At 30.8% G+C, this 57,671-nt stretch carries 37 protein-coding genes (2 of these 37 cut by a window edge); 23 read left to right on the top strand and 14 right to left on the bottom strand.

Going from position 1 to position 57,671, the window contains the following annotated elements; genetic code table 11:
* Positions 1 to 241, top strand: partial view of a TonB-dependent receptor gene (locus J3359_RS01790; protein WP_208079045.1) — the 3' end only. The gene continues 2,213 nt to the left of window position 1, outside the view; only the last 241 of its 2,454 coding nucleotides appear in the window; the start codon falls outside the window, past its left edge; it ends in the stop codon at positions 239 to 241.
* A 260-nt stretch (positions 242 to 501) separates the two neighbouring features.
* Here the strand turns inward: J3359_RS01790 and J3359_RS01785 are convergent, their stop codons facing one another.
* From J3359_RS01785 to bcp, 3 genes are all read right to left on the bottom strand, one after another.
* Complete coding sequence (locus J3359_RS01785) at positions 502 to 801, bottom strand: type II toxin-antitoxin system RelE/ParE family toxin (RefSeq protein WP_208079044.1); 300 nt, start codon at positions 799 to 801, stop codon at positions 502 to 504.
* A complete protein-coding gene (locus J3359_RS01780) occupies positions 794 to 1,045 on the bottom strand; it encodes a type II toxin-antitoxin system ParD family antitoxin (RefSeq protein ID WP_208079043.1) in 252 nt (83 codons plus the stop codon). Before J3359_RS01780 ends, J3359_RS01785 begins: the two co-directional genes overlap by 8 nt.
* An 84-nt stretch (positions 1,046 to 1,129) precedes the next feature.
* On the bottom strand, positions 1,130 to 1,582 hold the full coding sequence (bcp, locus tag J3359_RS01775) for a thioredoxin-dependent thiol peroxidase (RefSeq protein WP_208080390.1): 453 nt from the start codon (positions 1,580 to 1,582) through the stop codon (positions 1,130 to 1,132).
* Between the two features lie 136 nt (positions 1,583 to 1,718).
* Between bcp and J3359_RS01770 the strand changes: the two genes are divergently transcribed.
* On the top strand, positions 1,719 to 2,369 hold the full coding sequence (locus tag J3359_RS01770) for an endonuclease III domain-containing protein (protein WP_208079042.1): 651 nt from the start codon (positions 1,719 to 1,721) through the stop codon (positions 2,367 to 2,369).
* 500 nt (positions 2,370 to 2,869) lie between these two features.
* Here J3359_RS01770 and J3359_RS01765 read toward each other — a convergent pair whose 3' ends face one another.
* On the bottom strand, positions 2,870 to 3,457 hold the full coding sequence (locus J3359_RS01765; protein WP_208079041.1) for an RNA polymerase sigma factor: 588 nt from the start codon (positions 3,455 to 3,457) through the stop codon (positions 2,870 to 2,872).
* A 215-nt stretch (positions 3,458 to 3,672) separates the two neighbouring features.
* Here J3359_RS01765 and uvrA point away from each other — a divergent pair, with 215 nt between their 5' ends.
* The 6 genes from uvrA (at position 3,673) to J3359_RS01735 (ending at position 14,671) form a co-directional block, all read left to right on the top strand.
* A complete protein-coding gene (gene uvrA / locus J3359_RS01760) occupies positions 3,673 to 6,465 on the top strand; it encodes an excinuclease ABC subunit UvrA (protein WP_208079040.1) in 2,793 nt (930 codons plus the stop codon).
* Between the two features lie 11 nt (positions 6,466 to 6,476).
* Positions 6,477 to 9,344: a leucine-rich repeat domain-containing protein gene (locus J3359_RS01755; protein ID WP_208079039.1), complete on the top strand. Its 2,868-nt coding sequence runs from the start codon at positions 6,477 to 6,479 to the stop codon at positions 9,342 to 9,344.
* A gap of 4 nt (positions 9,345 to 9,348) precedes the next feature.
* A complete protein-coding gene (locus J3359_RS01750) occupies positions 9,349 to 10,491 on the top strand; it encodes a MauE/DoxX family redox-associated membrane protein (RefSeq protein WP_208079038.1) in 1,143 nt (380 codons plus the stop codon).
* A 219-nt stretch (positions 10,492 to 10,710) separates the two neighbouring features.
* Positions 10,711 to 11,802, top strand: coding sequence for a hypothetical protein (locus tag J3359_RS01745; RefSeq protein WP_208079037.1), 1,092 nt, complete (start codon positions 10,711 to 10,713; stop codon positions 11,800 to 11,802).
* An 89-nt stretch (positions 11,803 to 11,891) separates the two neighbouring features.
* Positions 11,892 to 13,919, top strand: coding sequence for a sensor histidine kinase (locus J3359_RS01740; RefSeq protein ID WP_208079036.1), 2,028 nt, complete (start codon positions 11,892 to 11,894; stop codon positions 13,917 to 13,919).
* A 2-nt stretch (positions 13,920 to 13,921) separates the two neighbouring features.
* Entirely contained in the window at positions 13,922 to 14,671 is a 750-nt protein-coding gene (locus J3359_RS01735; protein ID WP_208079035.1) for a LytR/AlgR family response regulator transcription factor, read from the top strand.
* A gap of 343 nt (positions 14,672 to 15,014) precedes the next feature.
* Here the strand turns inward: J3359_RS01735 and J3359_RS01730 are convergent, their stop codons facing one another.
* Positions 15,015 to 15,188, bottom strand: a complete 174-nt coding sequence (locus J3359_RS01730) for a hypothetical protein (protein WP_176397543.1) — start codon at positions 15,186 to 15,188, stop codon at positions 15,015 to 15,017.
* A gap of 153 nt (positions 15,189 to 15,341) precedes the next feature.
* On the opposite strand from J3359_RS01730, the gene fumC reads away from it, so the two are divergent.
* On the top strand, positions 15,342 to 16,742 hold the full coding sequence (gene fumC / locus J3359_RS01725; RefSeq protein ID WP_208079034.1) for a class II fumarate hydratase: 1,401 nt from the start codon (positions 15,342 to 15,344) through the stop codon (positions 16,740 to 16,742).
* A 504-nt stretch (positions 16,743 to 17,246) separates the two neighbouring features.
* Here the strand turns inward: fumC and J3359_RS01720 are convergent.
* From J3359_RS01720 to nadC, 8 genes are all read right to left on the bottom strand, one after another.
* Positions 17,247 to 18,494 (bottom strand): transposase, encoded by a 1,248-nt coding sequence (locus tag J3359_RS01720; RefSeq protein WP_496559666.1) that lies wholly within the window; start codon positions 18,492 to 18,494, stop codon positions 17,247 to 17,249.
* Between the two features lie 351 nt (positions 18,495 to 18,845).
* Positions 18,846 to 19,607, bottom strand: coding sequence for a cyclase family protein (locus tag J3359_RS01715; RefSeq protein WP_208079033.1), 762 nt, complete (start codon positions 19,605 to 19,607; stop codon positions 18,846 to 18,848).
* 102 nt (positions 19,608 to 19,709) lie between these two features.
* Complete coding sequence (folE, locus tag J3359_RS01710) at positions 19,710 to 20,375, bottom strand: GTP cyclohydrolase I FolE (protein ID WP_437440106.1); 666 nt, start codon at positions 20,373 to 20,375, stop codon at positions 19,710 to 19,712.
* Positions 20,376 to 20,484: 109 nt separating this feature from the next.
* On the bottom strand, positions 20,485 to 21,852 hold the full coding sequence (gene hisS, locus J3359_RS01705; RefSeq protein ID WP_208079031.1) for a histidine--tRNA ligase: 1,368 nt from the start codon (positions 21,850 to 21,852) through the stop codon (positions 20,485 to 20,487).
* A gap of 111 nt (positions 21,853 to 21,963) precedes the next feature.
* The gene (locus J3359_RS01700; protein ID WP_208079030.1) at positions 21,964 to 22,908 is read right to left on the bottom strand and encodes a YihY/virulence factor BrkB family protein; all 945 of its coding nucleotides are present in this window, start codon (positions 22,906 to 22,908) and stop codon (positions 21,964 to 21,966) included.
* A gap of 80 nt (positions 22,909 to 22,988) precedes the next feature.
* Complete coding sequence (locus J3359_RS01695) at positions 22,989 to 23,465, bottom strand: hypothetical protein (RefSeq protein WP_208079029.1); 477 nt, start codon at positions 23,463 to 23,465, stop codon at positions 22,989 to 22,991.
* A complete protein-coding gene (locus tag J3359_RS01690; RefSeq protein ID WP_208079028.1) occupies positions 23,462 to 24,031 on the bottom strand; it encodes a pentapeptide repeat-containing protein in 570 nt (189 codons plus the stop codon). The genes J3359_RS01695 and J3359_RS01690 overlap by 4 nt, the downstream gene beginning before the upstream one ends.
* 42 nt (positions 24,032 to 24,073) lie before the next feature.
* Positions 24,074 to 24,931: a carboxylating nicotinate-nucleotide diphosphorylase gene (gene nadC, locus J3359_RS01685; RefSeq protein WP_208079027.1), complete on the bottom strand. Its 858-nt coding sequence runs from the start codon at positions 24,929 to 24,931 to the stop codon at positions 24,074 to 24,076.
* A 213-nt stretch (positions 24,932 to 25,144) separates the two neighbouring features.
* On the opposite strand from nadC, the gene rlmH reads away from it, so the two are divergent.
* The 6 genes from rlmH to J3359_RS01655 all read left to right on the top strand — a co-directional run bounded on the left by rlmH (position 25,145) and on the right by J3359_RS01655 (position 30,081).
* Positions 25,145 to 25,618 carry a 23S rRNA (pseudouridine(1915)-N(3))-methyltransferase RlmH gene (gene rlmH / locus J3359_RS01680; protein ID WP_208079026.1) on the top strand — a complete coding sequence of 158 codons (474 nt, stop codon included), beginning with the start codon at positions 25,145 to 25,147 and terminating at the stop codon, positions 25,616 to 25,618.
* 160 nt (positions 25,619 to 25,778) lie between these two features.
* Entirely contained in the window at positions 25,779 to 26,357 is a 579-nt protein-coding gene (locus tag J3359_RS01675) for a non-canonical purine NTP diphosphatase (protein ID WP_208079025.1), read from the top strand.
* A gap of 76 nt (positions 26,358 to 26,433) precedes the next feature.
* Positions 26,434 to 27,462, top strand: coding sequence for a FecCD family ABC transporter permease (locus J3359_RS01670; RefSeq protein ID WP_208079024.1), 1,029 nt, complete (start codon positions 26,434 to 26,436; stop codon positions 27,460 to 27,462).
* 186 nt (positions 27,463 to 27,648) lie between these two features.
* Entirely contained in the window at positions 27,649 to 28,446 is a 798-nt protein-coding gene (locus tag J3359_RS01665; protein WP_208080389.1) for an ABC transporter ATP-binding protein, read from the top strand.
* Positions 28,447 to 28,517: 71 nt separating this feature from the next.
* On the top strand, positions 28,518 to 29,567 hold the full coding sequence (locus J3359_RS01660; RefSeq protein ID WP_208079023.1) for a M28 family metallopeptidase: 1,050 nt from the start codon (positions 28,518 to 28,520) through the stop codon (positions 29,565 to 29,567).
* A gap of 217 nt (positions 29,568 to 29,784) precedes the next feature.
* Positions 29,785 to 30,081 (top strand): hypothetical protein, encoded by a 297-nt coding sequence (locus J3359_RS01655; RefSeq protein ID WP_208079022.1) that lies wholly within the window; start codon positions 29,785 to 29,787, stop codon positions 30,079 to 30,081.
* A gap of 12 nt (positions 30,082 to 30,093) precedes the next feature.
* Here J3359_RS01655 and recG read toward each other — a convergent pair whose 3' ends face one another.
* Positions 30,094 to 32,208, bottom strand: coding sequence for an ATP-dependent DNA helicase RecG (recG, locus tag J3359_RS01650; RefSeq protein WP_208079021.1), 2,115 nt, complete (start codon positions 32,206 to 32,208; stop codon positions 30,094 to 30,096).
* 191 nt (positions 32,209 to 32,399) lie between these two features.
* Here recG and J3359_RS18565 point away from each other — a divergent pair, with 191 nt between their 5' ends.
* The 8 genes from J3359_RS18565 to J3359_RS01610 form a co-directional block, all read left to right on the top strand.
* The gene (locus tag J3359_RS18565; protein WP_208079020.1) at positions 32,400 to 38,915 is read left to right on the top strand and encodes a DUF8693 domain-containing protein; all 6,516 of its coding nucleotides are present in this window, start codon (positions 32,400 to 32,402) and stop codon (positions 38,913 to 38,915) included.
* Between the two features lie 147 nt (positions 38,916 to 39,062).
* Positions 39,063 to 40,274 carry an RsmB/NOP family class I SAM-dependent RNA methyltransferase gene (locus J3359_RS01640; protein ID WP_208079019.1) on the top strand — a complete coding sequence of 404 codons (1,212 nt, stop codon included), beginning with the start codon at positions 39,063 to 39,065 and terminating at the stop codon, positions 40,272 to 40,274.
* A 71-nt stretch (positions 40,275 to 40,345) separates the two neighbouring features.
* On the top strand, positions 40,346 to 42,526 hold the full coding sequence (locus J3359_RS01635; protein WP_208079018.1) for an endonuclease: 2,181 nt from the start codon (positions 40,346 to 40,348) through the stop codon (positions 42,524 to 42,526).
* Complete coding sequence (locus J3359_RS01630; protein WP_208079017.1) at positions 42,526 to 43,626, top strand: endonuclease; 1,101 nt, start codon at positions 42,526 to 42,528, stop codon at positions 43,624 to 43,626. Before J3359_RS01635 ends, J3359_RS01630 begins: the two co-directional genes overlap by 1 nt.
* A gap of 113 nt (positions 43,627 to 43,739) precedes the next feature.
* A complete protein-coding gene (gene purL, locus J3359_RS01625) occupies positions 43,740 to 47,429 on the top strand; it encodes a phosphoribosylformylglycinamidine synthase (protein ID WP_208079016.1) in 3,690 nt (1,229 codons plus the stop codon).
* 161 nt (positions 47,430 to 47,590) lie between these two features.
* The gene (locus tag J3359_RS01620; RefSeq protein ID WP_208079015.1) at positions 47,591 to 49,615 is read left to right on the top strand and encodes a tetratricopeptide repeat-containing sensor histidine kinase; all 2,025 of its coding nucleotides are present in this window, start codon (positions 47,591 to 47,593) and stop codon (positions 49,613 to 49,615) included.
* A gap of 3 nt (positions 49,616 to 49,618) precedes the next feature.
* Positions 49,619 to 50,248 (top strand): response regulator transcription factor, encoded by a 630-nt coding sequence (locus J3359_RS01615; RefSeq protein WP_208079014.1) that lies wholly within the window; start codon positions 49,619 to 49,621, stop codon positions 50,246 to 50,248.
* A gap of 449 nt (positions 50,249 to 50,697) precedes the next feature.
* Positions 50,698 to 57,671: the 5' portion of an FG-GAP-like repeat-containing protein gene (locus J3359_RS01610; RefSeq protein WP_208079013.1), read on the top strand. Its footprint extends 583 nt past the window's final position; the window shows 6,974 of its 7,557 coding nt (coding positions 1-6,974); it begins with the start codon at positions 50,698 to 50,700; the stop codon falls past the right edge of the window.

Genomic DNA, 57,671 nt, shown 5'->3' with positions numbered 1-57,671 from the left:
TTACAAAAGAGCAGATTTAGGTGTTTCTTATGTTTTTGCAGATGCAAACAAACAATACCAAACAGGTTTTTTATCAAAATTTAAAGAACTAACAGCGGGTTTAGAGCTTTTTAATATGTTCGATATTCAGAATGCGATTACCAACACTTGGGTGAGAGATGTGTATTCTAAAACGCAGTTTGGAATCCCAAATTTTATGACAGGTAGAGTTTTAAACTTTAAACTTAGTATGACGTTTTAGTATAAAAAGAAAAAGAACTTTCTGTAAAATTAAATATTACAGAAAGCTCCTTAAAATCTCATAAAAGAGAATTATTTGAAATAACCAATACTAAAAGTACTCCAAAATTGATAAAATTCGGAATTTAGCGGTAACGTCTATAAGTAGTTGCGTGGGTTAGCACTTAACTTTGCAAGTACACACCGAGTTGGAAATTCCGCAGAAATTTCCAAAATAGGCGAGAACAAGCAATTACTTATAACCATTGTTGTGTGCAGTTTTTATTCGGTTATTCTTTCCTTTAAATCCATTCGTTCGTGCAATATCCTCGTTATTTCAACATAATTTTTTTCCAATGTTCTGTAGAATATTATGTACCGATTTGCTTTCACTCCGAGAAGTTGCTTTGATATTTCTTTATAGTTTTTTCCCAACTCTGGATTTTCTGCGATTTCTTCACAGTTAGAAATCAGTCCATCGTAATATTTGTCAGCTTGTTTTTCAGACCAGACTTCAAATATATAGTCCCAAATCTTAGATAAATCCTCGACAGCTTTGTTGGTCAGTTTATATTCAGCCATTCGAGCGCTTTTTCGCTTTTAAAGATTCCAAATGTTTTTTGGGGTCAAAATCGTGAGCAGTTCCGCTGTCAATTCCTTCTTGTATTGCGTTTTTTAAGGCAATCACTTTACTTTCTTCTTCCTCTAAAAGCCTTAGTCCAGCGCGTATGACCTCACTAACGTTTTTAAATCTTCCTTCACTTATTCGGCTTTGAACGAATTGGTCAAAATAGTTTCCGAGTGATATTGATGTGTTTTTGTTCATTTGACATATTTTTTCAAATATACCAAAAATTGGTATTATGATAAAATTTTGTGCAAATTGCACACAACAGGGTTTAATTGTTGCCTAACCCAAAATTTGCGCTGCATGTGCTTTTGTTTTTACTTTTGATATAATATCTTCTATTACTCCATTTTCGTCGATAACAAAAGTAGTTCTGTGAATTCCATCATATTCTTTTCCCATAAATTTCTTCGGCCCCCAAACTCCAAAAGCTTCAATTACAGCTTTGTCTTCATCAGCTAAAAGCGGAAAAGGTAAATCGTGTTTATTAATCCAATTTTGTTGTCTTTTTGCAGAATCTGCACTTGCACCCAAAACGTCATATCCTTTTGCCAAAAAAGATTGATAATTGTCTCGTAAATCACACGCTTCGTTTGTACAACCTGGTGTACTTGCTTTCGGGTAAAAGAACAAAACTAATTTCTTACCTGCATAATCAGATAATTTAACGGTATTTCCTGCATTGTCTTTTGCTTCAAATTGTGGAGCCTTATCTCCTATTTTTAATGTTGTCATATTATTTTTAATTAGTTCTTTCAAAAATACGAAGTTTAAAAGGAGTTCTTTTAAAACTAATCTTAAATTTTACTGAAATTTATTTTTGTTGCTGTAACTTTGAATTTCAAATATTAAATCTTGAATTCTCAGAAGAATGAATAAACAAGAAAAAGTACAATTTGTAATCGATACATTACAAACATTTTACCCAGAAATACCAATTCCTTTAGATCATAAAGATCCTTATACATTATTGGTAGCTGTTTTATTATCAGCACAATGTACAGATGTTCGTGTAAATAAAATTACGCCTTTATTGTTTGCAAAAGCAGATAATCCTTTTGATATGGTGCAACTATCTGTAGAAGAAATTAAGGAAATTATTCGTCCTTGTGGTTTATCGCCAATGAAATCGAAAGGTATTTATGGTTTATCTAAAATATTAATCGAAAAATACAATGGCGAAGTTCCACAATCTTTTGATGGTTTAGAAGAATTACCAGCAGTTGGTCATAAAACTGCGAGTGTTGTTATGAGCCAGGCTTTTGGAGTGCCTGCTTTTCCTGTAGATACTCATATTTTAAGATTAATGTATCGTTGGAATTTATCGAACGGAAAAAGTGTGGCGCAAACCGAAAAAGATGCAAAACGTTTATTTCCAAGAGAATTATGGAACGATTTACATTTACAAATTATTTGGTATGGACGCGAGTATTCTCCTGCCAGAGGTTGGGATTTAGAGAAAGATATTATCACGAAAACGATTGGTAGAAAGTCTGTTTTGGATGCTTATTATAAAAAATAGTGTTGTTACACAGAGATTCTCAGAGTTTTTAATAGAGTTACGTAGAGATTTACAACGTGATAAAAAATTAAAAGACACAGATTTCACAGATTTGCACGGATAAAAAGGTTATTACACAAAGATTCACAGAGAAGGCACAGAAGTTCACAGAGCTTTTCTTTTGTTTATAAAAAAGCTAAAACACGAATTTCACGGAAAAGTTAGCAAAAGTTTTAAGAGAAGAGTGTTTTTCCCCTTTGTGGAAATTAAAAGAGGTTTCATAAAAAAAGCCTCAACATTCGTTGAAGCTTTTTCCACTCTTAATTCAAATTCAATTCAATGAAATTTTTTGATTTGGTTTTTACAATAGTTAGCGATTTGGAAAAATCAATCAAAAATTGAACTGTTTCTTTTTTCGGTTGCATCTGTAAATTAGACGACTTTTTGGAGTAAAGTTGCATCGTATAAGCTATTTAATTTATTGGTTATAAACAGTTAACGCAACAATTTTACAATTATTATTAATTTACCAAAATAATTTTATGTTTTTCTATTAATTTACGCATATTTATTAACGCATAACGCATTCTACCCAAAGCTGTATTAATGCTAACACCAGTGTTTTCGCTAATTTCTTTAAAACTCATGTCTTTATACATACGCATTAACAAAACTTCTTTTTGTTCGTCTGGAAGTTCGTTAATTAACTCTCGAACATCACTGTAAATTTGTTCTTGTATCAATTGTTTTTCCGCATTTAAGCTTCCATCTCCTAAAACAGAAAAAATATCAAATTCATCTGTATTTTTAAAATTTGGCATTCTATTATTCTTTCTAAAATAATCGATTACCAAATTATGCGCAATTCGCATCACCCAAGGTAAAAATTTTCCTTCTTCATTATATTTTCCTTTTTTTAAAGTTCGAATTACCTTTATAAAAGTATCCTGAAAAATATCTTCTGTAACATCTTTACTTTGCACTTTACTATAAATAAAGCTAAACAAACGCTGTTGATGCCTATTGATTAAAATCGATAAAGAAGCCTCACTACCATTAATATAGTCGCTTACTAAAATACTGTCTGAAATTTTGTTTACACGTATCATAATTACTTTGTAGAAAAGCGAAAAGGCTTTTCCTGTTATTATTTAGTTAATAATTTTAAAGTAATTTTTATACTATATACGTCTAATTTTGTGTGGTTTATGAATAACAAATATGAATATTATTTTTCAATCCAACAAACTTTTCTTAAAAAAAGTATAAATTCACTAAAAAAAGGCAATTTTTTGGTAAATTTATCGTTCATATTTCCCGCTAAATGATAAAAGATATTTCCAAAGTAAATCCTAAAGAAAACATAATCATAAAAGGAGCTAAACTCCACAATTTAAAGAATATAGATGTTGTTATCCCCAGAAATAAATTGGTGGTAATTACTGGACTTTCTGGTTCTGGAAAATCTTCTTTGGCTTTTGACACGTTGTATGCAGAGGGGCAAAGACGTTATGTGGAAAGTTTGAGTTCTTATGCACGTCAGTTTTTAGGTAAATTACACAAACCAAAAGTAGATTATATCAAAGGAATTGCGCCTGCAATTGCGATTGAGCAGAAAGTAAACTCTACAAATCCACGCTCTACAGTTGGAACATCAACAGAAATTTACGATTATATAAAATTATTATATGCCAGAATTGGGAAAACCTTCTCTCCTATTTCAGGAAAAGAAGTAAAAAAAGATACGGTTTCCGACGTTGTTAATTTTGTAAAGAAATTCGACGATAAAACGAAGCTTTTATTATTAGCTCCCATTGCAATTACTAAAGATCGAGATTTAAAAACCGTTTTACAAGTTTTAGAACAACAAGGATATGCGCGTTTAAAATGGAACGATAAAGTACATAGAATTGCCGATTTTCCTCAGAAAGACTATAGAAATGAACCCTTATTTTTAGTAGTTGATAGAATTGTAACCAAAGATGATGAGGATTTTTACAACAGATTGGCAGATGCAATTCAGACTGCTTTTTTCGAGGGAAAAGGAATTTGTTTTATAGAAAATTTAGCAGATAATAAAGTAGCTGAATTTAGCAATCAGTTTGATTTGGATGGAATGACTTTCTTAGAACCAAACACACATTTATTCAGTTTTAACAATCCTTATGGCGCTTGCCCAACTTGCGAAGGTTATGGAAATGTTATTGGAATTGACGAAGATTTGGTAATTCCCAACACAGGTTTATCTATTATGGAAGACGCCATTTTCCCTTTTAAAACCCCTTCTTACATTCATTATAAAGAAGATTTAATTGATGTTGCCTATAAATTTGATATCCCAATTCACAAACCTTGGTTCGAGTTGACTGAAAAACAACAAGAATTGGTTTGGAATGGGAATAAAAGTTTTAATGGAATTCATCACTTTTTTACAACTTTAGAAGAAAAAAGTTATAAAATTCAGAATCGTGTAATGTTGTCTCGTTATCGAGGAAAAACAAAATGTACGACCTGTAATGGCAAACGTTTGCGAAAAGAAGCAAATTATGTAAAAATAAACGAAAAAACAATTTCCGACTTAGTAACGCTTCCTTTAGATGAATTATCTATTTTTTTCAAAAATTTAAAATTAGACAAATATGAAGAGAAAATTGGAAAACGTTTGTTAACCGAAATTAACAATCGTTTGCAATTTTTAACCAATGTTGGGTTGAATTATTTAACCCTCAACAGAACTTCCAACACACTTTCTGGTGGCGAAAGTCAGCGTATAAATTTGGCAACTTCGTTGGGAAGTTCCTTGGTGGGTTCCATGTATATTTTAGACGAACCAAGTATTGGTTTGCATCCAAAAGACACAGAAAGATTGATTGGCGTTTTAAAAGACTTGCGTGACTTAGGCAACACAGTTGTAGTGGTTGAGCATGATGAAGATATTATGAAAGAGGCCGATTATATTATAGATATTGGCCCAGAAGCAGGAACTTTTGGAGGAAATGTAGTTGCAGAAGGAACATTTAAAGAAATTTTAAAATCCGATTCTTTAACTGCGCAATATCTAAATAACGATTTACGAATTGAAGTACCTACAAAACGTAGAACATCAAAAAATAATATTCAAATAATTGGTGCAAGAGAACACAATTTAAAAAATATAGATGTTACTTTTCCACTGAATTGTTTATCGGTTATTACAGGAGTTTCTGGTTCAGGAAAAAGTACGTTGGTAAAAAGTATTTTGTACCCAACTATGCAGAAAAAACTGATTGGTTATGGAGAAAAAATTGGTCAGCATACAGATATAAAAGGAAGTTTCGAAAATTTAAAACATGTAGAATTTATCGACCAAAATCCTATTGGGCGTTCTTCTCGCTCGAATCCTGTAACGTATATTAAGGCGTATGATGATATTCGTGCATTGTTTTCAAATCAGAAATTATCGAAAATAAGAAACTACAAACCCAAACATTTTTCTTTTAATGTTGAAGGTGGTCGTTGTGAAGTTTGTAAAGGCGAAGGAGAAGTTACCATTGAAATGCAATTTATGGCAGATGTGCATTTGGAGTGTGATGCTTGTAATGGAAAACGTTTTAAAAAAGAAGTGTTAGAAGTCAATTTTCAAGGAAAAAATATAGACGATATTTTAAATTTAACGATTGATGATGCTGTCGCTTTTTTCTCTGAAAACTTAGTCACAAAAATTGCACAAAAGCTAAAACCTTTACAAGATGTTGGTTTGGGGTATGTGCAATTAGGGCAATCTTCGTCCACACTTTCTGGTGGAGAAGCACAAAGAATAAAATTAGCATCGTTTTTAGTAAAAGGAAACACAAAAGACAAAGCCTTATTTATTTTTGATGAACCCACAACAGGCTTACATTTTCATGATATTAAAAAATTATTACGCTCTTTTAATGCTTTAATAGATAGAGGACACTCTATAATTGTTATTGAGCATAACATAGAACTTATAAAATGTGCAGATTATATTATTGATTTAGGATTGGAAGGAGGAAAAAATGGTGGAAAACTAATTTTCCAAGGAACTCCAGAAGCATTAGCGAGAAATAAAGAATCTTATACTAGTAAATATTTAACAGAAAAATTAATGTTTTAAAACAAATTGTTATGGCGAAATTTAATTTTGTATTTTTTTTAATACTGTCTTTTAGTTTCACTGTCAAATCACAAAACTACAACAAGTATTCTAATCAGTTTATTCGTTCTTATGGAGGAAAATATGAAACAGATATGCTACAATTAAAAAGATTTGGGTTTAACAATGTTTTTCAATACAAAGAAAAAGAGTTTAATGAAAACAAAGATTCTGTACATATACTTTCTAAAATAAAATATGTTTCAATAAAAATTTCAGAAAATTTAAATTTAAAAGCTATTGTAAAAAATTTAGAAAAGCTTCCAAACCTAGAGTATGTTCAATTTAAAACACCTGCCTCATTATTTGATGAAGGAAAAGTAACAAACATTGTTTTTCCTGAGAACATTTATACACTTAAAAAAGTAAAAACTATTTCTTTAAAAGGAGATTTTTATTGGAATTATAATAATTTTATCAATTCAATTTCTAAACTTCCTCAATTAGAAAATTTAGTTTTAATTTGGAATAACTTCCCAAATAAAATTTTTAAAAACCCTAATTTCTCAAAACTGAGTCATATTAAAGGTCTATCCTATTCTGGCTCAAATAAAATTATATTCCCTGAAAGCATTAAAGATTTTAAAAACTTAACATCATTAAGTTTAAGTTTTAGTGCTGATGAAAATTCAATAAAAGATATTCTTAAATTTTCTAAATTAAATAATTTAAAATATTTGGATTTAAATTGGATGACTATAAAAAGCAATTTTTTGGGAAATTTTAAAAACCTTGAAGAACTCTCTCTTTCTTCAGTAGAAATTAAAAACTCTACTAATATTTTCTTAGACATATCAAAAATAAAGAACTTAAAAGAACTAAAATTATCTAACAACAAACTTAATAGTTTACCCAAAGAAATAGGCTTACTAAAAAATCTCGAAAGCTTTTATAGTTCTAATAATAAATTTTCAAAAAAACTACCAATCGAATTTTATTCCCTTACAAATCTAAAAAATATTGAAATTCAAGGCAGTGATTTAGAGGTCGTTAATAATAATATTAATAAATTACAAAATATTGAAACTCTAAAACTTTACTTTAATCAAATTAAAACGTTACCCAAAAGTTTTATAAATTTATCAAAATTAAAAAGAGTTTATTTAGAACATAATAAATTGAAAAAGCTACCTAAAGATTTAGGGAAATTAAACATCTCTTATTTAAGTTTAAACAACAATTTAATAGAAAAACTACCAAAGTCAATTATATATTTAAAAAATCTTGATTCCTTAAATTTAGAAGAAAATTATATTTTACAACTACCTAAAAGAATAGGAAAATTAAAAAATTTAACTTACTTAAACTTAGAATTAAATAAGCTTTCTCAACTTCCAAAATCTTTTGGAAAACTACAAAATTTAAAATACTTAAATATTTCCAGAAATGAAATCGCAGAATTACCAACTAATTTTGGAAACCTTAAGGCTCTAAAAATATTAGATGCAGAATTCTGTCACTTAAAAAAACTTCCAAAATCTTTTGGTAAACTTAAAAAATTAGAAAGATTAGCTTTAACTAATAATAATTTACAAGAACTTTCTAAAAATTTCGGTAATCTTCAAAGTTTAAAAAAGTTATACCTTTATAATAGGAGTTATTATAACTTTGTATATGATAGAAATTTTAAAAAAGATACTACAATAACCTTAAAAGTTCTTAAAAATAACATTACTAAATTGCCTATTTCTTTTTCAAGGTTACCAAAATTAGAATTTATTGAGCTTTCATTGAATAAAAACTTAAACGAAAAACAGTTATTTAATATTCTTAAAAAATCGAAATTTAAAAACTACACTATTAATTTAGAGAACTGTAATATTAAAAATTTACCAACTTCTGGTTGGGACTCAATAAAAGTGGCAACATTAAACCTTCGAGGAAATTTAATTTCTGAAATCCCAAAAGATTTAATAAATTCTAAGTTTTTAAAAACACTAAACTTAAATAAAAACAAAAAAATTAATACTTATAGAGGTAATAAAAGTGAGCTAAATTTGCTTTTTGCAGAAAAAGGCTATTTACAAGAAAGTAGTCTGCAAAAAACAGACGAATTAGCAATGGCTTATGCTAAAACTGCAAATCGAAAAATAGGTAATAAAGAATATGAAAAAGGAGTTGAGTATGCTGAAAAATCTCTCAAAATTAATAAAGAAATAGCTTATAAATATTTATATGAGGATGATTATATTGAAGCGCTGTACTATTCAAAAAGATATAAAAAAGCAATTGATATTTCAGATATTCAAATCAAAAAAGACACTTCACAAAACGTTCGATTTTTAAATTCTATACTACCAAATTTTAAATACCAAGCAAAAAGCTACTTAGCTTTAGGAGACACACTAAAAGCAATCAAAAAATTTGCAATAGCTTCTAAAAAATTTAATACTAATAATTGGACAGAAGCAGGAATGTTAGCCAAAAAAATTAAAAAAAACACTCTTTCTGAAAAATATTTTAATGAATCTTACACATTTTACAAAAATTATATTAGTAAAAACCCAAAGGCATCAGGATATCATTTAAGCCTAATTGAAGCTTATATTATTGGAAATAATATTGATTTAGCAAAAAAACATTTGAACAAAATAGAAATCAAAAAATTTATTACTAAAGATTATTATTCTTTAATTATATATTTTAAAGCAATTATTTATGCTTTAGAAAATAATTTAGAAAAATATAACAACCAAAAAAACACCTTAAAAAAGTATCTTAAAAATAACAAAATAACGTTAAATAGTTGGAGTTTTCAATTAATTAAAGACTGGCTTGAATTAAACAATCTAAATAAAGAACAAAAAAATAAAATTATTAAATTAAATAGTCTTTTTTAATAACATGCTCAAAAACCTAACCAACCAACAAAAAATAAATTACGTAAGAATTTTAGCCATTCTTCCTGTTTTGGTAATGATGGTATATGCTCCAAAATTGTGGGTAACTACAAAAATATTTCCAGTAATTCCTTTGTTCGATTGGTTGCCAATTCCTACTGCTCCTTTCGATTATTTTTTAGCTGGTTTTTTCTTTGTAATTCAAATAATTTATATTTTTCAAAATAAAAGATGGCAAGGTTGGTTGGTTGTTTTACTTTATGTTTTTTTGGCTTTGGTAGATCAAAATAGGTTGCAACCCTACTTTTATCAAAGTTTCTTAACCATTTTTGCCATTGTAATTTTTCCTAAAAATGCGGGTGCCAAAAAAGTTTTATATGCAGTTATTCTCATCTTCTTCGCCACTTATTTTTGGAGTGGAATCCAGAAAGTAAACGAAGCATTTTATGTGCAATGGTTAAGTGCTTTAAACAAACATTTTAGTTGCGTAGAAACTGTAAACACAGCATTAATTTGTTTGCCTCAAAGATTTTTAGAATTGTTTACCTACGCAGTTCCTTGGTTAGAAGCGTTAATGGGGATTCTTTTACTATTTAATAAAACGAGAAAATTCGGAGTGATATCTATTATAATAATGCATGGAACTATTACTTTTTTACTCTTCTATTTAGGGTATGGCTACAATGTGGTTCCTTGGAATATTCAGAATATAATTAGTGTATTTATTATATTTTGGACACTAAAAACTACAAAAGGCTTTGATTTCTTCTTACAATTTTTTAACAAACAAAAATTAGTTGTGTTAGTGTTTACGATGGTTTTACCTCTCGCAAATAACCTAACTGGTTTTTACGATAATTTGCTTTCTTTTCACTTTTTTACGGCAGATTTAAACTATTACAACGTTTTTTTAAATGAAGAATTGGAAGAAGCACTTCCAGAACATATTCAAAATTTTTATAGATATAAAAATGGAAAAGCATATATTCAAATGAATGAATGGGCACAATATGATAATAAAGTGCTTTTTTATCCTGAAGAGCGTATCATAAAATATATGGATGCTTATTTACGTTCGTTTGCTAAAAATCCTAATGAAGAAGGATTGACTGAATTGGTAAATTATAATAAAGTGATTATAGAGTAATTTTTTACATAAGATTAAATGACGTAAGACTGAAAGACGTAAGACAGATTTGATATGAATCCAAAAGTCTTACGTCTTATAGTTCCTTCCTAAGTCAAAAAAAAAACACCAACTCGTTACGAATTCTAATTGATCCTTCACGAATTCTAATACTACCAAAATTTAACTGAAGTTCGGTACTACTTTTACAGTGTATTAACACTAAAACAAGTAGAAATTATGGAAACTTTATCTAAAAAATTAATTATTGTATGTTCTTTTATAATCACATTAACGCTTTGTTTGCAATGCGATAATCCTGAAGTAAAAAACAAAAATAAAACTAAAACTGTTGCTAAAAATAGCACTCCTATTTTAGCGGAAACAAAAACAATTACCTATAAAAAACCAATTGTATTTATTGCTGGTTTCGACAAAGGAAATGAAACATTTTATTCCACAGCAAGAAATTATTTTAAAGAAAAAGGGCTAAAAGTAATCGATGGGCAATATTCTTTGGAAGAAATAATTACTTGGTTAAATGATAATGGAAATCAAAATCCTTATAGCGAAATTCATATTGTAAATAAAAGCAATCCTTATAAAGGAATGAATTTAGAAACTGTGGTAAGAGGAGAAAAAATTACTGCAGAAACACTAAGAAAAACAATTACTCAAGGAACTTTGCCAAAATTAAAAAATGTGGTAAATAGCAATTCTAAAATTATATTTCATGCTTCTGGTTTAATAGAAAATGCCGATTTAATAAACACGTTAAAAGATGCTTTTTATACCAAAGAAATGCCTAAAGTTATAGCCTCTCCTTACCACACGATTTTCGGAGGAAAGTTCTCGAATCATTATTTAGCGAAACCTTTCTATGTATTTTATCCTACTGCAAATTCTCCAGGAAAAATGGATTTATCGAAAGAAATAGCGAAGAAATACCCAGAAGAAACAGAAATCGATTGGTATGATGCCCTAAACAACGAAGAGGAAAGATATGTAGGCGAAGCGTATACAACTCAGTTTTCGATTCCTGTGGTTTGGAAATTCGATTTCCACAATACAGACAACGAAATGCCAAAATTTACAATACAAGAAGAAGTAATGGATTGGATTGAATTACAGAGCGAATTAGTAACAGAACTGAACAAATTAAACATTCCTATTGAAAAGTTTAGATGGAAATGGTCTGTAAAAAATAACATGTTGGTTATTAGAGGTAGAACTACAGGGTTGTGTGTTTTAAAACCTTTAATTAAACCTTATGGAGACTTAAAACATATAGAACCAGATACAAACAACAAACGTTTGTATGCAATGAAATAGTAAATGGAATGGAAATTGTAGATGGAGAAAACGTCATTACACAAAATTTAAAATAGTGTAATGACGTTTTAATTAGTAAGTTTGTTAAAATGAATTTTTCTCTAAAAAATAAAGTAAAATCTAATTCTTTTCAACTTATATTGAAGAGAAATTTGCTGTGTTTTATCTTCTCGGTTTTATTTATAAATGCTGTTTTTTCACAAGAAACCAACTTCGAAAAATTAGAAGTTTTTAAAGATTATACATCGTATAAAATTTCTGATATCCATCAAGATAAAAATAAGTATCTCTGGTTTTCTTCTGATAAAGGTATTTTACGGTTTGATGGAGAAAAAATCACGAAATTTAATACAAAAAAGTCAACCACACTTTTATCTAAAAATGATAGTCTTTTTATAGGTACAAAAAACGGAATAACCATAAGAACTAAAAAAGGGTTTTCTAATTTTGAAGGCAAAGAAATCCACAAAATAATTGAACATAACAATCAAATTTATGTGGGTTCTAGTCAAGGGATTTTTCAATTTAAAACAAATTATTTACAACCTTTAAAAACCACGTATAATTTAGATTTTTCGGTTGTTAACGATATTATTTTTTACAATAAGTTCTTCTACATTGCTTCCAATAGCGGCTTATGGAAATTAGATAAACTTTATAAACCAACAATAATAAAAAAGCTTAAAAGCGGAACTTATAATTCGTTTTTAAAAGTAAATTCTTCTCTTTTAGTTGTAGAAAATAACAATGCAATTATAAACATTATAGGTGAAGAAAATTTCGTTAAAAAATATACAAAAAATAATATTTCTAACATTTCTCTTATAAATAATAAGATTTATGTGATTACTAAAAATAATGGAATTACTATTTTAGAAGTTGCTACTTTCAACTTTAAAAAAAGCATTAATAAATACAATAGCAATTTAAAAACAAACACTATTTTCAAGATTTTTAAAGATGCTGAAAACAATGTTTTTATAGCAACAGATAATGGAATTTTTATAAATAAAAATTCGAAAGACACGAGATCTCCTTCTCTAATAATTGAAGATGTTTTAGTAAACTTTAGTTCTTTAAGTTCACTAAATAATAATTATTCAAATGAAACATTGTTATTAGAATCTGACCAAAATAATATTTCTTTTTTGTTTAAGGGTATTGCCATTCAACAATCAAAAAATATAGAATATCGTTTTCAATTAAACAACGATTTTTCTCCTTGGAGTTCTACAAAAAGGGTAGATTTTGCAAATTTAAAATATGGAAATTACAATTTTATTGTAGAATCGAAATTTAAAAATTCAGATGAAATCAGTCGTAAAAAATTCTCTTTTACTATTGATAAACCTTTTTATTTAAAAGTATGGTTTATAATACTTTCAATCGCTATTTTCTGTTTTTTATTAGCGTTAATTATCGATATTTATATTCGAAAAATCAATAAAAAAAATCAACAAAAAGTACAGCAACTAAAACTCAAAAATCATTTATTAACTTTGGAGCATAAAGCGTTGCAATTACAAATGAATCCGCATTTTATTTTTAATGTTTTAAACGGAATAAAAGCCTTAGGAAATGCTGGAAACACAAAGGAATTAAACAAAACAGTTTCACAATTTTCTGTGCTTTTAAGAAGTGTTTTAAACAATTCGAGATTGGAAGAAATTAGTTTGAAAAACGAAATTGAAACGCTGACAAACTACTTAGGTTTAGAGCAAAAAATGAGTTCAAAATCTTTTCAATATAAGATAGAAACAAATTTAAATAATATAGATGTTGAAGAAATTCTAATTCCGCCAATGTTGGTGCAACCTTTTGTAGAAAATGCTATTAAACACGGAATTTTAGCAAATAAAGAAGGAAAAATTACCATTTATTTTGAGGTAAAACAACACAATTTAGAGTGTACAATTACCGATAATGGCATTGGATTTCATCAATCTAAAAAAGTAAATAATAATATTTCTCATAAATCTGTCGCATTAAAAATAACGAAAGAAAGAATCGAAAATTTATCAAAAAAAGGCACTTTTACCATTGAAGAAATAACAAAAGAAAACCATATTTTAGGAACTAAAGTTTGGTTTAAAATTCCACTAAAAACGGATTATTAAAAATGAAGAAAATTACAGCAATCATCATAGAAGACAATCCTTTAGCATTAGAAATGCTAACCAGCGATATTTCCAATAATCATAAAGAAATTGAAATTTTAGGCACTGCAACTTCTGTTGTAGAAGCCTCTAAATTAATTCGTAAAAAAACGCCAGATATTTTATTTCTTGATATTATGTTGGGTGATGGAACTGGTTTCGATGTTCTGGAAATTTTTCCTGATTTACAATCGAAAATTATTTTCGTGACTGCAAGTGATGCTCATGCCATAAAAGCATTCAAATTTTCTGCAATTGATTATATTTTAAAACCCTATTCAGATTCCGATTTAGAGATTGCCATTGAGAAAGCAAAAAATCAAATTCAACCAGACAAAGCACAACTAGAGGTTTTACAGCAAGCTGTAACTTCGCCACATAACAAGCCAGAAAAGATTTCTTTACATACTTCCGATAAAATAATTGTAGTAAATATTAGTGATATTATCCGCTGTAAATCCGACAATAATTACACCACTTTTCATTTTAATGATAGCACAAAAATATTAGTTTCTAAAACATTAAAATATTATGCAGACATGCTAAAGGAAGTCGGTTTTTTAAGAGTACACCAAAGCCATTTAATAAACACGAAATACATTAAAGAGTTTATAAAATCTGATGGAGGTTATCTTTTGTTAACCGATAAATCGAATGTGCCAGTTTCTGTTAGAAAAAGAGCCGAAGTTTTAGAAATATTGAATTCTTATTAGTTTATGGAATAGTTTTTGAAAAACTTAAATAAAACTACTCTTATGAAAAATCTACTCCTTTTCTTTTTCCTTTTTGCAAGTATAAATTCATTTTCGACTAATTGTGTAATGTGTATGAGCGATGGCTTGTATATTTATCCTGATAAAGAAGTAATTTCTCTAAGCGAGTTAATTATTATTGAAGGATATGCTATGAGCCAAAAAAATGTAAAAAGTCTTTCCAAAAGATATGAAGTGTTTATTCAAAAAAACACTCATTTAAACCTACTTTATCAAAGGAAAACCCACAAAAAAACTCGTTCAATTAAATTAAACGAGTTTTTTAAACTATATTTTTAGAAAACTACTTTCCTTCAGCAGCTTTTCTTGCTTCTTTCTTTAATTTCATATTTTCCCAAATAGTTCCACCAATCCAATAAGGAACTACAAATGTTAATAAGAATATTAACAACCAAAAACCAGCTGTAAAAATAAACATGAATAAAACTAAACCTGAAAATTGAGAAAAATCTAACATTTGTTTCTAATTTGAATAATTAACATTGCAAAAATAATACATATTTTCAGATTTTACCATCAAAATTTATTTTTTTTCAACAGTATTTCAAGAGAATTGTTCATAAAGTTTTAACGGCTTTTTGTAAATTTGTAAGACTAAATTCTATATAAAATGACGAAATTCAGAATTGAAAAAGATACAATGGGTCAAGTTGAAGTCCCAGCAGATAAATATTGGGGAGCACAAACAGAACGTTCTCGTAACAATTTTAAAATTGGTACACCAGCTTCTATGCCTTTAGAAATTGTGTATGGTTTTGCCTATTTAAAGAAAGCTGCAGCTTACACAAATACAGAATTAGGCGTTTTAGCAGAAGAAAAAAGAGATTTAATCGCACAAGTTTGTGACGAAATTTTAGAAGGAAAACACGACAATCAATTTCCGTTAGTAATTTGGCAAACAGGTTCTGGAACACAATCGAACATGAATGTGAACGAAGTAATTGCTAACAGAGCTCATGAAATTGCAGGAAAAGTTATTGGCGAAGGCGAAAAAACCATTCAGCCAAATGACGATGTAAACAAATCGCAATCTTCTAACGACACCTTTCCAACAGGAATGCATATTGCTATCTACAAGAAAATTGTAGAAACAACAATGCCTGGAATTATAAAATTAAGAAATACTTTACACGACAAAGCTGTTGTTTTTAAAGATGTTGTAAAAATTGGTAGAACACATTTAATGGATGCTACTCCACTTACATTAGGTCAGGAATTTTCTGGTTATGTGGCACAGTTAGATTTCGGTTTAAAAGCATTAGAAAACACATTAGCGCATTTAAGCCAGTTGGCTTTAGGAGGAACTGCAGTAGGTACAGGATTAAACACTCCAAAAGGTTATGATGTTTTAGTAGCAAAATACATTGCAGAATTTACAGAGTTGCCATTTATAACCGCAGAAAATAAATTTGAAGCTTTAGCAGCACACGATGCTTTAGTAGAAACACATGGTGCTTTAAAACAAATTGCGGTTTCATTAAATAAAATTGCAAACGATATTAGATTAATGGCTTCAGGACCAAGATCTGGAATTGGAGAAATTATCATTCCAGCCAATGAACCTGGTTCTTCTATTATGCCAGGAAAAGTAAATCCAACACAAGCAGAAGCAATTACAATGGTTTGTGCACAAGTTATGGGTAATGATGTTGCTGTTACAGTTGGTGGAACCCAAGGCCATTACGAATTAAACGTTTTTAAACCAATGATGGCTGCAAACGTGTTGCAATCTGCTCAATTAATTGGAGATGCTTGTACTTCTTTCGAAGAAAACTGTGTTGCTGGTATTGAACCCAATCATACAAGAATTGCAGAATTGGTAAGTAATTCTTTAATGTTAGTTACTGCTTTAAACACCAAAATTGGTTATTACAAAGCCGCAGAAATTGCAAATACAGCTCACGAAAACGGAACTACTTTAAAACACGAAGCTGTTCGTTTAGGATATGTAACTCCAGAGGAATATGATGCTTGGGTAAAACCAGAGGAAATGACTGGAGGGTTAAAATAGGTTTTTTAGTCTTCAGTTAGTTAGTAGGTTTCAAAAGTTTAAAGTTGTAGTTTCCAGTAAACAGGAAACAGGAAATAACTTTACCTTTTTTGGTTTTTTGCTAAGAAATAGGACGATAAATTGTTCTAAAACCTTTTGGAAAATGGTAAAAAAAAGTGAACAAAATAAAATATTCAAGAAAACTTCCAAAAACGTGATTTTTATTTTGAAGCCATCTTGATTTTTTTTTAAAGGGTTGTAGATATTTTTGTTGCGAAACATAAAATTACAACCCAATGTATTAAGTACTCTACAAAGGTATCATAGAAGTGGTTCTTATTTACCATTACCAAGAAGGCACATTCAGAAAATAGGTTATTTTTAAAAATGCAGCTAAAATTGCGGGCATAATTATTTAAATTCTACCCTCAATTTTTGTTTTAAAGCTGTTTTAAGGGTTCAGTTTCTTAAAAATTTCCCAACAAGACATACCTCTCCCATAAAACTATATTCAATGCTTCAAATTTAGGCTACTTGTTGTGCTGTTTTAGCTATTTTTCTTCGGCCAATTTCAAGAGCATTCCCTGTGTGTATTCCAAAGAATATCCATAGAATTTCATTCTTTTTAGTTTTGGCTTTTATTTTTCGTAAGTGATAATATTCTTTATCCTTTCCAAAAGAACCTTCTAATCTTGTAGCTCTTTCTTTTGCGATAATAGCTCTAAGTTGCTTTTTTTCTTTATGATTTTTCGGCTTTTTTCCCTTGGGGATAAAGTCTGTTTCTATGTTCTTAGAACTACAGTGTTTTCTATTTTTATTGGTGGCATAAATTTTATCTGCTCCAGCTATTTTTACTTTTTTTCGAGTTAATCCTTGTGCTTTTTGGACTGTTTGAATAAAACGATTTCCTTCATGAAATGCATTAAAGTTAATATGTTCGATAAAGCTAATTCCATCAATTTGAACTTTGTTAACTTTTGCTCCAAATTCAACAGGTTTTACTTCCTTTCCTCGAACAATAGGACGAATATAATCCTTTTGAATGCTTACAATTCTATCTTTGATTTTTTCTCCTGTATCAAAATGATCTTTTTGTTGTTTGTAAATCCTTTGAATTGTATTTATTCGCTTATAATACAAAGCTATAAACTCAATATTGTGATTTTCTGACAACTTTTTTTCAAAGTTGATAAATTTACTTAACAGATTGAGTAAACCTCGGGTTAATGAAATACGTTTCGACTTGGTTTTTCTTCGCATTTTACTAAATCCTTGATAACGTTTTTTCCACTTGATATATTTACTTCTAATCATTTTAACCCCTAATATAGAGCAGGTTTTACGTAATTGATTGTACAACCAATGAACCGACTCCCAAAGTAATTTTTGGATGCTAGGGTAACGAACTTCACTTTCATAACAAGTAGCATCCATTACAATTTGATTGGGGTTTTCAATTTCGTTTTTCCAAGAGTTGAATAGAATTTTTTCTATGGAATTAATATCGAGTTTCTCTGCTAATTCACAACGTATTTGGCTCACTATTTTATAGTTTGTTAAGCGTTCAAAACCTAGTTCTATATCACAGAAAAATTGATAGTCTAAATTCGAGTTTAGTTGCTCAATCAATTTTCTATCTGAACAATTAGCATAATGTTTTAAAAACATTAAACCTAGTCTTCCTTTAGGGCTAAAAAGATAGTTTCTCCCTTTTGATTGTTCAGAAATACCAAAAGAGCTAACTAAATCATTCCAAGGAATTGCAGAGTAGATTTTACCTAAATCTCCCTCTAAAAATCGCGCATAATGAGCATCATAATTCTCGCTGAGGGGAAAAAATTGAAATGCGGTGTTGCATTTCAGAAATTCTTCGTACTTTCATAATTGTCGAAATTAAAACCCCGTTTTTTGCCTATATTGGCCATTTTCGGGGTTTATTATAGCTACAAAATACAACAAATCCCTCGTAAAAACAAGGGATTCGTTGTTTTATGAAAGCGCCCAAGAAGAGGATTCAAATCTAAAACTTCTCTTTTTTGAGATTGTTAACGCTTTTCTTTATAATTAAACTTTAGGAATGTTGAATCCGTCTTAATTTCGGCTGTACATTGTTGGCAATAGTATCTATTCAATTATAGCAACGACTCTGGCTGGTGCAGCTGAAGCTCCAACAATTTTTAGTGGGAATACTGCAATTTTAAATCCCACAATAGGAAGCTCATCTAAATTTACAAGTTGCTCTATGTGGCAATACTCCTTTCGCTGTCCTACTAAGTGTGCTTCCCAAAATAATTCAGAATCATTATTTTCTTTGGCTTTTTTTATTAAGTGTTTTAATGGTAAATCCCAACCCCATGAATCAATGCCCATTACCTTAATTCCTTTATCAATTAACCATTCAGTAGCTTTTGCGCTCATTCCAGTTCCTATGTCTGGGAAATTTTTCGTTCCGTTATAAACATCTCGACCTGTCTTAATTAACACAATCATTCCTTCTTTTAGAGATAATTTTTCCTTGTTTAAGAAGTCCTGTATATCTAAAACGGTAATTGGATCAAAGTCCTTTTTATGTTTCATGTCAATAACAATACCATCACCATAACACCAATCTAAAGGAATTTCGTCTATTGTTTTGGCACGCTCTCCATTCACAGTAGGAGAATAATGCCAAGGTGCATCAATATGTGTTGTTGAATGCACTCCCATTTTTTTTATAGTATCATCTGCCCAACCCTCGAATCCTTTTGGAAATAATTTTTTTGGCAATCCCAAAAAACGTAACAGCAAACCTGCTTTCCTGTGTGGTTTATGCTTGATTTTTACTTTCATAAACCAAGGGTCAGATTTAGTATACTTAATTGGTTTTGATAAATCTATAATTTTCATTGAATTCTTGTATAGAATAATAATTATCGTTGTAGTTGGTTTACGATATTTTAAATATTAATTTCAGATTTTTTTTTAATATGATAAGATAGAATTGAATTCTTAAAAATTAGTATCCATTTGTAAATACTGTAAAAATTCTTTTTTAGTTTCTTTCTCTTTAAACTTTCCACCAAATTCAGATGTTACTGTGGAACTTTCAATATCTTTTATGCCTCTCGAATTTACACATAAATGTTTTGCATCTATAACACAAGCAACATCTTGCGTTCCTAAAGCTTCTTGCATCGCTTGCACAATTTGCATTGTTAAACGCTCTTGCACTTGTGGTCTTTTAGAAAAATACTCTACAATTCTATTCATTTTAGAAAGTCCAATTACCTTTCCATTAGAAATGTAAGCAACGTGCGCTCTACCAATAATTGGCAATAAATGATGCTCGCAAGTAGAATACACCACAATATTTTTTTCTACCAACATTTCACCATAATTGTAATTATTGTCGAATGTAGATGGATTTGGCATATTTGCAGGATTCAATCCCATAAAAATTTCGTTTACAAATGCTTTTGCAACTCTTTTTGGGGTTCCCTGAATACTATCGTCTTCTAAATCCATTCCTAAAGTATGTAAAATATCCTTTACACTTTCTTGGATTTTATTTATTTTTTCTTCGTCAGAAATAGTAAAAGCATCTGCTCTTAATGGAGTTTTCGCAGAAGTTGCTACGTGATTATCACCTATTTCTTCAATTCTTTCGTCATTCATTTTGCTGTTCAATTCAAACATTTCAATCGTTTATTAAAATGCAAATTTACGTGTTTGCAACGTATTATTTTTAATTCTTAATAAATTATAATTATAAAACTATAATTTCTTATGCTTTTAATTGATTTACTAATTCTCTTAAAGATAATTTAGATTGTTCTCCAGAAACCATATTTTTTAATGTAAATTCTTGTTTTTCAATCTCTTGAGAACCTACCAATACTACAAATTCAATTTCACGCTTATTAGCGTAATTCATTTGCTTTTTCATTTTTGCGGAATCTGGGTATAATTCTGATTTCACATCATTTTTCCTTAATGCAGCAATTGCTTTCATACAAAATAATGCTTCATTTTCTCCAAAATTAACAAATAACACTTTTGGTTTTGGCAAATCTACAGTTTTAAACAAACCTAATTCTTCTAAAACTAAATAAATTCTGTCTAAACCAAATGAAATTCCAACTCCAGAGACATCTTTTAAACCAAAAATTCCTGTCAAATCGTCATACCTTCCTCCACCTCCAATGGAACCCATTTTCACTCCTTTTGGTGCAGCAACTTCAAAAATTGCGCCTGTATAATAATTTAAACCTCTTGCCAGAGTTACATCTACTTCTAAATTTGCTGATTTTAAACCTAATTCAGCTATTGAATTTATTACAAATCGTAACTCTTCTACTCCTTTTGTACCTTCTTCCGAAGTTTGTAACATGCTTTCTAAAGAAGCTAATTTATTAATATTAGAACCTGTAAAACTAAACAAAGGTTGTACTTTTTCAATGGCTTCTTTTGTGATTTCCTTATCAAGCATTTCTTGTTCCACTTTCTCTTGACCCATCTTATCTAACTTGTCTAAAGCCACTGTAAAATCGATTAATTTATCTTGAGCGCCAATTACTTCTGCAATTCCAGATAATATTTTTCGATTATTGATTTTGATAGTCGTTCCTTCTAAACCTAATTGAGTAAAAACAGTGTCGTATAATTGAATAAATTCTACTTCTTGCCATAAAGATTGGCTACCAACAACATCTGCATCGCATTGAAAAAACTCTCTAAAACGCCCTTTTTGTGGTCTGTCTGCTCGCCAAACTGGCTGGACTTGATAACGTTTGAAAGGAAATGTAATTTCATTTTGATGTTGCACAACATATCTTGCAAAAGGTACTGTTAAATCATAACGAAGTGCTTTTTCGGAGATTTGAGAAGTGAGTTTTAAACTATCTTTTTCAGCAAGTAATTTATCATCAACTTTATTTAAATAATCTCCAGAATTCAAAATTTTAAAAATAAGTCTATCTCCTTCTTCACCATATTTTCCCATTAAAGTTGATGCATTTTCAAAACTCGGAGTTTCAATGGGTTGAAATCCGAAAGTTTCAAAAGTAGTTTTTATCGTATTTATGATATACGTACGATTTGCAACTTCTGTTGGAGAAAAGTCTCTGGTTCCTTTTGGGATGCTTGGTTTCATTAAATAGTTTTTAATTGTTGGTCTTTAGTTTTAAGTCTTACAACTAAAAACTAATCACTCGAAATTTAACACTAGCAATTAAAAATTGCGTTCGCAAATATCGTGAAAAAGTTATAATTTTTTGGGTGTTGTAAAGGTTTTATTTCGTCTTCTTAAACTGTAAATTGTGGCGTTTAATTCAAAGCCCAAAAGTAGAATAATTGCGTTTAACCAAATAAATAACATTAAGATTAAAAGTGTTCCAATAGAGCCATATAGTTCGTTGTATTTAGCAAACTCGTTTACATAAAAGCTAAAAAGATAAAACGTTAAAATAGACAAAATAGTGGTAAAAATGGATCCAGGTGAGAAAAAACGAGAATGTTTTCCTTCTTTTGTTCCATAATGGTATAACATGGAAACTGTAATAAAAATCATTGTTATAAAAATAAAACCTCGTACTAATTGAATCCAAATAATGTTATGTTGAATCCAACTTAAAGAAACCATATTTTTTAAAACTAATTCGAAGAAAACAACAATAACCACTGTTAATAGAAGAAAAAAAGTAATTACTAAAGAAACGAGCATTGCTATAAAATAAGATCGAAATACATTTCGAACGACTTTAACGTGATACGAATATTCGAAACCGCCAAAAATGGCATTTACACCATTGGTCATTAAAAAAATAGACCCTATAAATCCAAAAGAAAGCAAGCCTCCATATTGATTATTAATTATATCTACCAAAACAGAGTCTACAGCATCAAAAGTTTTTGGTGGTAAAACATCTGCAATTATAGACAATAAACCTTCTTGAGCGCCATTAATTGGCACAAAAGGAATTAAGGTTAGTACAAAAAGTAAAAATGGGAAAATTGACATAAAAAAACTATAAGCAATCCCTCCAGCTCTAGTTGTTAATGCACCTTCTACAATTCCAATAAAATACATTTCTAAAACGTCATATAGAGACATCCCTTCTAAACCTGGAATTTTTATTTTTTTTCCAAATTTAACGAGAATTCCAATTATTGGAACTTTTTCGAGATTGTCTTCTATTTCTTTTGTCATAAAACCCCTTTTATCTCCTTTGTCTTTTAGATATTTCCCTATTTCGTCTGCGTTCAATACAGGCTCTAGGAGAAAAATACTTAATATTTAATTTTATTCAGTTGCAAAAATAACTCTTTAAAAAGTAATTCTTTATCGGTTATTGATATTGAGTCTTTTAAAAATAAACAGTCTGCTCCATAAGCTAAATTCGCTAAAAGACCATAATTTTCATTAAAAACTAAAAACCTATTATGACTTGTATTTTCTTTTCTTTGATAAAACTTAAATTTTAAACTTTTAGAATTATATACTTTTTTATTAAAGTGAAATGTATCTAAATCTGAAATTAAAATATCTTTATCTGAATTATATTTTAAAAGTATTTTTTTGATAGTATCTTTTTGATGAAGATATTCGTAATAAATAGTAGATTTTTTTTCGTTTATATGTAATTTGAAATTTTTTACATCATGTTTTAAAAGCGAATAAGAAAAAATTGGAAGATCAACTTCTTGTTTTTTACAAGAAAGAATAATTAAACTAAAAAATACAGCGTACAGAATTACTTTTTTCATTCAACAATAATTTTATAATCAGCTAATAAGCCTACTACATTCTCTTTACTAAACCTTGCACTTTTTAAACGATTTTTTTCTGGATTGATTGTATAGTTATACGAAGATCTAAAATCTGATTTTTCTAAATTGGTGTTTTCAAAAATTGCATTTTTTAAATCGCAATTGTTAAAAATGCCACTATTTACAATTGTTTCTGTAAAATCTACTTCTTGTAAATTACAATTATTAAAAACTGTATTAGGTATTTTTAATTGATAAAAAGATGAAAAATTCAATTGACAATTTGTAAAAGAAAACTGCAATAAAAACGAATTGCATTCATAAAACTTTAGGCCTATTATCTTACAATTTGTAAAGTTTACATCTTTAAAAGCAGTGTCTTTTACAATGGCATTGCTAAAGTTACAATCGATAAACTCGCATTCCACAAACTGAATGTTAGACGCATGCACGTTCTCGAAGTTACAATTCGTAAATACACAATTATCGTATTCTCCTTTATTAATTTTCGTTTTCGTAAAATCGATTTTTGAATATTCTTCACTGTCAAAGTAGTTGTCCATAATTATTAAGGTCTCGACTGCGCTCAACCAGACATTTAGCTGTTAAATTGCTTTTAAACTTAAATCTAAATTATAAACCGAATGTGTTAATGCACCTGAAGAAATAAAATCGACACCACATTCTGCATATTTTCTAATGGTTTTTTCGTTGATTCCTCCAGAAGATTCTGTTAAACATTGGTCTCCAATTAAGTCCACTGCTTTTTTAGTGTCTTCGTAATTAAAATTATCAATTAATATTCTGTAAACACCTTCGTTAGACAAAATTTCTTTAATTTCTTCTAAACTTCTTGCTTCTACAATTATTTTAATATCTAAGCCTTTTTCTGCTAAATATTTCTTGGTTTTTGTAATGGCTTGGGTTATTCCGCCTGCAAAATCGATATGATTGTCTTTAATCATAACCATATCATACAAAGCAAATCTGTGGTTTTCTCCACCACCAATTTTTACTGCCCATTTTTCTAAAGCTCTAATGCCAGGTGTGGTTTTTCTGGTATCTAAAACTTTGGTTTTTGTTCCTTTTAGTAAATCTGCAAAAAAAGCGGTTTTTGTAGCAATTGCACTCATTCTTTGCATCGCATTTAATACCAAACGTTCTGCCATTAAAATGGATTGCGATTTCCCTGAAACATAAAAAACAACATCGCCATATTTTACTTTTTCGCCATCATTTATAAAAGTTTCTACTTTTAAGTCTTTATCAACATAAAAAAAAACTTGTTTTGCGAATGCAACTCCAGCAATAATTCCTTCATCTTTTACCAATAATTTTGCTTTTCCTTTAGCATCTGCAGGAATACAAGAAAGTGAAGTATGGTCTCCATCTCCAATATCTTCTCTAATGGCGTTTTTTATAATAAGGTCTAATTCGTGTTGAAATTGTGCTTCTGAAATCATAAATATGGTTTAATTCTGATGTAAAAATAACAATGATTTTCAACTTTTAGGAAGTTCTAATGATTTTATGTTTTAAAACTGATAAATTTGTAGCGACAATATTTGTCTCCTCGAGCGCAGTCGAGAGGTTTTAATGAGGTCTCGTGAACTTCGTTCGCTACCTAAAATCAAAATATTTTTTGATTTCAAGCAATACTCAACAAGACAGAAACTATGAAAATTAAATTACTTGCCATTGGTAAAACTGATCATAAAAATTTAATTCAGTTAATTGATGAATATCAAAACCGATTAAAACATTATATAAAGTTCGAATTAGAGATAATTCCGGATATTAAAAATGTAAAGAATTTAAGTGAAATTCAGCAAAAAGAAAAGGAAGGCAATTTAATTTTATCCAAACTACAAAATACAGATGTTTTAGTGTTGTTGGATGATAAAGGAAAACACTTTACATCTATCGAATTTTCGCAATATCTTCAGAAAAAAATGAATGCAGGAATTAAACAATTGGTTTTGGTAATTGGTGGTCCTTATGGTTTTTCTGATGCCGTTTATAAAAAAGCAAATGGAAAAATATCCTTATCTAAAATGACATTTTCCCACCAAATGATTCGTCTTTTTATTGTGGAACAATTGTATAGAGGTTTTACGATTTTAAAGAAAGAGCCTTATCATCATGAGTGAATATTATCTTAACCTTTTTGTTTAGTATTCACTAAATATAAATAAGAGAAGAAACTTATACTTTTTAGAAAATATTTTCTTGAATTTAGGAAATTAGTAAAATTCGTGTCTTAACTTTTGTAACTTTGAACTTTCAATTTTAAACTTTGAATTATAGAGTATGAAACTCGTTTTTGCAACCAACAACCTAAATAAACTAAAAGAAGTTCAGGAAATGCTTCCTAACTCCATAGAATTATTGGGCCTAAAAGATATTAATTGTTTTGATGAAGTAGATGAAACCGAAACTTCTTTAGAAGGCAATGCTAAGTTGAAAGCAGATTATATTACCAATAAATTTGGCTATAATTGTTTTGCAGATGATACAGGTTTAGAAGTTGAAAGTTTGGATGGAAAACCAGGTGTTTACTCTGCACGTTTTGCTGGAGAACCTGCCAATTCTGAAAATAATATGCAAAAACTATTATCAGAATTAAAAAATAAAGAAAATAGAAAAGCACAATTTAGAACTGCTGTTTGTTTGAATTTAAATGGAAAGCAATTTCTATTTGAAGGAATTTGCAAAGGTGAAATTCTAACAGAAAAACAAGGCGAAAAAGGTTTTGGTTACGACCCCATTTTTAAACCAGAAGGTTTTAGCGAATCTTTTGCTTCCATGAATCCTAAGGAAAAAAATAAAATTTCTCACAGAGGAATTGCAATAAAAAAATTGGTAGAATTTTTAACTAATTATAAATAGTGTCTCTTCGAGCGCAGTCGAGAAGTTAAAATCAGGTCTCAATTGCACTTCAATCAGGCAAGAACATCTGCTATAAATGGAAAAAAAATCATTCAAAAAACATTTTATAATCCTATCCATTTTATTGGTGGTCTTGTTTTTTGTGAATATCAGTTTGGGTTCTGTTTCCATTCCGTTTAAAGATATTTTTAATACTTTAATTGGCAATTTTTCTGCCAAGGAAAGTTGGCAAACTATAATTCTGCATTTTAGATTACCAAAAGCAATTACAGCTATTTTAGTAGGTTCTGGTTTGTCTATTTGTGGTTTGTTAATGCAAACCTTGTTTAGAAATCCATTAGCAGGTCCTTTTGTTTTAGGAATTTCTTCTGGCGCAAGTTTAGGAGTGGCATTGCTAATTTTAGGATCCTCTCTTTTTGGTGGATTTTTCTTAACCAATTCATTTTCTAATTGGTCGCTTCCAATTGCAGCGAGTTTAGGTGCTTTTTTAGTTTTATCTGCTGTAATTATTGCTGCAAACAGAGTTCGAAATACGATGTCCATTTTAATTATTGGGTTGATGTTTGGGAGTTTAACAGGTGCAATTATTAGTGTTTTGGCTTATTTTAGTGAAGCCGAACAAATTCAGCAATATTTATTTTGGAGTTTTGGAAGTTTAGGAAATCTTTCTTGGAACGAAATACTTGTTTTTAGTTGTATTTATGTTTTAGGTGTTTTTGGAACCATATCAATTATAAAGCCTTTAAACAGTTTTTTATTGGGTGAAAATTATGCGAAAAGTTTAGGCATAAACGTAAAGAAAAGTAGAAACATTGTTTTGTTAGTTACAAGTTTACTAACTGGTGTTATTACTGCTTTTTCTGGACCTATTGCTTTTGTTGGTTTGGCTGTGCCCCATATTGCAAGAATGTTGTTTTCGACATCTAATCATAAAATATTGTTACCAGCAGTTGCTGTTTTAGGTGCAATTATTTTATTAATTTGCGACGGAATTGCACAATTACCAACGAGTGAATTTACATTGCCAATTAATGCAATTACATCGCTTTTTGGAGCACCAGTTGTTATTTGGTTGTTGATTCGTAAAAAGAGGATATTTGTATAGCCCGTCCTAAACTTCCCAAAAGGAAAGAACTAGTTTGTTTATGAATAGAAAATAGAAATTAACCACATAGAAACATAGAAAACATAGAGTTGTTGTGGAATTTGGACTTTGAAATTCTGAAACTCTGAAACTCTGAAACTCTGAAACTCTGAAACTCTGAAACTCTGAAACTAAAAAAACAAAAAAATCGAAAACAAAAACAAAAATAACATCCTAAAAACCGAAAATCTAACAATCGGTTATCGACAAAAAAAACAAGATAAAATTGTTTTTTCTGATGTAAATCTATCCATTGAAAAAGGAAAACTAATTAGTGTTTTGGGTAAAAACGGCATTGGAAAATCCACTTTACTGCGAACCATTTCTAAAGTACAAAAACCTATTTATGGAAGTGTTTTTTTAGAAAATAAAAACTTAAATGACTATTCTGAAAAAGAACTTTCCACAAAATTAAGTCTGGTACTAACCGAACGTTTACCTGAAAGCCAATTAACTGTTTTTGAACTCACTGCACTTGGAAGACAACCTTATACAAATTGGATTGATAAGCTCTCCGAAAAAGATATCGAGAAAGTAAACCTTGCCCTCGAACAAACAGAAATAGCGCATTTAAAGAATAATCGATTTTACGAGTTAAGTGACGGACAATTACAACGTGTTTTAATTGCGAGAGCTTTGGCACAAGACACCAAAATTATTATTTTAGATGAACCCACTGCTCATTTAGATATGCATCATACATTAAAAATATTTTCTCTTTTACAAAAATTGGTTGCAGAAACCTCGAAAACAATCTTAATATCTACTCACGAAGTTAATTTGGCAATTCAATTATCGGATGAAATTATTCTTTTAACAGAGAACGCTATAATTTCTGGAACTTCATCAGAATTAATAGAAAAAAACGCTTTTGACGATTTGTTTCCTAAAGATATCATAAATTTTAACAAAATGTTACAACAGTTTGTCATCAACAAAAATTAATTTTGATGTACTTGTAACTTTTTGTTACATTTGGTTACTTAATAACAACAAACAAAATACTTTTTTAATCGATGAAAAAAATACTTTATGTTGCTAGTGCAGTCGCTTTTATGGCTTGTGGTTCTAGTAAAAATGTATCTAATGATGATGCAAATGTAGATCAAGCTGCAAAATATGCCAAAAGCATTACTGCAAAAGACTTAGGTGCACACTTATTTACGTACGCTTCAGATGAATTTGAAGGAAGAAATACTGGTGAACCAGGACAGAAAAAAGCTGTTGAATATTTAAAGAATTTTTATGTTTCTGAAGGAATCGCTTCTCCTTTAGGGGGAGATGATTATTTCCAAGAAGTTCCTGCAGCATTTTTAAACAAACGTAAAAGAAGAACTCCTTTAAAAGCTTCTGAAAACGTTGTTGCATTTATTAAAGGTTCAGAAAAACCAGATGAAATTGTAGTAATTTCTGCACATTTAGATCACGAAGGAGTTAAAAACGGAGAAATTTATAATGGCGCAGATGATGATGGTTCTGGAACAGTAGCTATTTTAGAAATTGCACAAGCTTTTCAAATGGCTAAAAAAGCAGGGAAAGGTCCAAAACGTTCTATTCTATTTTTACACGTAACAGGTGAAGAAAAAGGTTTATTAGGTTCTAAATACTATACAGATGTAGATCCTATTTTTCCATTAGCAAATACTGTTTGCGATTTAAATATAGATATGATTGGTAGAATTGACGATAGACACAAAGCAGACCCAAATTACGTGTATTTAATTGGTTCAGATAAATTGAGTACAGAGTTACACAACATTTCTGAAGCTGTAAATAAAAAATATATGAATATTAATTTAGATTATAAATATAATGATGAGAATGATCCTAATAGATTTTACTATAGATCTGATCATTATAATTTTGCAAAAAATAATGTACCAATTATTTTCTATTTCAACGGAACACATGCAGATTATCACAAACCTACTGATACTCCAGACAAAATTAACTACGAGCTGCTAGAAAACAGAACGCGTTTGGTTTTTTATACTGCTTGGGAAGTTGCAAATATGGATAAAAGAATTGTTGCAGATAAAGCAGAAGTAAAGGAAGAAACGAAGTAAGTTTTATTTTCTCTTTAAAACATCTAAAACCGAGACTTTTGCTTGGTTTTTTTTATGTACTCTATTTACAGAAACAACAATTATTTAACAGTTTTAATTTTAATATTTAAATTTTTAATTGTTGTATAAATTGTTACACTTGTAAATTATTAATATTTATAAAAAATATTTTTATTTTTGTAGTACTATTATTTCAGTCATTTTTTTAATATTACTTATGAAAAAGATATTATTTTTTACAGCAATTTTAATCGGTTTCAATACAGTTGCACAGAGTAAAAAAATAGTTTTAGGCTCAAAAGCAAAAAACTATAAATACTGGAAACATAAAAAAGTATCTACTGTTATAAAATTAAATACACTAAAACATATAGATTTAAAAGGCTCTGAAGCAAAAAATCTAAAAATTTGGAATCGAAAGAAATCTGAGACTAAAATTGTTTTAGCAAAAAAAACAAAAATTAGAAAATTAATAGGTCCTAAAGCAAAAAACCACAAACCTTGGCAAAATTAATAGTGCTACCAATTAACTTATATTCGACCAAATCTTAGACGATTTGGTCATTTTTGTATATGCTTGTTTTATAGGTATGTTTTTTTCAAGAGACAAGTTACTATCTTCTTGTAAAATTGAAATTGCTGTATTTCTTGCAGCTACTAAAATTTTAGAATCTTTTACAACATCTGCAATCTTCATATTTAAAACACCACTTTGTTGTGTTCCCATTAAATTTCCAGGGCCACGTAGTTTTAAATCTACTTCTGCTATTTTAAAACCATCTGTAGTTTCTACCATTGTTTTTAATCGTGTTTTGCCTTCTTCAGATAATTTGTAACTCGATAATAATATACAATAACTTTGGTCTGCTCCTCGCCCAACTCTTCCTCTTAACTGGTGTAATTGAGAAAGTCCAAAACGTTCTGCACTTTCTATAATCATAACACTTGCATTGGGCACATTTACACCAACTTCAATTACAGTTGTTGCAACCATGATTTGAGTTTCACCTTTTACAAAACGCTGCATTTCAAAATCCTTATCTGCTGGTTTCATTTTTCCATGCACAATACTAATTTGATATTTTGGCGAAGGAAACTCTCTCGAAACACTTTCATACCCATCCATTAGATCTTTATAATCCATGGCTTCAGATTCTTCAATTAATGGATACACCAAATAAACTTGTCGCCCTTTCGCAATTTCATCTTTCATAAATTTAAATACAGATAATCTGTTGCTATCAAAACGATGTATCGTTTTTACTTCTTTTCTTCCTGGAGGTAATTCATCTATTACAGAAATATCTAAATCTCCATAAACAGACATTGCCAAAGTTCTTGGAATGGGTGTTGCTGTCATTACTAAAATGTGGGGAGGAAGAGAAAAACCTTCAACCTTTCCTCCTTTTTTCCATAATTGTGAGCGCTGTTTTACCCCAAATCTATGTTGCTCATCAATAATAGCAATTCCTAAATTTTTGAATTGTACTTTATCTTCCAACAAAGCATGTGTTCCTACTAAAATATGAAGCATTCCATCTTCTAAACCAGCATGAATTTCTCTTCGTTTTTTGGTTTTTACAGAACCTGTAAGAATATCGACCTTAATATCCATTCCTTCTAAAAGTTCGGAAACTGCTGTGTAATGCTGATTTGCCAAAATTTCTGTTGGTGCCATAATTGTTGCTTGAAAACCATTATCAATCGCTAAAAGCATGGTTAACAAAGCAACAATTGTTTTTCCAGAACCAACATCTCCTTGTAAAAGACGATTCATATGTGTTCCTGTAGCTACATCTTTTCGAATTTCTTTCAATACTCTTTTTTGAGCATTTGTTAACTCGAAAGGTAACTTTTCGTTATAAAACTGGTTAAATACTTTACCAACGGTTTCAAATATAAATCCTTTATTTTTTGTTTTGTTGATGAGTTTCTTACGCAATAATTGTAATTGGATAAAAAAAAGTTCTTCGAATTTTAGTCTATTTTGTGCTTTGGCTAAATTTTCTTGACTTTTAGGGAAATGTACGTTTAACAGTGCATCCTTTTTTTTCATCAATTTAAAATCGTCTAAAACTTCTTGCGATAAACTTTCTTGAATTCCATCGTAAAACTGTTGTAATAAATTCTGAATATAATTACGCAACATCTTATTAGAAATGCCAGAATTTGTTAATTTTTCTGTGGAAGAATACACTGGTTGCATTTTGGTTTGCAACTTTTTCTTGTACTCTGTTACCAGTTCTATTTCTGGATGTGGAATGCTAAAATTACCATTATAATGGTTCAATTTTCCATAAACCACATAAGGTTCGTTAATTTTAAGTGAATCCTTAATCCATTTTTGCCCTTTAAACCAAACCAATTCCATCGTTCCAGAAACATCTTGGAAAGTTGCTACCAATCTGCTTCCTCTCTTTTGAGCGACAGATTTTATACGTGTAATTTTCCCCACAATTTGAACTTCCGAGGAATTGGGTTGCAAATCTTTAATAGCATAAAACTGGGTTTTATCAATATATCTAAAAGGAAAAAAATTTAATAAATCATTACAAGTTTTTATGCCCAATTCTGTATAAATCAAAGCAGCTCTTTGTACACTTATTCCTTTAATATATGTAATTGGGTAGTTTAAATTCAATTTTCTTAATTTATAATATATTACAAAAATAAAGAGAATATAGTAAACTTTATACAAACATTTTTGTGTAAGTAAAAACCACTTACAAGTTTATTACGTAAGTAATTATGTGACTTAAAACTAATTATAGGGTCTAATATATCAAAGAGAATTACTATTTTTGTTAAATAAATAAAATTATGGCTAATTGTATGAAAAAAAAATTACATAAACGAATAATTAATTTAAAAAAAATAAGCTTTATAATAATCGCTTTTTTTTCAATAAATTCTTACGCACAATACTTACATAGTAGTTGTAATGATAATGCTTCTAATTTTATTTGGAGCAAAACGCCTTCCGGAAATAATGATTTCGATTGGACAGATGGAGATTTAATCAAAACACTAAATAATGTAGATGGTAGTGGTGTTAATATTACCTATACATTTTCTGGAGAAACAGGAGATTTAGAAAAATGGCGAAATAGTACCTCTACTACAAATTCTCCTGCTGTTGGTGCAGATGCAGAACCAACTGAAACATTACAGTTTTATACAAATGGTTTTACTACTGGTGCAGGTATTACCATTACAATAACTTTTAGTACTCCTGTATATGCTGTTGGTTTCGATTTATTACACGTAAATAGTTCTAATCCTAATGGAGATAAATATACAATTAAAGCTACAGATAATTTTAATAATACCATTTTTCCAACTTTTACAAATTCAGTCAATGCCACATATACATCCGATGAAAGTACTGGTATTATAGATTCTAACAATGTTTCTACTATTGGTGATAACGATAATATAGGTATTAATTTTTCTGACATAGATAAAATAAAATCTATTACAATACTTTGGCAAGATTGCAATAGTTGTACTTTAGGTGCTTTTCATGGTTCTGGTATTTCAGGATTAACATTTTGTAAAGATTTTGTAGACGGAGACAACGATGGTGTACCAGATAATGTAGATATAGATAACGACAATGATGGTATTTTAGATATTACAGAAGGAGCTTGTCCAGGTGTTGCTCTAACAACGCAACCTAGTAGAATAAATAATGCTGGAGGTTCTACTGGTGCTGTACAAAATATAGACGTATCTTCTTTAGGGCTTTCTGCTGGAGATTTAGTTACCGTTAGTAATGTTCGTGCAAGAGGAGATATAGATGGTGGCGACCCTAATGAAAATTTTAGCTTAAGTTTTAATGCAGGTAGACCAGATGCTGTTACAAATACTAACCTACAAGTACCTAATGGTCAATGTAGTACTAATTTAGATGCTGTATCTCCTTTTGTTAATAGAACATTAACTGTATTTGATATAGGTGGTGTTCCGAGTATTACCATACAAGCAACAACTGATATTGGTGTTGGTAATTTTTGTGCAGGTAATTTTGCTTTAGAATATACAGTAGAAATAAATTGTGTAAATTCTAGAGATACAGATGGAGATACAATACCAGATTATTTAGATTTAGATTCCGATAATGATGGTATTCCAGACAATATAGAAGCGCAATCTACAAATAACTATATAGCACCAACTGGTTTAGACTCAGACAAAGATGGTTTAGACAATGCCTATGACACTACTCCTACAGGAGGTTCTACAGGAGTGGGTTCTCTTGGAATTACTCCAAAAAACACAGACAATACAGACAATCCAGATTATTTAGATTTAGATTCCGATAATGACACTACTTTTGATATTATAGAATCTTCTGCAACACCACCAGCAAACTTAGGAGGTAAAGTTACAGGAGCTGTAGGTACTAATGGGTTATTAAATACCTTAGAATCTGCAGACGATTATTCAGATCCTAATGGTTCATTTGATAATACACAAACAGACAATTTTACGGATTCTGATGCAGATGTTACAACTGGTGGAGATGTAGATTACAGAGATATACCAGGTGTCGACTCAGATAATGATGGTATAGTAGATGGAGATGACTTAGATGATGATAATGATGGTATTTTAGATACAGTAGAACAAAATGGAAATGTTATAAGAGATACAGATGGCGATGGTATTGCAGATCATTTAGATTTAGACTCAGATAACGATGGTATTCCAGACGTAATAGAAGCTGGTGGAACAGATGCCAATAAAGATGGTAGAGCAGATGGTGTCGTAGGTACAACCTCTACAACTAAAGGTATTCCAAGCTCTGCAAATACAGGAACTACCCCAAGAAACGAAGATACAGATACTATACCAGATTATTTAGATATAGATGCAGATAATGATGGTATTCCAGACAATATAGAAGCACAAACTACAAGTGGTTATGTGGCACCAAGTGGTAAAGCTAATGGTATTACAGACATAAATCAAAATGGTGTAGATGATAATTACGAAATTGGAACCAATATAGGACTCACTCCAGTTAATACAGACAATCAAGATAACCCAGATTATATAGATTCTGATTCTGACAATGATTCAATAACAGATATTAATGAAAACGGAGACTCAAATTCATTGCAAAATGCAGATACAGATGGAGACGGTTTAGATGATAAATTTGATAACAATGACGATTCTACTGTATTAGGAACAACTGTTAATGATGGTGTTGGTGCTGGAGACATAATAACAAATACTGCAGATATTGTAGATGCTTATTTAGATACAGATAATGATATTAGTACTGGTGGAAATATAGATTATAGAGACGTTTCTGGATTAGACTCAGATAATGATGGTATAGCAGATAAAAATGATTTAGACGATGATAATGATGGTATTTTAGACAGCGCAGAAACCACATGTATTGCTCCATATACTGGTAGTAACCCAACATTTAGTAGTTTAGAATATTTCAAAAACGGAGCAAGTGTAGCCAGCCAACCCAATTATCCATACACCAGTGCCATTGATGGTAATATTGGAGGTGATGCAGAAACAGATTATAGTTTTAATGCACAAGTATTAGATTCTGCAGTGTTTACTTTTAAAGAAATTTACAGCAATATAAATACTAATTTAAAGTTTTATAATGATGCAGGAGGAATTGGAAATAACGAAGGGTGGAGATCTATAACAGGCATTAAAGTTTTTGATATTGATAATAATGAAATTTATTCGAGTGGTGCTTTCGATTTTGGAGCGTCAGGAGATTCCAACAACATTTACGATTTTAATTTAGGAAATTTAAAAAATGCAAAAAGATTAGTCTTTTACAACATTGCCAACAGAACAAATTTTGGACGATCAATTAGGGAAATGCTTGTATTACCTGGAGGTACTTTCTCTACATGTGCTTTTAAAGATACAGATGGAGATGGCATTTCAGATCATCTAGACTTAGACTCAGATAATGATGGTATCCCAGACGTTATCGAATCTGGTGGCACAGATACTAATAGAGATGGTAAAGCAGATGGTACAGTAGGTACAACTACTTCTACTAACGGTATTCCTAGTTCTGCTAGTACAGGAACTACCCCAAGAAATGCAGATACAGACCTGCTGCCAAATCATTTAGATATAGATGCAGACGATGATGGAATTCCAGACAATATAGAAGGACAACCTACAAAAGGTTATATAGCTCCTAGTGGTATTGGTACAGCTATAACAGACGCAAACAATAATGGAGTAGATGATAATTATGAAACAGGAGGTTTTATAGGTTTAAATCCCGAAAACACAGATGGTGTAGATACACCAGATTACATAGACACAGATACAGATAATGATGGTAATTTAGACATTACAGAAAACGGGGTTGGTGTTCCAAATATTTTATCTGGAACAGATACAGACAACGATGGTTTAGACAATAATTTTGATGATAATGACGACACCAGCATTACAGGTTTTACTGTAAACGACAATCACAACCCTCCTGCTCCAGCTAATTTAGGAGATGCAGATAATGATGTAAATAGTCCTTTTGGAGATTTAGATTATAGAGATATAAGAGGCCCACAAGGAACACCAATGATTACACAAGTATATCAATTTGGCACAGAAAAATGGATAGAAATTACAAATATAAGTTCCACAAATCCTATTGATGCGAATTTGATTAAAGTTCAAATGTATAAAGATAAAACAGGAGACTTAACAGATGTAATTCCAGATGTTACATTTACTATCCCAACCATATTAGCTCCAAAAAAATCTGTTTTATTTAAAAACTCAAACAACATTATTACAAATATAGATGGTGATGCTACAGTTATAAATAATAATATTATAACAGATATAAAAGATGGTAACGACATTATAACGCTCTCTCCTAGCATACTAAAAACATCTTGGGCAGATAGATATGATGTTATTCGAAACTTTCCTAATAAAACCTCATTTGTTAGAATAGACGAAACCCTAACAACAAACCCCAATTATACACCTAACGAATGGGTAGTTTTTATAGACGATGCTTTAAGCCCATACACTTTTTTAACAGGTACAGCTGCAGAAAGACATCCTCACGATCCTTTAATTTCAGAAATTGCGAGTTCTAATACAAATGCAAACACATTATTAGGATTACACAGAATAGAAAAAACGATTTACAATGGAACAAGCTGGAACAATGGTTTTCCTGATAGATCTAGATATGTTTCTGTAAATGGGAATTACAAACACGAAAATGTAAGATTAAGTGCTCGTAAATTAGAGGTTTTAGGCGCTAATATATTATCATTAGACAATCAACCTTTAATTGTAACGAACAATGTTAACATTGCAAACAATGCAGAAATTCGTTTGATTGGGAATAGTCAATTGGTACAATCACATACTGGTGTAGCCGATATTACTGGGAATGGAAAATTATATGTTGAGCAAAATTCGGATTTAGCAAGTATCTACAGATATAATTATATGAGTTCTCCAGTAACTACTTTAGGTAATTCTACTTATAGTGTAGAAAGTGTTTTTAAAGATGGTACAAACCCAGTTACACATACAGGTGTTGTTGGACAAGGCACTTCTAATATTGCTAGAAATATAAATTTTGTAGGTGGCTTCGATGGTAGTGTTGGAACCCCAATAAATATTGCAGATAGATGGATTTATACTTTCGCAAGTTCAAATGGAACAAGAGCTAGTTGGGTTAAAAAAGCTAAAAATGGAACAATTGCACCTACAGATGGTTTCATTTTTAAAGGGCCTGGTGTTGCACAAAACTATACATATGTTGGTAATCCTAATGATGGTGAATATACAACCTCTGTTGGTGCTAACGAATCTTATTTATTAGGAAACCCCTTCCCCTCTTCATTAAACGGTTTAAAATTTATAAAAGATAATTTAAACTCAATTGATGGAAGTTTGTACTTCTGGCAACATGTAGGAGAAGAAAGTACAGCAGAAGCTATTGACGGGCATCGTTATGCTGGTTATATTGGTGGTTATGCAACTTTAAACCTTTCTATGGGTGTTACTAACGTTAGAAAACCCGCTGTTGGCGCTTATAACATTACCATAGAAGCAGAAAATGCAGATACTAACGGAACCACAATTGCTGGTAATTCAAATAATGTTGTAACTTTAAATAACAACAGTAGCTATATAGAGTTTAAAACCATTACCAGAGCAACAGATAAGTTAGATTTAACGTATGTAGCACCTTCTGGTAAATCTATAGAATTACGTGTGAATGGCAATGTTATAAATACATACAATTTACCAGCAAGTTCAAATTATACAACATTTACAATAAATCACTGTATTATTTTTGGAGCCACAATTCGTTTAGAAGCACTTAATGCAAACCAATTTTCTCTAGATAATATTATTATTAGTGATGATGATGGAGATATTTCTTGTGCACCTTCCTCTGGTACAGATGCTTCTGTTTATAAAACTCCTGGAACTTACGTACCAATTGGTCAAGGTTTCTTTATTGGTGGAGATTCTAATGGTGGTCCAATTGTATTTAACAACAGTCAAAGACAATTTGTAACAGAAGCCTCAGGAAATGCTGTATTCTTTAAATCTGCTAAAAAAGCGAACAAAACCTCAAACGATAATGGAGATTTTAACAAACTTCCTTTAATAAAATTAGGTATGGACTTTGTAAATAGTGATGGAGAAAGTTTACATAGGCAAATTGGTGTCTCTTTCAGCCAAAATAATACCTTTAATTTCGATAAAGGTTACGACAGTCCTATTTACGATTTAAACGAAACAGACATTTATTGGAAATTTCCAGATAATAGTAATAAATACGTAATCGCTGGTATTCAAAATATTTCTAATGATTTAGAAATACCTTTTGAAATTGTAATGAACTACGATGGAACGAACATTCTAAAGATAGATGACTCTTTTGGAATAAAAAGAGAAATCTTTTTAAAAGATAAATTAGAAAACAAAACCTATTCTTTATCTAATAATAATGAAATTGCTTTACAATTAAAAAAAGGAACCTATTCAGGAAGATTCTTTATAACATTTAAACAAGAAAATGTATTAAGTACAAATGATGTTAACACTCCATTAAGTAAAGAATTTACCCTCTTTTTAGATAATGATAATAAGGAGTTGGTACTTCAAAATAATGCCAATTTACAGATTCGTAAAGCAATATTATTTAATTTATTAGGTCAAAAAGTTGCTTCGTGGAACACATTTAAAACTTCATTTGAAAACAGATTAAAAGTTAAAAATTTATCTGAAGCTATTTATATTGTAAATATTCAAACAGATAAAGGTTTAGTTAGTAAAAAAGTATTTCTTGTAAAAAAATAACGAGAATTATAAAATTGATAAAAAGCCTTAAAACTTAAAAGTTTTAAGGCTTTTTTCTATGTAAAAAATGCAGTAATAGATATCTAAAAGCAACACCCAAAATACCTTTTATTTCTCGTATCTTTGCATTCGATTTATAATTGAAAAATGAGATTACATAGAAATTTAACATTTGCTGTTATCGACAGTATTAGAGACATATTTAACGAAGGAGTTTATGCAGACAAAGCTGTAGAAAAAGCCTTAAAAAGAGACAAACGTTGGGGAGCAAGAGACCGTAAATTTGTTGCAGAAACCATTTACGACATTGTTCGTTGGAATCGTTTATACGCAGAAATTGCAGAAGTAAAATTACCTTACGATAGAGATAATATTTGGCGTTTATTTTCTGTATGGTGTATTTTAAGAGGAATTGCACTACCAGATTGGAACCAAATTGGTAATGTACCAGAAAGAAGAATTAAAGGGCGTTTTGCGGAATTGTCTAAAACAAGAAAATATAGAGAATCCATTCCAGATTGGATGGACGAACTTTGTGTTACAGAATTGGGCGAAAAAGTTTGGACAAAAGAAATTAAAGCTTTAAACGAACAAGCAAAAGTAATCTTAAGAACAAATACCTTAAATATTTCTAAAGAAATTCTTCAAAAGAAATTACATGCAGAAAATGTAATTACAGAATTTGTGCCAAACCATCCAGATGCTTTGTTACTTCCAGAAAGAGCGAATGTTTTTAAAACAGAAGCTTTCCACAATGGTTTTTTCGAGGTACAAGATGCTTCTTCTCAATTAGTGGCTGCGTATTTAGACGTAAAACCAGGTATGAAAGTGGTTGATACTTGTGCAGGTGCTGGTGGTAAAACCTTGCATTTATCAGCATTAATGGAAAATAAAGGACAAATAATTGCGATGGATATTTACGAGAGTAAGCTTCGTAAATTAAAAGTTAGAGCCAAGAGAAACAAAGCACATAATATAGATATGCGTGTGATAGATTCTACAAAACCTATTAAAAAATTATATGGCAAAGCACACAGAGTTTTAATAGACGCACCTTGTTCTGGTTTAGGCGTTATTCGTAGAAACCCAGATTCTAAGTGGAAATTACAACCAGAATTTATAAACAATATTAAAAAAGTACAACAAGAGGTTTTGCAACAATACTCTAAAATGGTAAAACCAGGAGGAAAAATGGTGTATGCCACTTGTTCTATTCTACCTTCAGAAAATCAAGATCAAGTTAATACTTTCTTAACATCGGAAGCAGGAAAAGAGTTTACTTTTGTCTCAGATAAAAAAGTGTTCGCACACATATCTGGTTTCGACGGGTTTTACATGGCGCTCTTAGAAAAAAAATAATTTTATAAAAATTGCTACTTATAAAGTTTTATTGCTGAAAAGAAAATGTTAAAAAAATATAATACAAAACTATGATTCGTAAAATCATTCCTCTTTTTGCATTTCTATTATTTGCATCTTCAATTTTCTCTCAAGAAAGTTATTATTCGGATGTAAATTTAAAATTAACTGGCATTTCTTTAAAAGAAGAATTAGCCACTAAAATTATAAGTACCCACACGCAGTTTTTATTTTACGACCAAATTTGGGATGCTAGTAAAATTACTGACGTAAATCCAGAAAACAATACACAAGTATTGCTAATTTATGGTTATGAAAATGGAACAGATTCGGATGTTACAAATGATAGAGTTCGCGAAATAGACAAAAATGGTGGCGCTCCAGGAGAATGGAACAGAGAACATGTTTTTTCCCGATCTTTAGGAGTTCCTAATTTAGGAACCTCAGGTCCAGGATCAGATGCACATCATTTAAGACCTGCAGATGCACAAAGAAATTCATCTAGAAATAACAGAAAATTTACTGCTGGTAATGGAAATTCTGCAGCACAAGCAAACACGGGCTGGTATCCTGGAGACGAATGGAAAGGAGATGTCGCAAGAATGGTTATGTATTTATATGTAAGATATGGAAATCGATGTTTACCAACGAATGTTGGTTTTGGAGACAACTTGGCTACTCCAGACGATATGATCGATTTATTTTTACAGTGGAATGTAGAAGATCCTGTATCAGATTTCGAAAGGCAACGAAATATATATCACGAAAATACATCCAATCAAAACGCACAAGGAAACAGAAATCCTTTTATAGACAACCCAATTTTAGCAACTAGAATTTGGGGTGGTGCAAAAGCAGAAGATACTTGGGGTATTTACACCAATAACGATACACAACCACCAACAATGCCAACAAATGTAGTGGTAAACAATGTTACTACTTTTTCTGTAGACGTTTCTTGGAATGCTGCAACAGACAATACAGCTGTAACAAGTTACGATGTTTTTGTTGACGGAAATTTACGAAAAAACACAACAAATACAAACACGACAATTACAGGTTTAAATTCTGATACTTCTTACACAATTGCTATTTTGGCAAAAGACATTGCAGAGAATAAATCCACAAAAACAACTCCTGTAAATACGAGAACTCTTGTAGATAATGAAGCTCCAACAATACCAACAAATATTGTAATTGGCAACGAAACTGGGAATACTTTTAAAATTACTTGGAATGCAAGTACAGACAATACAGCTGTAACTGGTTACGATGTTTTTATTAATGATGCTTTTCTAGAGACTACTACAGCAACAACTTCTACAGTTACCAACTTAGCAATATCTACAACGTATAAAGTACAAGTATTGGCAAAAGATGCTGTTGGTAATAAATCTGCATTGTCAACCCCAATAAATGCAACTACAACAGATGGAGTTACAACAACTGCAAACGAATTATTTTTCTCAGAATATTTAGAAGGTTCTTCAAATAACAAAGCATTGGAAATTGTAAACTTAACAAATGTAGATATAGATTTAGGCGCATATAGCATAAAAAGACAAAGCAATGGAGGTTTAAATGGTGCAGAATGGGCTGGGGAAATTTCTTTATCAGGTAAAATAATAAAATCTAAAGATGTTTTTGTAATTGTTAATGAAGCTTCTGGAGAACATACTGCAAGTAAATCTCAATTTGCTAGAGATGCAGGCGACTATTTAATTTCTATTGCAGATTCTATTAGAGTACATGATGGAGATACAAATTTTGGTGAACCAATTAACTTTAATGGTAACGATCCTGTTGGTTTATTTAAAAATAATGTATTAATAGATATTATAGGTACTTATAATGGTGGTACTTCTAATAATTTTGGAAAAGATAAAACTTTAAGAAGAAAAAGTGGTGTTACACAACCAAATACTGCTTTTGATCTTAATAATGAGTGGGACATCTTTCCGAAAGACACAGCAGACGATTTTGGGAAATATTATAACGTTTTAAGCACAGAAAATTTCTATTTAGAAAATTTACATTTTTACCCAAATCCTGTCGAAAATATTATAAATATAGAAAAGACAGGAAATTATAAGATAGAAAGTTTATCTATTTATAACGTTTTGGGTAAAAAAATAACTACCATTAAAACGATTTCAAATAAAATTAACCTCAGTTTTTTATCAAAAGGAATATATATTCTTAAATTTGAAGTAGATAATAAATTGTATGCTACAAAATTCATCAAAAAATAATGAAACAAAAATTACTTTTTTTAATTACCTTTTTAACTATTTCTCTTGGTTTTGCACAAATTCCTAGTGGATATTATAGCAATGCAACAGGAAGTGGCTACACACTAAAAACACAGTTAAAAAGTATTATTTCTAATGGTCATATAGATAATGGATATGGAGCGCTATATGATGCTTATGTAAAAACAGACAACGATTCTTTTTACGAAAAAGACAATACCGTTTTAGACATGTATTCAGAAAATCCATCTGGTGCAGATGCATATAACTACAATCACAAGCAAAGAAATTGCGGAAATTATAACTCGGAAAACGATTGTTATAATAGAGAACACATTTTCCCACAAGGTTTTTTTAACAAAAGAACGCCTATGAGAACAGACATCCATCATGTAGTTCCTGCAGATGGTTACATAAATGGACGAAGAAGTAATTATCCTTTTGGTGAAGTAACTTCTGCTACTTTTACCTCTAATAACGGTTCTAAAATTGGACAAAATACTTTTGGTAATCACTCAGGTACTGTTTTTGAGCCTATAAACGAATTCAAAGGAGACATTGCAAGAATGTTACTTTATTTTGCAACGCGTTACGAAGATGAAGTTACTTCCAATTCTTGGGATGCACCCAATGCCTCTGTAAACAACCCTTTAAACGGAACCAACAATCAAGTTTACGAAAATTGGTACATTCAATTATTATACAAATGGCATACACAAGATCCTGTAAGCAATAGAGAAATTGTTAGAAATAACGAAGCTTATAAATTTCAAGGAAACAGAAATCCTTTTATAGATCATCCAGAATATGTAAGCGAAATTTGGAGTTCTGTACTTTCCATAAAACAAGAATCTTTATTAGAAGATATTTCTATATACCCAAATCCAAGTACCATAAATAGAATAACAATTACAATTCCTAACGATTTAAAAATAAATGCTATTGTTTTATATAATGTAATTGGTGCTACGATTTATAAAACTACAAATCCAACAATAGCAAATCAAAAAATAAGAATTAAAGACCTAAAAAAAGGTTTTTATATTTTAAAAATATCTAGTGACACAAAAAGTTTATCGAAAAAAATTATCATTCAATAATTTTGTTAATAACCTTCTTAAAAAACTCGCAAATATTGCGAGTTTTTTTATGCCTAAAATTAAATACAAAGAATTAAATTTGTGACTTACAATTTTTCATCAAAACTAAAATAATGATTCATTTCTTCGGAAACATACACAGTAAAGTATTCGCTGTTGAAACCACAAAAAAATTAGCTAAAAAAACAATAGATAAATTAATTTGGCTTTTTGGCAATCAACCAAAAATAGAAGAAACTTCTTTAGATACTTTTTTCGTGGGCCCAAGAGCCGCTATGATTACACCTTGGAGTACAAATGCTGTAGAAATTACCCAAAATATGGGAATTTCAGACATCCTTAGAATTGAAGAGTTTACAGCAGTTTCAGAAGATTTTACGGATTTCGACCCAATGATTTCAGAAAAATTTAAGGGTTTGAATCAAGATTCGTTTACCATCGACATACAACCAGAAGCTATTTTAAAAATTGAAGACATTGCAGCTTACAACAACCAAGAAGGCTTGTCTTTAAGTGATGAAGAAGTCGCATATTTAGAAAGTGTTGCCACAAAAATAGGAAGAAAATTAACAGATTCTGAAGTATTTGGTTTTAGCCAAGTAAACTCAGAACACTGCCGTCATAAAATATTTAACGGAACTTTCGTGATTGATGGCGAAGAAATGCCAACATCATTATTCAAATTGATTAAAGAAACTTCGAAGGAAAATCCGAATAGTATTGTTTCTGCATACAAAGACAATGTTGCTTTTATAAAAGGCCCAAAAGTGGAACAGTTTGCCCCAAAAACGGCAGAAAAACCAGATTTTTACCAAACAAAAGACTTCGATTCTGTAATTTCATTAAAAGCAGAAACACACAATTTCCCAACCACGGTTGAGCCTTTTAACGGAGCTGCAACAGGTTCTGGAGGAGAAATTAGAGATCGATTGGCTGGCGGAAAAGGTTCTTTACCTTTAGCAGGAACCGCAGTTTATATGACTTCTTATTCAAGATTAGAAGAAGACAGATATTGGGAACACAAATTCAAAGAAAGAAATTGGTTGTACCAAACTCCTATGGATATTTTAATAAAAGCATCTAATGGAGCATCCGATTTTGGAAATAAATTCGGGCAACCTTTAATTACAGGTTCTGTTTTAACTTTTGAACACGAAGAAAACACAGCATCCAGCGAAGCTAAATCCAGAAAATTAGGTTATGATAAAGTAATTATGCAAGCTGGCGGAATTGGGTATGGAAAAGCAGACCAAGCTTTAAAAGATACACCAAAAAAGGGCGATAAAATTGTAATTTTAGGTGGAGAAAACTACAGAATTGGAATGGGTGGTGCTGCAGTTTCTTCTGCAGATACTGGCGAGTTTGCATCAGGAATTGAGTTAAATGCAGTTCAAAGATCAAACCCAGAAATGCAAAAACGTGCTGCAAACGCAGTTCGTGGAATGGTAGAAAGCGAAGAAAATTTTATTGTTTCTATTCACGATCATGGAGCTGGAGGGCATTTAAATTGTTTAAGTGAATTAGTAGAAGATACAGGTGGAAAAATAGATGTAGATAAATTACCTGTTGGAGACCCAACATTATCTGCCAAAGAAATTATTGGTAACGAATCTCAAGAAAGAATGGGATTGGTAATTGCCGAAAAACATATAGATACTTTACAAAAAATTGCAGCACGTGAACGTTCGCCAATGTACACTGTTGGTAATGTTACTGGAAATAACCGTTTTACTTTCGAGTCTAAAACTACTGGAGAAAAACCAATGGATTTAGCGTTGGAAGACATGTTTGGTTCTTCTCCAAAAACAGTTTTAACAGACAAAAATGTTGTCAGAAATTATAAAAATCCGCGTTATAAAACGAAAAATTTAAAAATCTATTTAAAGCAAGTTTTACAGTTGGAGGCTGTAGCTTGTAAAGATTGGTTAACGAATAAAGTCGATAGATGTGTTGGTGGAAAAGTTGCCAAACAACAATGTGTGGGTCCGTTACAAATTCCCTTAAATAATGTGGGAGTGATGGCTTTAGATTATAATGGAAAAGAAGGAATTGCAACCACAATTGGGCACTCCCCTATTTCTGGATTAATTCACCCAGAAGCTGGAAGTAGAAATTCAATTACAGAAGCGTTAACCAACATTATTTGGGCACCTTTAAAAGATAATTTAAAAAGTGTTTCATTATCTGCAAACTGGATGTGGCCTTGTAAAAACGAAGGTGAAGACGCTCGTTTGTACAAAGCTGTAAAAGCGATTTCAGAGTTTTCTATTGATTTAGGAATCAATGTTCCCACTGGAAAAGATTCGCTTTCTATGAAGCAAAAATATCCTGATGGAGAAGTTATTTCTCCAGGAACCGTTATTATATCTGCTGCAGGAAATTGTACCGAAATTACCAAAGTTGTAGAACCTGTTTTACAAGTGGATGGTGGAAACATCTATTATATAAACATTTCGCAAGACGCATATAAATTAGGAGGAAGTTCTTTCAATCAAACTTTAAATGCCATTGGAAATGAAGCACCAGATGTTACAAATCCAAAATATTTAAAAACGGTTTTTAACACCATTCAGAAATTAATAAAGGATGATAAAATTGTTGCAGGACATGACATTGCTTCTGGCGGATTTATTACTACTTTATTAGAAATGTGTTTTGCTGATGTAAATTTAGGAGCCAATTTTAATCTTTCTGAATTAAATGAAGAAGATTCCATAAAGTTATTATTTGCTGAAAATGCGGGAATCGTTTTTCAAGCAGATGCCTCTGTGGAAGCTATTTTAGAAGAAAAAGGAATTGCAGTTTTCAATATAGGAACTGCAAACAATTCAGGAAAAGTAACCATTAAAAATAACGAAGAAACATTTGCTTTTGAGGTTGCTGAAATGAGAGATGTTTGGTATAAAACTTCTTATTTATTAGACCAAAAACAAACGGCTAACAATTTAGCTCAAGACAGATTTGATAATTATAAAAAACAACCTTTACAATATACTTTCCCAAAGAAATTTACTGGAAAACTCCCTGTAATTTCGGGCAAAACCAATAAATCTCGCCCAAAAGCAGCAATTATCCGTGAAAAAGGTTCAAATTCTGAACGTGAAATGGCAAATGCGATGTACTTAGCTGGTTTTGATGTAAAAGACGTTCACATGACCGATTTAATTTCTGGTCGTGAAACCTTAGAAGACATTCAGTTTATTGGTGCTGTTGGTGGTTTTTCTAATTCGGATGTTTTAGGTTCTGCAAAAGGTTGGGCTGGTGCTTTTAAATACAATGAAAAAGCAAATACGGCTTTACAAAATTTCTTTAAAAGAGAAGATACTTTGTCTATTGGTATTTGTAATGGTGCTCAATTATGGATGGAACTAGACTTGATAAATCCAGACCATAAAGTGCACGGAAAATTAGTACATAACAATTCTAAAAAACACGAAAGTTCTTTTACTTCTGTAAAAATTCAAGAAAATAATTCTGTAATGTTATCGAGTTTAGCAGGAACAGAATTAGGAGTTTGGATTTCTCATGGTGAAGGAAAATTCAGTTTACCAGAAGTTGAAGAAAACTATAACATTGTTGCAAAATATGGTTATGAAGGCTATCCAAACAACCCAAATGGCTCTGATTTTAACACTGCAATGATGACAGATAAAACTGGAAGACATTTAGTGACAATGCCACATATAGAGCGTTCTACATTCCAATGGAATTGGGCAAATTATCCTGCTGGTAGAAAAGATGAAGTTTCGCCTTGGTTAGAGGCTTTTGTGAATGCTAGAAAATGGGTGGAAGAAAACAGATAAATTATCATACTTAATTAAAAAAAACCTTAAAGATTTTAAAACCCTTTGAGGTTTTTTTTAATAAGTATGATTGATATAAATAAGTTAAAAAAATAAAACTAAAAATTTTTGAAAACTAAAATATAAAATTATTTTAATAAATTTGAAGAGAAAAAACTAAAATGAAATACTTATTATTCTTTTTTTTATTTTTTTTAGTTACAATATCTCAAGCACAGAATTCAGATATTAAAGCCAACGTTAAAGAATTAAAAAGAAAGATACAATCCGAAAAAAATAAAACAATAAAATTAAAGTTATTAGATAGCTTAACAGCAGAAGTTAGAAATAAAACCAACTTTGCTTACGATTCTATTGCAAAAATTACCATAAATTATGCAATAGAATTAGACTCTTTGGACATTGCAGCTTATAATGTCACAAATTTAATAAACTACTACAATAATTTTTTAGGAAAACCCAAAGCAGGTATAGAAATTTTCAACAAGTATTTTAATACCCTAAAAAATCATATTACCAATAGAAATTTAGCAAGTCTTTACATCGATTCTGGAGACAGTTACTATTTTTTAAAACAAGTAGATTCTGCCATATCGCGTTATAACAAAGCTAAAGAATTTGCAAAAAAAGCTGCAGACGAGCGCATTATGGGTTTTGCTTTATTATATAAAGGCTACGCTTATTCTGATGAAGGAAATTTTGTAAAAGCTTCGCAAACACTGCAAAAGGCTTTAAAAATATTTTATAAAGTTAAAGACACATTTAATATTATTGCTTCAAAAAACACATTAGCCATTTTATACAGTTCTAATGAATTTTTAGAAGAAGCAAAACAAGAACGTAGTGAAGCTATTTTTTTGGCTGAAAAAATGAAAAGCTATGGGCAACTTATTTCAATGTTTGTTAATGAAGCCAACGATAATAAAAAAGAAGGTTTAGAAAAAAAAAGAATTCATAATCTATACAAAGCTTTGGAGGCATCTAAAAAATCTAAATACATTAATTATTATAATCCTATTTTGTTAAATGCTTTGGTTATTGCTTATGCTGAAAATGACAGTATTAAAAAAGCAAAAAAATATGTAAAAGAATTAGAAAAAAATAAACAAAATACAGAAGGAATTTACGAAGCTGATTATTATAAAGCTTTAAAAAAAGTAGCTTTTTCCGAGAAAAAATATGTAAAAGCACAACAATTTGGTTTAAAACATCTTAAGCTCGTTAAAGCTTCAAATAAAATTAAAAGCATACAAAATGCGCAAGCTTTTTTAGCTAAAGTATTTGAAAAACTAAAAAAAACAGATTTGGCTTTTTCCTATTATAAAGCTTCTAAAAAAATTGAAGACTCTATACAATCTGTTCAAAAAACCAAATCTTTGGCGTATTACCAAACCCTTTACGAAACAGCCAAACGCGATCAAGAAATTAAAGAGCAAAACAATAAAATACATCTATTAAACGAACAAAACAAACGAAAAACGCAACTTATAGGATTTGGAGGTGTTGCTGCACTCGCTTTATTTAGTCTCATTTATCTATGGCGTACACGCAAATTTTCTATAGATAAAGCACGGCTTCAAAAAATATTTGCACAAGATTTAATTAGAAATATTGAAGCAGAAAAAAAGCGTATCTCAAGTGAACTTCACGATAGTGTTGGACAAAGTTTATTATTAATAAAAAACAAAATATTTTTAGATTCTAAAAAACAAACCGATACTAATTTAGTAGATAGTGCCATTGATGAAGTTCGTTCTATTTCACAACAATTACATCCATTTAAATTTGAAAAACTAGGGCTTATAAAATCCGTTAAAAATACAGTAAATAACTTTCAGAAAAACTCTCAAATATTCTATTCAGAAGATCTAGAAATAGACACTCTTAATATTTCTAAGGATAAAGAAATATTTATTTTCAGAATGATTCAAGAGTGTTTAAATAATGTAGAAAAACATTCACAAGCAAAAGCCTGTAATGTATCTGTAGAAAACAAAAAAGATTCCGTTATTTTTCAAATAAAAGATAATGGTATTGGTTTTGATGTAACCGAAAATAGCATGTTACTCAATAGCTTGGGTATGAAAACACTAAAAGAACGTGCTCAAATTATTGGTGCACAACTGTACATCAATTCTATAAAAGGCAAAGGAACAACCATTCAAATAAAAGTTTCAAAAAAATAATTTATGCCTACAACCATTGTTTTAGCAGACGATCATCCTTTATTATTAAATGGTAGTAAAGAATTTTTAGAAAAAAAGTGGTTTCATGTTATCGGTACAGCAACCAATGGAAATGAAGCCTATAACAAAATACTAAAATTGCGCCCTAACATTGCTATTTTAGATTTTGATATGCCAAAACTCAATGGCTTAGAGGTTGCTTTAGCTATTAAACGAAAAAAACTCCAAACTAAAGTAATATTATTAACCCTTCATAAACAAGAATCTCTTATAAATGAAGTTGGAAAAGCTATTTGTGGCTATATTACCAAAGATTGCGCAATGGAAGAACTTGAAAAATGTATTGAAACGATAAAAAAAGGAGACCACTACATAGGCTCGAAACTTAAAAACTCCATTCATTTTGACTATAAAAATCCAAATACTCAAAACCTTACCACTACAGAGTTAAAAATATTAAGTTATATAGATAAAAACCTAAACAGCGCACAAATTGCCGAAGAACTTTTTATATCCAAACGTACTGTAGAGAAACATCGTAGCAATATTATAAAAAAACTTCAATTAAATTCTAATAAACAAAATGCACTGTTTATTTGGTTAAAAAAACACCCCGAATTATTTAATACCTAAACCTGTGCGTATTTTTTTTCCTTTATTCTTTTATAGTTTTAAGCGTAAAAAAACGATAAGCGATTAACATGAATTCGATATCATAACTTTTAATTTTTACCGAGTTATTATTTTTGTAGGTAAAATAACTCATTTTTAGCCTCTTAAATTTATATTTCCTACCAATCTTAAAAACGTGAGTTCAATTTAAGAATTAACACAGAATTGTATTTTAATTTATTGATATACAAGTATTTATATTTATTATATCATTTCGAAGATAGGAGAAATCTCATAATTTATAACTACAATTTGTAAAATTCCTCTTCCTACGTTATCAGAATGATATTAATTACTAAAACATCGAACTCACGTTGTTTTAATTTAAAAGCTACGTAAGCCTACGTATGGTTTTTAAGAGATATCTCAAGTAATTTAGCTTTACAAAAAGAACATAAAATTTACCTTGCATGAAAAATTTAATACTTTTTATAGCATTGTCCTTTTCTTTAGGACTTACCGCTCAAAAGACCATTTATGTAAATGTTAATACCTCTGGTGGAAATAAAGATGGTACCTCTTGGGCAAATGCTTACACCAATTTGCAAAATGCCATTACAAATGCAAAAAGTGGCGACGAAATTTGGGTCGCTAAAGGGACTTACAAACCAACATCGGGTACAGACCAAACTATTTCTTTTGTAATACCAGAAGGCGTTAAACTCTTAGGAGGGTTTAATGGTACAGAAAAATTCGCAAATAAAAGCGATTGGAGACATAACAAAACTTTTTTAAGTGGCGATTTAAATGGTAACAATACTGCAGATGCAGGAGATAGCCACACCATTGTTCGTATGATAAAAAACAAAGCAACACTAAGTGGTTTTATTATAAGCTATTCGTTTGCAGATGGTGCAGAAAGCACACCTGCCTTTGTTGGAAGAACTGGAGGTGGAGTTTATAACGCTGGTAATAACCACATTACTAATTGTATATTTCAGCATAATACTGCACAAGGCAATGCAACCAATGGTGTTGGAGGGGCAATTGTTAATTTTTCAGGGAATTTAAGCGTTACCAATGCTTTATTTTACCAAAACACCGCTTCTGCAAATGGAGGGGCAATTTCTGTTGAAGGTGGTACAATTACTCTTACCAATGCCACCATTGCAGATAATACTGCAAATAAAGGTGGAGGCGTACATTTCTTTTACGGAAACCTTATAGCCATAAACTCCATTTTTACACAAAATACTGGAACTAACGGAAACATTAACAACGATGGAGGTCCTGGTACAGCAACAGTTTCTCATTCATTATTTTACAACACCACAACAGGAAACAATGGTAAAATACCCCCTAAGATTAAAGATAATGGAAACAATTTAGAAAACACAAACCCTATTTACAACAGTATAAAAAACATTAATGGCTATCAACTAACAAAAAGTTCACCTGCAGTAGGAAAAGGGGTTTATGAATATAAAACACCCCTTTTTACTCAAGTTACAGGTACAGGTACAGGGCTACCTAATGTTAATGCTGGATCCGTAGCTTTTGGAGATATTGACAATGATGGCGATTTAGATGTTCTAATTACTGGATATACAGGAAGCGTAGAAATTTCTAAAACCTATACCAACGATGGCAATGGAAACTATACAGAAAAACAAAGTTTAATAGGAGTTAGTGATAGTTCTGTAGCTTTTGGAGACATTGATAACGATGGCGATTTAGATATTTTACTTACTGGATATGCAGATGTTACAACAATTTCTAAAATTTACACCAACGATGGTAGTGGAAATTTTACCGAGACACAAAATTTAATAGGAATTGGCAATAGTTCCGTAGCTTTTGGAGATATCGACAACGATGGCGATTTAGATATTTTACTCACTGGAAGAGTCTCAGGAGGGTCAATAATTTCTAAAACCTATACCAACGATGGCAGTGGAAAATTTACTGGAAAACAAAGTTTAACAGCTGTAGATCAAGGTTCTGTTGCCTTTGGTGATATTGATAACGATGGTGATTTAGATATTTTACTTACTGGGGAAACAGGACTTGCCAAAATTTCTAAAATTTATACCAATAATGGTAACGGAATCTTTACCGAAAAACAAAGTCTTTCAGGAATTATTAGTTCTTCTCTAGCTTTTGGAGATATCGATAACGATGGCGATTTAGATATTTTGCTCTCTGGATCATTATCTAGTGGAAGAACTTCTAAAACTTATACCAACGATGGCAATGGGAACTTTACCGAAAAACAAAGTTTAATAGGCTGTTTTTATAGTTCCGTAGCTTTTGGAGATATGGATAACGATGGCGATTTAGATATTTTACTCACTGGAAGATCCTCAAGTGGAAAAATTTCGAAAACCTATTCCAATGATGGTAATGGTAACTTTACCGAAAAACAAAGTTTAATAGGGGTTGATCAAGGCTCTGTAGCTTTTGGTGACATCGATAACGATGGCGATTTAGATATTTTAATTACTGGATTTACCCATACTCCTACTTCTAAAATTACTACTAAAATCTATAAAAATAACAGCAGCACCCCTAACACAAAACCCACAGCACCAACCAACCTAACAGCCGTTATCAATAAAAACGATACAGCCACCTTGTCTTGGACTGCTAGTACAGATAACGAAACAAAAAGCACAGGCTTAAGCTACAATGTATATATTAAAGAAAACCCTGTAGGCACTTCTAAATTTTTAAAAAGCCCAATGGCTAACGAAAATAATGGTTGGCGTAAACTCCCTGCTTTAGGAAATGCACAACAAAATACAAGTTACAATTTCAAACTACCTGCCTCTTCTTGTGGTAAAACATTCAATTTTAAAGTACAAGCCATCGACCCTAATTTTGCAGGTTCTGCTTTTTCTTCGGAAAAGAGTTTTACTGTAAGTCCTAAAATTATTTATGTAAATGCCAGTGCAACAGGTAAAAATGATGGGACTTCTTGGGCAAATGCTTACACCCATTTACAAGATGCTCTGGCTAATAAAAAAATGTGTATTAATGAAATTTGGGTAGCAAAAGGGACTTATACCCCAGGAAATAAAAGAACCGATGCTTTTAACCCTACTGCAAATGTAAAGATATATGGAGGATTTAACGGAATAGAAACGACTTTAAACCAACGTAACTGGAAAGCAAACCCAACGATTCTTTCAGGAGAAATTGGTGCTGCAGGAAACACAGATAATAGCTACACTTTGTTAAGAATTAAAGACAAAAATAATATAACTATTGATGGGCTTATTTTTGAAAACGCCAATGCCAATGCCGATGTTGGTATTTTTGATGACCAATTAGGGGCTGGAATTTACAATTATAATTCAAATAATACGACCATTAATAATTGTATTTTTAGAAACAACAATGCCCTTTTAGGAACTGCCATATACCATCGTTCTGGAACAGGAACCAGTTATACCAATTGCTTGTTTTTTAACAATACTGCAGAAAAGTCAAACCCTGTTTTTGTAGATTATGGTAAGGTGTCATTCATTAATTGTAGTATGGTTAATAATACCCCAACCACCAAAGGAAAAGGAATTATTGGAAGTTATAAAGGAACAATAACCTTAACCAATTCTATTATTGCAGGGAATCATGTAATAACAAATAACCCGAATACCGAATTAATCGATTCAGGAAGTTTTACTGTTAATTATAGCTATTTAAAAGGTGAAAATCCAACTGGTACAAATAATATAAATGGTACAACCCTAACCGACCCTTTATTTGTAAATGTAGCTAACAACGATTTTAGTTTAAAAGCAACTTCACCATTAGTAGATGTTGGAAACAATACCGCTAACACACAAACCAAAGATTTAGCAGGTAATTCTCGTGTTTTTAAGACCAACATAGATTTGGGAGCATATGAGTATAAAGCACCCCTTTTTACAGAAGTTACAAGTACAGGGCTACCTAACGTTTATAGTGGATCCGTAGCTTTTGGAGATGTTGACAATGATGGCGATTTAGATGTTTTAATTACTGGAAAAACAGGAGGAGGTACAAGAATTTCGAAAACCTATACCAACGATGGCAATGGAAACTATACCGAAAAACAAAGTCTTGCAGGAATTGCTGGAAGTTCTGTTGCCTTTGGAGATATCGACAATGATGGCGATTTAGATATTTTACTCACTGGATATACAGGCAGTAAAAGAATTTCGAAAACCTACACCAACGATGGCAATGGAAACTATACCGAAAAACAAAGTCTTACAGGAATTACTGAAAGTTCTGTTGCTTTTGGAGATATCGACAACGATGGCGATGTAGATATTTTACTCTCTGGATTTTCAGGAAGTGGAGCAATTTCTAAAACCTATACCAACGATGGCAATGGAAACTTTACCGAAAAACAAAGTTTAATAGGAGTTTATTATAGCTCTGTTGCCTTGGGAGATATGGATAACGATGGCGATGTAGATATTTTACTCTCTGGATACACAGGAAGTGGAGCAATTTCTAAAACCTATACCAACGATGGCGATGGAAATTTTACCGAAAAACAAAGTCTTGCAGGAATTGCTAGAAGTTCTGTTGCCTTTGGAGACATCGACAACGATGGCGATTTAGATTTTGTACTCACTGAATATAGAGGTACAAGGATTACAAAAACCTATACCAACGATGGCAATGGAAACTTTACCGAAAAACAAAATTTAACAGGCGTTTATCGAGCTTCTGTTGCCTTTGGAGATATGGATAACGATGGCGATTTAGATATTTTACTCTCTGGACAATCCTCAAGTGGAAAGGTTTCTAAAACCTACACCAACGATGGCAATGGAAACTTTACCGAAACACAAAGTCTCACAGGAGTTGGTGATAGTTCTGTTGCCTTTGGAGACATCGACAACGATGGCGATTTAGATATTGTAATCACTGGATTTAGCCATACTCCTACTACTAAAATCTATAAAAATAATAGCAGCACCCCTAACACAAAACCCACAGCACCAACCAACCTAACAGCCGTTATCAATAAAAACGATACAGCCACCTTGTCTTGGACTGCCAGTACAGATAACGAAACAAAAAGCACAGGCTTAAGCTACAATGTATATATAAAAGAAACTCCTGTGGGCACTCCTAAATTTGTAAAAAGTCCAATGGCTAACGAAAATAATGGTTGGCGCAAACTCCCTGCTCTAGGAAATGCACAACAAAATACCCGTTATACTTTTAAGCTACCTAACGCTTATTGTGGTACAACACCCCATTTTACTTTTAAAGTACAAGCCATCGACCCTAATTTTACAGGTTCTGCTTTTTCTTCGGAAAAGAGTTTTTCTGTTAGTACTACTCCAAAAACCATTTATGTAAATGCCAGTGCAACAGGTAAAAATGATGGAACTTCTTGGGTAAATGCCTATAATAGCTTACAAGATGGGGTAAAAAATGCAGGGTTTTGTGGTGATGAAATTTGGATCGCCAAAGGGATTTACAAACCAGGAAATAACAGAACCGATGCTTTTACGCCTCCTGCAAATGTAAAGATATATGGAGGTTTTAACGGAACAGAAACGACTTTAAACCAACGTAACTGGAAAGCAAACCCAACGATTCTTTCAGGAGAAATTGGTGCTGCAGGAAATGCAGACAATAGCTACACTTTATTAAAAATTGAAGACAAAAATAAAATAACTATTGATGGCCTTATTTTTGAAAATGCTTTTGCAGACAATAAAAATAGTTTATCAGGCAGAACAGGAGCAGGAATTTATATTAATAAAGCAAGCAACATTACCATAGACCATGGTATTTTTAGAAATTTAACCGCTAAACCCACAGGAGCCAATGGCGTTGGAGCAGGCATTGTTGTCTATGAAAGTACAGCATCTGTAAAAGTAAACAATAGTTTGTTTTATAATAATACAGCCACCTATGGAGGTGCGATATCTGTAGAAAGAGGTGCACAATTAGATTTAGTGAATTGTACATTGGTAAACAATACAGCAACGAACACTGGTGGTGGTTTGCATAGTGGTAATTCAGCAAATGTAGTTAACATTACAAACAGTATTTTTAGCGGCAATAAAGGAACTGTAAAAAATGCCAATGGAGTTGGAATCACAATAAACAACAGTTATTTACAAGGAGAAAATCCAACTGGTACAAATAATATAAATGGTACAACCCTAACCGACCCTTTATTTGTAAATGTAGCTAACAACGATTTTAGTTTAAAAGCCAATTCACCATTAGTAGATGTTGGAAACAATACCTCAAATAAGAGCACCAAAGATTTAGCAGGAAATTCTCGTGTTTTTAATACCACCATAGATTTGGGAGCGTATGAGTATGATGCCCTTTTAAGCAATTGGACAGGCGCAACAAATTCCAATTGGAACGACGCTACAAACTGGTCGAATGGAATTCCTACTTTAAATTCAACAGGAGTTATAAAAAATGTCTCTAAGCTTCCGATTATCAATGTAAATGCGAAAGCAAAAGATATTGTTGTAGAAAATGGCGCAACACTTTCTATAAACGCTGGAAAAAGCCTTTCTGTGGAACGAAATTTAAGCAATTCAGGAAAAATTGTAATAAACTCGAATGCAACCAAAAGTGGCTCATTACTTGTAAAAGAAAATGCAACAGGAATATTAAATTACAATCGCTATGTAACCAATGATTGGCATTTGATTGGTGTTCCTGTTATGAATCAAAATATTTATGATTTTGTAGTTACCGATGCTGCAATTAATAAAATAATAAAGAATGATAGTGATACTAAATATGCGGTTGGTGTTTATGATAATACCAAAGATTCTAATAGGTGGACATATATTTTAACTAGAAATATTGGTAGTGCTGGCGATTTTAAAAATGGGACAGGATATGCTTTAAAACGCTTAGAACCTTTGCCTGCTTTAGGAGGAACGTATCAATTTGTAGGAAATATTGAAAATAACAATAAAACAATTAAACTTAAAGATGGTAGCGCAACCTCTGGAAATAGTTGGAACGCGTTAGGAAATCCATATCCAAGTTTTATAAACGCAAATAACAATGCAAATGCAGTAAACAATTTACTGACTTATAACGCTACTAGTTTGCAACCAACCAATACTGCAATTTATGTTTGGGAGGCATCTACAGCTAGCTACAAACCATTTAATAATACTTCTAAAGAGGCAAAATATATTGCACCTGGACAAGGATTTTTTGTAGCCGCAAAAACGGATGGTGTTGATTTTACTATTACCAAAGAAATGTTAAGTCATCAAAATGGAAGTAATTTATTCTATAAAACCTACAACACACATTCTAAAAAAAATAAGAACACTCGTTTTGAAGTGCTTTTAAAAATGACATCTGATACCCAAAATAAATCAACTGAAATAATCTATTTAAAAAATGCAACAAAAGGCTTAGATATTGGCTATGATGCAGGACTTTT

The organism is Polaribacter cellanae (assembly GCF_017569185.1).
GTDB classification, from domain to species: Bacteria; Bacteroidota; Bacteroidia; order Flavobacteriales; family Flavobacteriaceae; genus Polaribacter; species Polaribacter cellanae.
Note: the sequence above shows the minus strand (reverse complement) of the source record. Positions and strands in the feature narration are given on the sequence as shown.

Coding starts and splice junctions, on each gene's coding strand:
- J3359_RS01640 (WP_208079019.1), top strand. CDS start 39,063: ATGAGATTACATAGAAATTTAACATTTGCTGTTATCGACAGTATTAGA.
- rlmH (WP_208079026.1), top strand. CDS start 25,145: ATGAAAATTAAATTACTTGCCATTGGTAAAACTGATCATAAAAATTTA.
- J3359_RS01755 (WP_208079039.1), top strand. CDS start 6,477: ATGGCGAAATTTAATTTTGTATTTTTTTTAATACTGTCTTTTAGTTTC.
- J3359_RS01630 (WP_208079017.1), top strand. CDS start 42,526: ATGAAACAAAAATTACTTTTTTTAATTACCTTTTTAACTATTTCTCTT.
- J3359_RS01690 (WP_208079028.1), bottom strand. CDS start 24,031: ATGGACAACTACTTTGACAGTGAAGAATATTCAAAAATCGATTTTACG.
- fumC (WP_208079034.1), top strand. CDS start 15,342: ATGACGAAATTCAGAATTGAAAAAGATACAATGGGTCAAGTTGAAGTC.
- J3359_RS01745 (WP_208079037.1), top strand. CDS start 10,711: ATGGAAACTTTATCTAAAAAATTAATTATTGTATGTTCTTTTATAATC.
- J3359_RS01635 (WP_208079018.1), top strand. CDS start 40,346: ATGATTCGTAAAATCATTCCTCTTTTTGCATTTCTATTATTTGCATCT.
- folE (WP_437440106.1), bottom strand. CDS start 20,375: ATGAATGACGAAAGAATTGAAGAAATAGGTGATAATCACGTAGCAACT.
- hisS (WP_208079031.1), bottom strand. CDS start 21,852: ATGAAACCAAGCATCCCAAAAGGAACCAGAGACTTTTCTCCAACAGAA.
- J3359_RS01660 (WP_208079023.1), top strand. CDS start 28,518: ATGAAAAAAATACTTTATGTTGCTAGTGCAGTCGCTTTTATGGCTTGT.
- J3359_RS01655 (WP_208079022.1), top strand. CDS start 29,785: ATGAAAAAGATATTATTTTTTACAGCAATTTTAATCGGTTTCAATACA.
- J3359_RS01750 (WP_208079038.1), top strand. CDS start 9,349: ATGCTCAAAAACCTAACCAACCAACAAAAAATAAATTACGTAAGAATT.
- J3359_RS01715 (WP_208079033.1), bottom strand. CDS start 19,607: ATGAAAATTATAGATTTATCAAAACCAATTAAGTATACTAAATCTGAC.
- J3359_RS01735 (WP_208079035.1), top strand. CDS start 13,922: ATGAAGAAAATTACAGCAATCATCATAGAAGACAATCCTTTAGCATTA.
- J3359_RS01695 (WP_208079029.1), bottom strand. CDS start 23,465: ATGAAAAAAGTAATTCTGTACGCTGTATTTTTTAGTTTAATTATTCTT.
- J3359_RS01765 (WP_208079041.1), bottom strand. CDS start 3,457: ATGATACGTGTAAACAAAATTTCAGACAGTATTTTAGTAAGCGACTAT.
- J3359_RS01700 (WP_208079030.1), bottom strand. CDS start 22,908: ATGACAAAAGAAATAGAAGACAATCTCGAAAAAGTTCCAATAATTGGA.
- purL (WP_208079016.1), top strand. CDS start 43,740: ATGATTCATTTCTTCGGAAACATACACAGTAAAGTATTCGCTGTTGAA.
- J3359_RS01740 (WP_208079036.1), top strand. CDS start 11,892: ATGAATTTTTCTCTAAAAAATAAAGTAAAATCTAATTCTTTTCAACTT.
- bcp (WP_208080390.1), bottom strand. CDS start 1,582: ATGACAACATTAAAAATAGGAGATAAGGCTCCACAATTTGAAGCAAAA.
- J3359_RS01620 (WP_208079015.1), top strand. CDS start 47,591: ATGAAATACTTATTATTCTTTTTTTTATTTTTTTTAGTTACAATATCT.
- J3359_RS01730 (WP_176397543.1), bottom strand. CDS start 15,188: ATGTTAGATTTTTCTCAATTTTCAGGTTTAGTTTTATTCATGTTTATT.
- J3359_RS01770 (WP_208079042.1), top strand. CDS start 1,719: ATGAATAAACAAGAAAAAGTACAATTTGTAATCGATACATTACAAACA.
- nadC (WP_208079027.1), bottom strand. CDS start 24,931: ATGATTTCAGAAGCACAATTTCAACACGAATTAGACCTTATTATAAAA.
- J3359_RS01615 (WP_208079014.1), top strand. CDS start 49,619: ATGCCTACAACCATTGTTTTAGCAGACGATCATCCTTTATTATTAAAT.
- J3359_RS18565 (WP_208079020.1), top strand. CDS start 32,400: ATGAAAAAAAAATTACATAAACGAATAATTAATTTAAAAAAAATAAGC.
- uvrA (WP_208079040.1), top strand. CDS start 3,673: ATGATAAAAGATATTTCCAAAGTAAATCCTAAAGAAAACATAATCATA.
- J3359_RS01785 (WP_208079044.1), bottom strand. CDS start 801: ATGGCTGAATATAAACTGACCAACAAAGCTGTCGAGGATTTATCTAAG.
- J3359_RS01780 (WP_208079043.1), bottom strand. CDS start 1,045: ATGAACAAAAACACATCAATATCACTCGGAAACTATTTTGACCAATTC.
- J3359_RS01675 (WP_208079025.1), top strand. CDS start 25,779: ATGAAACTCGTTTTTGCAACCAACAACCTAAATAAACTAAAAGAAGTT.
- J3359_RS01670 (WP_208079024.1), top strand. CDS start 26,434: ATGGAAAAAAAATCATTCAAAAAACATTTTATAATCCTATCCATTTTA.